Consider the following 55,060-nt stretch of genomic DNA (forward strand, 5'->3'; position numbering starts at 1 on the left):
TGAATTCATCGTGCATCTCCGATGCGATGGAATAAGCACGCAGATTAGGAATCCGGCGCCGCTCGGTCTTGAACGAAATTGCAGCACGCTTGCGCGGTGGCCTGCACTCGCGAACCATCGAGTATCCTGATTGAAGGCAAAAGGTCTAACTGGGACAGGAACGGGCTTTGCGCACGCGGATACGCCGGGGCAACAACGCCGGGTAGCACTATTCGCGCCGCCAACTTCCCACCAGGAAACAGGAGCCGCTCAATTGGTAGAGTTTCCGTCGTCGGCGATATCGACCTGGGGCGGCGCGGTCGTCTTCGTCAACGTGCTGTTGACGCGCCTGGGCATGCCGATTCCGGCAGTTCCGGTGCTGTTGTTCGCGGGCTCTGCAATCGCGGCGGGCACCTTGTCGTTCTGGCCAGTGCTATGCGCCGCAGTGCTTGCCGCGCTGATCGGCGACGGCGTCTGGTTCACAGCCGGCCGCCTCTACGGCCGCAAGCTGATCGGCGTACTGGGCCAGTTCTTGCCTGCCATCGACGCCAGGGTCGAGCAGGCGCGTTTGCTGTTCGAACGCTTCGGCGTGCCCCTCGTATCGATTTCGAAGTTCGTGCCCGGCCTTGCTCTGATCACGCCGCCGCTAATGGGCACCACCGCCGTCGATGCCCGCATCTACGCAATCTGGGACCTCACGGGCGCGATGGCCTGGGCGACCTTCTGGCTGCTCGGCGGCGCCGCCGCGGAACGGCAATTGCATATGCTGTTCGAGTTCGTCAGAGCGCGCGGCGGCACAGTGATCGATCTCCTGATTGGCGCCGCGCTGCTGTACCTCGCGTATCGTCTGATGCAGCAGCGGCGGGCGCGCCGGCAACAGGCGCTCGCGGAATCGGCTGACGCGACGCAAGCGTCGAGCCGCGCAACGCGCCGCAAGGCGCCGCCCAAGGTCCTCGACGCCCGCCCGCAAGGCGCGGCGCTCGACTCGGCCCCGCTCATTCCCGGCGCGCTCGCACTCGATCCGCACTCGCCGGAACAGATCGACTTCGCGCTGAGGGCCTACGACATGGTGATCTACTGCGTTTGTCCGGACAGCGCGACGGCTGCCGAGATCAGCGTGCGGATGCGCAATTATGGCTATACGCGGATTCGCTCACTACGCGGAGGTCTGGAGGCGTGGCAGCGGCGCGGCTTTCCGGTGGGCTTGCTGCTTGCCGACGAGCCGGGCTCCGGCAGACTCGCGCCGTCACATAGCGGCTCAGGCAGCGGCTCACGCGGCGACGCAAGCAACGCGGTCACACTGCGCGGCTTCGCGCCGCGGCGCAGGGCAAGCGCGTGAACGTCGGCGGCGCTTGTGCCTGCCTAAGCTCACGTTGCGTAGCGTTGCCTTGCCTTGCGTTGGGTTCCCTGTGAACGCCCTTACGACGGCGAGCCCTGAGTCACCGAACGCGCGACCGGCTGCGCAGAAGCGACTCGGTTGCGGCCCGCCGCCTTCGCGACATAAAGCTGCCGATCGGCCGCGGCCAGCAGATCCAACGCGTTCGCCCCTTGCGCGGGCACGCAGGTCGCGCAACCGACGCTCACCGTAACCGTCACCCTATCGCCGCCGCCATGCAGAATGTCTTGCGCCTGCACGCGCCGGCGAATCTTCTCGGCCACGGCAAGCGCGCCATCGGCGGTCGCGTCCGGCAGGATCACGGCGAACTCTTCGCCACCATAGCGCGCGACCACGTCGACTGAGCGGCGCACCGTCGTCGAAATGCATTCGGCCACCGCGCTCAACGCGTCGTCGCCGCTTGCATGGCCGTACGTGTCGTTGAAATGCTTGAAATGATCAATGTCGATGAAGAGCGCCGACAGCGGCTGACCCGAGCGCCGCGCGCGCCGCCATTCCTCGTCCAGCCGGTCGTCGAGCACGCGGCGATTGCTGAGGCCGGTCAGCGGGTCAGTGGCGGCCAGACGCATCAGCGCGGCCTGCGCGCGCAGTTTGCCGCGCAATGCGAACGCGAGCAGCCAGGACACCACAACGAACACCGCGCCGAACGTGAGCGTCAACACGCCGTTGATGATCGCGCGGTGCCGCCAGGGCGCCAGCACATCGTCGACGGCGGGCGCGACGACCGCAATCAGCGGCGTGCCCGGCACGTGCGCGTAGGTGTACATGCGCTGCACACCGTCGACCGCGGAAGACGCCACATACGAACCGGCGCCATGCGCGGCCATCGTCACGAAGGTCGGGGACTTTGCGATGCTCGCGCCGATATCGCGCGGAGCATACGGCTTGCGCGCGATCAGCGTGCCGTCGTCCATCGCGATGAACACCGAGCCCAGTTTGCCGATGGTGATCCGGTCGAGCAGATGCTGGAAATACTCAATGCGAATTGCGAGCAACGCAACGCCGGCAAACCGGCCGTCCGCTTCATTGATGCGCCGCGTGAGGCCGATCGACAACTTCCCGTCGCGCACGCGCGAGCGGAACGGGTGTGACAGATAGAGGCCCACTGCCGGGTTGCGCTGATGCGCGACGAAATAGTCGCGATCGGCAAAGCGAATGCTCGGGCTCATCTCGCCGCTTTGCGAAGCGATCACTCCGCCATCCGCACCGACGATATACGCGCCGCCGAGATAAGCCGCCGTCGTCGCGCGATCAAACAGCACCGCTCGCTGCTCATCTGCGGGCAGGCCCGCGCCGAAGTGGTGTTCAGTGCCATCCACCATGGCTTGCAACGAGAGGTTATAGATCTCGACGTGCCTCTCGAGATCGCTCGAAATGATCGACACCAGATTTTGCGACGTCTCGCGCGCATGATCCAGCGCGTCGGTGCGGCCGCTGAGAAGCGTGAGCAGTGTGAGACCCGCCATCGCGACGGCGACCAGGGTGCCGGCCACGCCGGCCAGCACCGGATGATTGCCGATGTAACGTGCGACGCCGGCTACTCCCTGTCGCAAGAGCCCGCGCCAGCGCCGGCCCTGCGAATGCGCTCGATATTCCACCTGCGCGTTGCCTCCGTTGAAAGCGGGCCGCACGAACCGCATGCGGTCGCCATCAGATGTTGTTGTTCAGCGCTTGGCCTTTAGCGCGCCGCGCCGTTTTCGTGCGTCACAGTTTGCGCAGCAATCCGGCCGCCGAGCGCATCCGGCGCTTGCGTTCCTTGTGAAGCCAATGCAGCACGGCCTCGCTGTCGCCCGATCCGGCAAGCAAGGCGGCATTGTCATGCAGCAACATTTCGCTCGCGACAATATCGTTTAGCGTACCGAAACGTTTTTGCACCTGTTTGAGGCGCTTGAGCGTGCGCTTGTGGCTGCCGCTCAAAACCGGCTGAAAGAATTCGAGCAGATAGCGCAGCTTTTTGCCGGCTTTCCTGACGTCGTGAAAGGCGGCGTAATTCGAACGCCTCGCGTGGCGCGCGCGTTTGGCGCGCTTCATCAACGAACGCTCCGAGGCCGCCACGCGTTTGCTCGCGAACTTACGCAGCGGCACACGTTCGTGGGTCGTGTTGATGTCTTTCGATGCGCTCGTCAACGCTTCGCGCAACAGATGCTTGACGTCGGCGTTCGACAGCGTTTCGCGGCTCGTTGCCAACGCATTGCCGCGGGCTTCCTCGAGTTTCGGCGCAAGATCGCGCATGCCGCTGCGCACGCCGCTGTCGTCCTGCGTGAGCAGCTGGATCACGATGTCCCAGTCGCGCGTCTTGCCTGCCGCCGTGGCCAGATATTTGTAAAGCGCGCGTTGTCGCGTGTTTTCGCCCTTCTCCAGCAGCGGCGCGAATGCCCACCACAACGAACGCAAACGGCGCAGCGAAACGCGCAGTTTGTGCAAGGCCTCGGGTGACGGATCTTCGCGCACCGCATTGGCGTGCGCGATCGCTTCATTCACGAGCGGCGCCGCATATGAGGCAAACGCCGTTTGCGCCGTCGGCTCTTGCGCGGTCGAATCGACTGCCGACGAACTTCCGTCCACTTTACGGTTTTCTTTCCGACTGTCGCGCTTCATCGAATCTCCCTCGAAAGGCTGCTGCGCCTCTGCCAGCGTAGCAAAAAAGATTCCCGGATGGGGCAAGCTGCCTGCTTTCAGCGGCAAACCAAGGCGATGTCCGCCAGCCCAAGGCCACGCAATCCGTTAGGCATCGCCGGCACGCGGCTGTCATGCTGACGACACATACGCCACGCAGGATCGGAAGTTCCGCGACATTTATCCAGGGGCCCCGTCATGCCGGAACTTTCGTACCCGCAACCCAATGCCGCAGGTGGCAAGGGGCGCAATCCAGGTCTGCTTGTTTTTCTCGCCGTCATCATAGTCGGCATCGGCTATTGCGGCATGCAGCTGGTGGGCGATCTGCAACCCGTGCGCGAGGGTTCGATTCTGCCGTATCTGCTGCTCGGCGTCGCACTGCTGATCGCATTGGGATTCGAATTCGTCAATGGCTTTCACGACACTGCCAACGCGGTGGCTACCGTCATCTACACGCACTCGCTCACGCCGAATCTCGCGGTGGTGTGGTCCGGTGCATGGAATTTCCTTGGCGTGCTGCTGTCGAGCGGCGCGGTCGCGTTCGGGATCCTGCAACTGCTGCCGGTCGAACTGATTCTGCAAGTGGGAACCAGCGCCGGCTTTGCGATGGTTTTCGCGCTGCTGATCGCGGCGATCATCTGGAACCTCGGCACCTGGTATTTCGGCTTGCCGTCGTCGAGCTCGCATACGCTGATCGGCTCGATCATCGGCGTCGGCCTGATGAATCAGTTGATGCATGGCGTGAACGGTACGAGCGGCGTGGACTGGAACCAGGCGCTCGGCGTCGGCAAGTCGTTGCTGCTTTCGCCGCTGGTGGGCTTTCTCGCCGCCGGCCTGCTGCTGATGATTCTCAAGGCCGTTGTACGCATTCCCGCGCTGTATGCGGAGCCGAAGGGCAAGGAGCCGCCGCCGTTCTGGATTCGCAGCCTGCTGATCCTGACGTGCACGGGCGTGTCGTTCGCGCACGGTTCGAACGACGGCCAGAAAGGCATGGGCCTCATCATGCTCATTCTGATCGGCACGGTACCGACGGCGTATGCGTTGAACAAGGCGGTGACGCCGGCTGAAACGCAGACGTTCCTCGCGGTCGCGGAGCAAGCTTCGACGACGCTTGCCAAATACACCAACGGCGTCGCGCCGTCCGCCGATCCGCGTGCCGATGTCGAAGCGTATGTGCGCACGCGTCAGTTGACGCCCGCGACGGTGCCCGCGCTGCAAGAACTGACAAAGGTGATCGCGCGCCAGGTCGGCGCATCGGGCTCGATGGCCGCAGTGCCGCAGGGTCTCGTCGACAACGTGCGCAACAACATGTACGTCGCGTCCGAAGCGATCCGTCTGATGGACAAGGCCAAACAACCAGCCTTCGCGCCGGCAGACGCCAAGGCCATCGACAACTTCAAGGCGCAAACCGATCACGCGACCAAGTTCATTCCGACGTGGGTGAAAGTCGCGGTGGCTATTGCGCTGGGCATGGGCACGATGGTGGGGTGGAAGCGGATTGTCGTGACCGTCGGCGAGAAAATCGGCAAGCAGCATCTGACCTACGGACAGGGCGCGTCGGCTGAACTGGTGGCCATGCTGACCATCGGCGCGGCCGACGTGTACGGCTTGCCGGTCTCGACTACACACGTTCTATCGTCCGGCGTGGCGGGCACGATGGCGGCCAACGGCTCGGGCCTTCAATGGGCGACCGTGCGCAGCCTGGTGCTCGCGTGGGTGCTGACGCTGCCCGCATCTATCGCGCTCGCGGCAGGCTTGTACTGGGTGTTCCGGGCGGTGTTTTAAAGCGCTTTCCTGGAAGCCGCTCGCGGATCAAACTGCATGACGAAAAAAGCGCGGCACACGCCGCGCTTTTTTTTCTTCGACTCGAACTTCGGAGCCGCCCGAACCGCTCAAACCGCTCAATACACCTCGGGCACGATCATCGAAGCCGGCACCGGCTGACGGCTGTATTCATCGTGATACACGCGCGCGGGCAATTCGACACGCGGATGTTCGATCTCGTGATACGGCACCTGGCTCAGTAGATGATGAATGCAGTTCAGGCGCGCGCGCTTCTTGTCGACGGCCTGCACGACCCACCACGGCGCCTCGGGAATATGCGAGCGTTGCAGCATCACTTCCTTCGCCAACGTATAAGCCTCCCAGCGACGCCGGCTTTCCAGATCCATCGGGCTCAGCTTCCACTGCTTCAGCGGATCGTGAATGCGGTTCTGGAAGCGGATCTCCTGCTCTTCGTCGGTGATCGAAAACCAGTACTTCAGAATCTGCACGCCGCTGCGCGCGAGCATCTTTTCGAACTCCGGCACTGAGCGGAAAAACTCTTCGTATTCGTCGTCGGTGCAAAAATTCATCACGCGTTCGACGCCCGCACGGTTGTACCAGCTACGATCGAACAGCACCATTTCGCCGCCGGCCGGAAGATGCGAGACATAGCGCTGGAAATACCATTGCGTGCGTTCGCGGTTGTTCGGCGCGGGCAGCGCTGCAACGCGGCACACGCGCGGATTGAGCCGCTGTGTGATGCGCTTGATCGCGCCGCCCTTGCCCGCGGCGTCGCGTCCCTCGAATATCACCACGAGACGATGCCCCGTCTGCACGATCCAGTCTTGCAGCTTGACGAGTTCGCCCTGCAAGCGGAATAGCTCGCGAAAATACATCTTGCGTGCTTCGCGGTTCTCGGCTGTAAAACCCTCGGCACCGTCGAGAATGCGGTCGTCGACCTCCATTTCGAGTTCCTCGTCGTACGCGTCGATGAGGTCTTCCTCGAAACGGCGTTGCCGCTCCATCAACAACTCGGCTTCGGGTCTCGGATCCTGCTCTTTCATTGCGGCTCTCCTGGCGACGAAAATGGTGACGCGCGGCGGGAAGCGCGACGCGAACGCGCCCGATTATCGGCGTGCCGGGTGTCAGGCGTATTACCGCGCAGCCAGTTCATGATAGCGAGTTTTCCGCCGGCGCCCTGCGTTAGCGCAACGGTTTTGCGAAGCTGAGTTCATGGCCGTCCGGGTCGCTAATGTGAAAATAGCGCTCGCCCCACGGTGCATCGGATGGCTCCAGCGACGGCTTGAATCCGGCCGCCAGCGCCTTGCGATAAATCGCGTCGACGTCCGACACGTAGACGATCACACGGCCCCACCAACTGACAGGCGCGCGCGGATCGGCAATCAGGTTCAGATACGTGCCGCCGAACGCAAACGACGTAAACGCGGCCTGCGGGCCGCCGAACTGCAGCGGGAATCCGAGCGCTTCGTAGAACCGCACCGCTTGCGACATATCGGCGGTGGCAAGCGTGATCGCGCTGAGCGACTCGATCCGCGGTTCAGCGGGCGCGGACTGAGAGGACGAAGACGGCGAAGCAGATGCATCGGACGAAGCGGCGGACGAGTTCATGACGGCTGTCTCCCTGGCATGGCGGCCTCGGTCGGCTCGCTGTTAGCGGAAAGTGTCTCACACGCTGAGGTCTCGCATTACGTCCGCTCTGCGGCCCGCTGTTGTCCGCGCCGGCCCGCACCTGAAAACACTGCGCAAAAAAAGACCCCGGGCTCTGTCGAGCGCGAGGTCTTTTAGTCACGCACGGCGCATCATGACCGATGCGCCTTCCAAACCGTTCGAACCCTTACTGAATGATCCGCGTCACGCCACGGCCACGCGGATCGGCTGCGGCCTCGGGCGTATTGCCATTGATCTTGATCGCCTGAATGTCGCCATTGAAATTTTGCGCTTTCAGCGTATAGCCCTTCGCTTCGACCTGCTTGGCGAGTTCGCCGTCGATCGGCTGGTACGGCTCCCAGAAAATCGTGTTCGGCGGCAGCAACTGATGATGGAAACGCATCGCGCCGACCGCTTGCGGCAACGGCATGTCGAAATCGTAGATGTTGTTGATCACCTGGAAGATCGACGTGAAAATGCGCGAGCCACCCGGCGTGCCGATCACAAGCGACACCTTGCCGTCTTTCGTGAGAATCGTCGGGCTCATGGAAGACAGCGGGCGCTTCTTCGGCTCGATCGAGTTCGCGTCGCTGCCCACCACGCCGAACATGTTGGCCACGCCCGGCTTCGCGGAGAAGTCGTCCATTTCGTCGTTCAGCACAATGCCGGTGCGATCCGCGACCACGCCCGAACCGAAGTAGCCGTTCACCGTGTACGTGTTCGAGACCGCGTTACCCCACTTGTCGACCACCGAGAAGTGCGTGGTTTCCGCTTTCTCCGGCATCGACGTGCCGAGTCCCGGCTGCACGCTCTTCGTATCCGACGGCGTTTCCGGATTGACTTCAGAAGCGCGTTTCGCGATGTACGCGTCGTCGGTCAATTGCGCGACCGGCACCTTGTAGAAGTCGGGATCGCCGAGGTATTGCGCGCGGTCGGCGAACACGCGCTTTTCGATTTCCGCAATCAGGTGGATGTATTGCGGCGAATTGAGCGGGACGTCCTTGAAGTCGGCGGCACGGTCAGCTTTCATCTTCAGCAACTGCACGAGGCCGATGCCGCCCGAACTCGGAGGCGGCGCCGTGTACACACGGTAGCCTTTCCAGTCCGCCTGAATCGGCTGACGCCATACGGCTTTGTACTGCTGCAGATCAGCCCTCGTAATGAGGCCATGGCCGCGCATGGATTCCGCGATCAGACCGGCTGTCTTGCCCGAGTAAAAGTCTTTCGCGCCCTGATCCGAAATGCGCTGCAACACAGCGGCCAGATCGGGTTGCTTGAAGTTGACGCCCTGTTTCAGGTTGCCGAAGTAGGTGTCGAAGTTCGTCTTGCCCGCGAACTCTTTCGCCGCATCGTCGCGACGTTGCTGCAATTGCTCGCTGACCTGGAAGCCGTCGCGCGCATAGTGGATGGCCGGTGCGAGCACCTGCTTCCAATTGAGCTTGCCGAAGCGGCGCTGCGCCTGCCACATGCCGTCGACGGTGCCGGGCACGCCCACCGCGCGGTAGCCGTACAGGCTCATGCCCTTGATGACCTCGCCCTTGTCGTCGAGATACATGTTCTTCGTGGCCGCCAGCGGCGCGCGCTCGCGGTAGTCGAGAAAGTACGGCTTGCCGTCCACATACAGCGTCATGAAACCGCCGCCGCCGATGTTGCCCGCTTCCGGATAAGTCACGGCAAGCGTGAAGGCGATGGCCACCGCGGCATCGACGGCATTGCCGCCTTCCTTGAAGATTTGCTCGGCGGCGTCGGCACTGTACTCGTCGGCGACCGCAATCGCGGACGCGGTGAGTACAGCCGGCTGCGCTTTCGCGGGCGGCTTCGCGACTGCCGGCGTGGCCTCGAGAAAACCGACGGAGACAGACAACAGTGCAGCCAGCGCAAATCCGCTGGCGGACGATTTGGCGTTGCGGAACAACTTCATTGATATCCCCCAAGTTGACTGTTTCACCTGACGATAAGGACAGTTCCTTGGGCTTATAACATGTGAACCGCTCTTTGCGAAGCCGCAGCATTACGTAGGGACATCTGCTGCGGCACACAAAGAGGCACGCCCCGCTTCAGGCGGAAGCCGCCGGAGTGAGGACCTGCGAGGCGACATCATCCACGGCCGCGCGCGCGAGCTTTACGATTTCGTCGACGTCGCTGCGCGTAGTCACGAGCGGCGGCGCGAAGCCGAGAATGTCGCCATGCGGCATTGCACGTGCGATCAAGCCGCGTTGTAAAGCAGCAGCCGACACTCGCGGACCGACTTTCAGCGCCGGATCGAACGGACGGCGGCCGTCCTTGTCGGCCATGAATTCGAGCGCGGCCAGCATGCCCACGCCGCGCACTTCGCCCACCAGCGGATGTGAATCGAATGCGGCATGCAGTTGTTCGAGCAGATAGGCGCCGGTCTGCGCCGCGTTCTGCGTGAGATTCTCGCGCTCAAGGATATCGAGGTTCGCGAGCGCCGCAGCCGCGCAGACCGGATGCCCCGAGTAGGTCCAACCGTGTCCCATTGCGCCCGTTTCCTGCGAAGCCTTGTCGATCACGTCCCACACACCCTCGCTCACAATCACGCCGGACAACGGCGCATAGGCGCTCGTCAGCCCCTTGGCCACGGTGATGAGGTCCGGCGTGATGCCGTAGTGCTGCGCGCCCATCTTCGAACCGATCCGGCCGAAACCGCACACCACTTCATCGCAGATCAACAGGATGTCGTGCTTCTTCAGAACCTGCTGGATCGCAGCCCAATAACCGGCCGGCGGCGGCAGGATGCCGCCCGTGCCCATCACCGGTTCGGCGATGAACGCGGCGACCGTGTCGGCGCCTTCGCGCGCGATCGTCTGTTCGAGTTCTTCGACGCAGTACGCGACGAACTGCGTTTCGTTCATGCCGGCTGGCGCATGCCTGTACCAGTGCGGGCACACGGTGTGTTTGACGCGCTCGATCGGCAAGTCGAAGAATTGATGAAAGCTCGGCAGGCCGGTCAGGCTGCCCGTGACGATGCCCGAGCCGTGATAGCCGCGCTGGCGCGAGATGATCTTCTTCTTGTTCGGCCGGCCCTTCACGTTGTTGTAGTACCAGACGAGCTTGATCTGCGTTTCGTTCGCGTCCGAGCCCGACATGCCGTAATACACTTTCTTCATGCCGTGCGGCGCCCAGTCGATGATTCGCGACGACAGTTCGATGATCGTGTCCGTCGAGTGGCCGACATACGTGTGGTAATACGCGAGTTTCTTCGCCTGCTCGTAGATCGCCTCGGCAACTTCCGTGCGGCCGTAGCCGATGTTCACGCAATAGAGGCCCGCGAACGCGTCGATAAACGACTTGCCCTCATGATCCTCGATGCGGATGCCCTTCGCGCCCGTCACGATACGGCCGGGCAGGGTGCCGCTCGCGTGATCATGAGCGTGCGTCGAAGGATGCATGAAATGCGCGCGGTCGGCGCTCAATAGTTGATCGAATGGTTCGAGTTGAGTCATGAAAAGCTCCTTCGTTGAATCGATGAATTGGGGTTATGCGGCGGCCGCAATGTTTCTAGCGGGACTGCTGCTCGTCACCGGCAAGCCGAGTTGGCCGAGGCAGAAATAGCGCGTCTCGACAAAAGGTTCGAAGCCTTCTGCGCCGCCTTCGCGGCCGAGGCCCGATGACTTGATGCCGCCAAACGGAACCGGCGCACCGGTGAACTTCGCGCCGTTCACGGAAACCATCGCGAACTCGAGACGGCGGATCAGTTGGAACACCGTATTAAGGTCACGCGCGCAGACATACGCAGCGAGACCGTACTCGGTGTCGTTCGCGCGCTCGATCGCTTCGTCGAGCGAATCAAATGGCGTGACGGCCGAAATCGGCGCGAAGTTTTCTTCGTCGTAAATGCGCATGCCGGGCGCGGCGTCGGCAACCACGGTCGGTTCGAAGAACCAGCCGCCGCGTTCATGCGCCGATCCGCCGACGGTGATGCGGGCACCCTTGGCTTGTGCATCCGCGACACGCTGCACGGTCGTGTCGAATGCGGCCTGATGCATCAACGGGCCGACGTCGACGTTTGCCTCAAACGCGGAGCCCACCTTCAACCCACGGACCGCATCGCTGTATTGCGCGACGAACGCCTCATAAACCGGACGCGCGACGAAAATGCGATTCGCCGCGCAGCAGTCCTGCCCCGAAGTCTGGAACTTCGCGGCGACTGCAACACGCACGGCCTGATCGAGGTCGGCGTCTTCGGTCACGATGAACGGCGCATTGCCGCCCAGTTCCAGCGCCGTTTTCTTGATGCCGGCTTTGGCCACGGCCTGCATGACGAGCGCGCCGACACGAGTCGAACCCGTAAAGCTCACCGAGCGCACGCGTGCATCGCCCACCAGCGTTTGCATCGCCATTTGCGGCTCGCCGAGCACGACGTTGACCACGCCTGCGGGAAAGCCAGCTTCTTCCGCGAGTTGGGCGAGCGCGAGTGCCGAAAACGGCGTCTCGTGCGCGGGCTTCACCACGACCGTGCAACCGGCGGCGAGCGCAGCGGCCGCCTTGCGCGTGATCATCGCGCACGGGAAATTCCACGGCGTGATCAACGCAGCCACGCCGACCGGTTCGATCACCGTACCCAGTTGCGCACCGTCGATGTGCGTGGGAATCGTGCGGCCATTCAAGCGCCGCACTTCATGCGCGAACCATTCGACAAAGCTCGCGCCATACGCAATCTCACCGCGCGCTTCTGCAAGCGGCTTGCCCTGTTCGAGCGACAGGATCGCGGCCAGATCATGCTGATGACGCAGGATCAGCTCGTGCCAACGCAGCAGCAACGCGGAGCGTTTCGCGACCGGCAACCAGCGCCATGCGGAAAACGCGCGCTGCGCGGCATCGACCGCTTCGGTGATCTGCGCGGCGTCGAGCATCGGCACATGTCCGAGCACCTGCTGATCTGCGGGATTGCGCACGGCGACACTTGCCGCACTCGCGCTGTGCACCCAGCGTCCGTCGACGTAGCACAGCGATTTGAACAGAACCGGATGACCCAGCAACATGACGACCTCCTGTGTGCGATGTATGTCTGTCACTGTACGTTCAGCGGGCTTGCGGTTTTTTCGGTTCGGATGCGCCGAAGCCGATGTTCTTTCCGTAATTTTCAGCGGTGCGTGGCGTTTTTTCGGCAGCGTCGACGCGTGCTTCAAGCGTCGTCGCCGAGGGCTTCGTCAGTCCAGTCCGGCACACCTTCCGGCATGCTCTTCACGACCTTTGTGACGATGTACGTGAAGTACTTTTCGATGCCCAGTTCGTCAGTGAGCAGTGAATCGATAAAGCGCTGATAGTGGTCGATGTCGCGCGACATCACGTGCATTACGTAGTCGACGCCGCCGCCCGTTGCATGGCACTGCACGACCTCGGGCGAAGCGGCAATGCGTTCCTCGAAGCGCCGCATGTCTTGCGCGGTGTGCCGCGCAAGCGTCACCTCCACCACCACGCGCGCGCCCTTGAACGCGCGCAGCCAGTCGATGTCGGCGCGATAACCGCGAATCACGCCGCTTTCTTCGAGGCGCTTGACCCGCTCCCACGCCGGCGAGATCGACAGGTTGATTTCTTCCGCGAGACGCGACTTCGTGATGCGTCCGTCGCGCGCGAGAATGCGCAGAATCGCCAGATCGTAGCGGTCGAGCTTCATCGCGCTCAGACGTTCACCGGTATGCCGCGTTCGACGACATGGGCCACCACGGCCACCGTATCGCCGATTCGCACGAGCCCCGGAAAATGCCGTGCCGCGAGCAGGCCGCCGCGGCGCGCGCGATATTCGACCGGCGTAACGCCAGTACGCGACGCGTCGTAGACCCGCGCGATCACCTCGCCGCTTTCGACCATCTCGCCGAGGTCCTTGCACAACTCCAGCAGTCCATCGTGTTCGCTGGTCGTGAAGCAGGTGCCGTCAGGCATGTCGAGAAGTGTTGTGGTGCGCGTGGCTTCGTTGCCCGGCTCATGGCTTACGTCATGGCTTGCCTCCCGCGTGAGAATGCCCGCGTGCTGCAAGAAGCCGCGCACGCCGCGGGAGGCCACTGCCACGCTTTGCGCCGTCGCCGAGCCACCGCCACCGAGTTCCGTCGACACGAACACTTTGCCCGCTTCCTCGGCCGCGCTATCGAACAGGCCGACGCTATCGAGTTCCAACATCCGCATCGAATAAGGCGCGCCGAACGCTCGCATCGCCACTTCGCAGCGCGCCTGCTGACGCTCGTCCGGCAGCAGATGAATCGCGGCGAACGGAGCGAAGTTGAGCGTACGTCCGCCGGCATGCAGATCGAGCACATAATCGGCAAGCGGTAGCAGATAGCGCTGAAAATAATCGGCGATCTTCTCGGTTATCGTGCCGTCGGGCTTGCCGGGAAAACTGCGGTTCAGATTGCCGCGATCGATCGGCGACGTGCGGGTTCCCGCGCGAAACGCCGGAAAATTCATGAACGGTACGATGATGACGCGGCCCTTCACGTCCGCGGCTTTCAGCGTTGCTGCGAGCTTCGACAGCGCGATCGGCCCTTCATATTCGTCGCCATGGTTGCCGCCGGTGAGCAGCGCGGTCGGCCCGTCGCCGTTGCGGATCACCGTGATCGGAATCATCTCGGCGCCCCATGCGGAGGCGTCGTGCGAATGCGGCAGTTTCAGAAAACCGTGTTGTTCGCCGTGGGCATCGAAATCCACGGTCGGCTGAATGGGTGATGCGCGCATATGCACTACTCCTTCACGAACAGCTTGCGCGGTGTATTGCAGAACGTCTCCACACCGTTCTCCGTAATCAGGATGCTTTCGGTAATTTCGAGTCCCCAATCGTCGAGCCAGAGTCCCGGCATGAAGTGAAAAGTCATGCCGGGTTCGAGGACCGTCTTGTCCCCAGGGCGCAGGCTCATCGTGCGCTCGCCCCAATCCGGCGGATAGCTCGCGCCGATCGGATAGCCGCAACGGCTGTTCTTTTCAATGCCGTATTTATGCAGCATCGCGAAGAATGCGTTGGCAATGTCCTCGCACGTGTTGCCCGGTTGGGCCGCCGCAAGACCCGCTTCGATGCCTTCGACCACCGCGCGCTCGCCGTCGATGAAATGCTTCGGCGGCTTGCCGAGATACACGGTGCGCGACTGCGGACAGTGATAGCGCTTGAAGCAACCTGCGATTTCGAAGAACGTACCCGCCCCTTCGACAAACGGCGTGTCGTCCCAGGTGAGATGCGGCGCGGCGGCATCGGCGCCGGTCGGCAACAACGGCACGATAGCCGGATAGTCGCCGCCGTGGCCTTCCACGCCGCGAATGCCTGTCGAGTAGATCTCGGCTACGAGATCGTTCTTGCGCATGCCAGGTTCGATGCGCTCGACGATGTGCGCATGCATCGCTTCGACAATGCGTGCCGCCACACGCATGTATTCGATCTCGCGCGGCGACTTCACCGCGCGTTGCCAGTTCACGAGGCTCGTCGCATCCTGCCATTTCGCTTTCGGCAGATGCTTGACAAGCGAACGATAAGCCGCCGCGCTGAAATAGTAGTTATCCATTTCCACGCCGATCTTCAACGCGCCCCAGCCGCGCGCCTCGATCACTTCACGCGCAAGATAGTCCATCGGATGATGCACGGCGGACTGCACGTAGTAATCTGGATAACCAACTATCTGATCGTGTTGCATGAATACCGTGCGTTTCGCGCCATTCGCATCCTGGCCGCGGCCGAACCATACCGGCTCGCCGTCGAGCGCAAGCAGCACGCATTGATGTACATAGAATGACCAGCCGTCGTAGCCGGTCAGCCATGCCATGTTCGTTGGGTCGGACACGATCAGCAGTTCGATCCCGGCGGCCTGCATCGCCTTGCGCGTTTTGGCAATACGTGTGTCGTATTCCGCGCGTTCGAACGGCAATCGCACGGCCGGTGCCTGATCGTTCAGGTTGCGTTCCAGTTGTGTTGTCTCTGACATCGTCCCCTCTCAGCGCTTCACATCGTTACGAAAAATCATTCCTGCGTTTGCGGCACGCGCCCGCTGCAATGCAAGCGCGGCGATCGCCGTGTCCTGAGCGCCCGTGCCGGTGAGATCGCAGATCGTGACGTCGCTATCGGTCGAGCGGCCCACGGCCTTGCCCGCGATCACCTCGCCCAATTCGGCAATCGCGGCGTCGGCTTGTATCGCGCGAGCATTCAGCGCGTGATGCAGTTCGCCGAGCACGCGCGTCTGTTGCACGCGGTCGCAGATGTAGCGCGCGCCGGCCAGTGCGGCCGGCGCGATTTCGTTTTTGTGTTCGGCGTCCGAGCCCATTGCGGTGATATGCAAACCGGCGTGCAGATGTGCGGCTCCGACCAATGGCGTGCGGCTCGGCGTCGTGGTAATGGCCACGTCCGCTTCGGCGAGCGCGTGCCCGACATCGCGCGCGGCTTCGCAGCGCACGCCGAGTGTGGCGGTCGCTTCTTCGGCAAAGCGCTGCGCGTTGGCCGGGCTGCGGGCCCACACGCGAACATGTTCGACTCGGCGCACCAGCATCAACGCTTGCAGTTGCAGACGCGCCTGTTCGCCGGCGCCGAGCACCGCGACTTGCGGCGTATGCTGCCTGGCGAGCCAGCGCGCCGCGACCGCGCCGGCGGCTGCCGTGCGTACCGCTGTCAGATAGCCGTTATCGAGCAGTACCGCTTCGGTCAAACCGGTCTTTGCCGACAGCACCAGCATCAAACCGTTCAGGCTCGGCAAACCGAGCGCGGGATTGTTGAAGAAGCCGGGACTGACCTTGATCGCAAAGCTGTCAAAGCGCGGCAGATACGCAGTCTTTACGTCGACCTCGCCGTTCTGCGCGGGCAAATCGAGGCGCAGGATCGGCGGCATCGCGACATCTTCGGTTGCCAGCGCGAGGAAAGCCGCTTCGACCTGATCGATTACCGCGAGGTCGAGCGGCACGAGTTCGCGAAGCTGCGCTTCGCCGAGCAATGTGATGGACGTCATGGCGTTTGATAGGAATGGGATTGCGCGGGCATCGCACTAACGATGCGCCGATGCAGATTGATGTCGATGTTCGAGCCCGTCACGATGAGCACCAGCGGGCCGCGTTGGACACGCGAGTCGCGCAGCCTGCCGTCCAGCAGCGCCGCGATGCCGACTGCCGCCGCGCCCTCCACGACGAGCCGCTCCTGCTCGTAGGCATGCACGATGCCGCGTGCAATCGAGGCCTCGTCGAGCAGCACGGTGTGGTCGATAAAATCGCGTGTGAGCTGATACGTGTAGCGGTTTTCGAGTCCAATGCCGCCGCCGAGCGAATCGGCCAGCGTTTCGACTTCATCGACAAGCACAGGCCGCCCAGCCGCGAGGCTCGCATGCATCGCGGCGCCGCGCGCCATCGTCACGCCGCTCATGCGGATCGCGCTATCCGTGCTTTTGGCGGCGAATGCAACGCCGGCGAACAGACCGCCACCGGATAACGGCACGACAATATGCGCGACGTCCGGCAACGCTTCGACGATTTCAAGTCCGATGGTCGCCTGGCCCGCGATCACGTTGAGATCGTCAAAGGGCGGCACATAAGCAAAGCTCTCTTCGCGCACGAGCCGCAACGCTTCGTGCTCGGCGTCGTCCTGACTCTTACCGGCAATGCGCACGTGGGCGCCAAGCGCGCGCACCGCCTCGACCTTGTTCTCCGGTACGAGCGCCGACATGCAGACCGTCGCTTCGATACCGAGCGCGCGCGCCGCGTGCGCCACCGCACGGCCATGATTTCCCGTGGATGCGGTCACGACCTTGCGACAGCCCTGCTCGGCAAGTTGAGCGAGTGCGTTGGACGCGCCGCGCAGCTTGAAGCTGCCTGTCGGCTGCACGGTTTCGAGCTTGAGAAAGACCGGCATACCGGCGATTGCCGACAGGCTCGGCGATTCGATGAGCGGCGTACGGTACACGCGCCCCTCGATACGACGACGCGCGCGGTAGACATCGGCCAGCGACAGAACGGACATGAACGGCCCTGCACGAAAGGGTTCAATTCGATGCCGTCACTGCTGCGCGATGACTGAAGCGTCATGCCGGCTGTGGCCGCATCGTTTTCAATGCAGCCCAGTCTAATGTTCTAAAAAACGATTTCTATTGTCCTAGTTCATTTCGGGCGACGTTCTTGAAGACGCTGACGCAAGTCACGTGAAATCGTGCACCTGCGGATATTGTTCGAACACTTCGCGCATCGTCTCCAACGCGGCCTTATACGTTTCGTCGCTCACTTCAGCACCTACGCAGACACGCACTGCGTTTGGCCGATCCGCGCCGCGCACCAGAAACGGATCGGCGGAAGTCACGGCGATGTCGCGATTGCGCAGTTCCCTGACTAGCCGTTCCGCCTGCCAGTGCTCGGGCACGCGCAACCACGCGGACAAGGCTTGCGGATGGGCGCCGAGCACATAGCCGCCGAGCGTTTGCTGCAATAGCGCCTGGCGCCGCCCCAAACGTTCGCGCTGTATCTGCACCAGTCGCTCCGCGGTGCCGTCGACGATCCAGCGTGTCGCCACTTCCGCCATCGGCGACGTGGCCATCCAGCTACTCACGCGCAGCACGCTTTCGGCGCGCAGCGCGAGCCGCCGCGGCGTGGTCAGATAGCCGATGCGCAAGCCGGTCAGCACCGACTTCGTCATGCTCGTGCAGTAGAACGACAACTCGGGAATCAGGCTCGCAATCGGGGTCGCGGCCTTGGCGGGCAACGGGCCGTACACGTCGTCCTCGATGATGTACACGCCGTAGCGCTCCGCGATTCGCGCAATCGCGCGGCGCCGTGAATCGGGCATCATCGCGACAGTGGGGTTGTTCAGCGTGGGCGTGCAGACGAGCGCGCTGATCCGCTCGCTGTCGCACATCTCCTCGAAGTGTTCGGGGTGAATACCGTATTCGTCGATCTCCAGGCCCTTCAGCGTAAAGCCGAGCACATTGGCCGAGCCGATCACGCCGTGATCGGTCAGGCTTTCGCACAGCACGGTGTCGCCAGGACCCACGAGCGAGGCCAGCGCGAGGAAGATGCCGTGCGCGGCGCCATTGGTCACCAGCAGCGTATCCGCGGAAGCCGGCATGCCCAACGAAGCAAGCCACGCGACGCCCGCCTGCCGATGATGCTCGAAGCCCGCAATCGGACGGAACGCGCGAATCCACGGCTGATCGTCGAGTGTGGAAAGCGTCGCGCACACCTTGCGCCACATCGCGTCGTGCTCCGCCGTGTGGATGATCCGCGCAATCGAAAAGTCGACCACCGAGCGCTCGGCCGTGTCGAGCATATAGTTGGACATGGTCTCCGTGACGCGCGCCGCCACGAAGCTGCCGCGTCCCACCTCGCAGCGAATCAGCCCTTGCCGCTCCAGCTCCTTGTAAGCATTGGTCACGGTCTGCACGCTGATCGCCAGTTCGGCGGCGACATCGCGTTGCGGCGGCAGCCGCGCGCCCGCGGGCAGCGAGGCGCTCTCGATATCGCCCGCAATGGCCTTCACCAGCCGTTTGTATTTCGACTCCACGCCATGCACCGCGCGCACTGCATCACGCCACTGCTCAATCACCGCCGCCCTCCACCGTTCCACTGTTGCGAGCCCGTGTCACGAGCGCCTGTCCTGTCGTCGTATACCCTTGCTGCGAGCTGTGCCTACAAGCCCGCAATGCGACGTGCCAACGCCTCCCATACTGCCGCCAAACAGGCTGGGAAAATTATTGTCCTAGAGCAATCGCAATAAAAAATTGGCTTTGTATGCTGCATTCAGGGTTACGGCGCGAGGCCAATGAAGCGCGGGTATCGCCGGCCCTTCGCCTTGCCGCGCGCAGGATGCGCCGCGGCATTCACACGCCATTCATCACGCCACACAACGGAATCGATATGAAAGCGAAGCGCACTTCAGGATTGCTGGGAGCCCTCTGCGTCGCCGCGGCGACTCTGGCCATGCCGACGCAACATGCGTCGGCGGAAACGACGTTGCAGCGCATCCAGCGCACTGGCGAAGTGCGTATCGGCTATGCGAATGAAGCGCCGTTCGCATACACCACGCCGGACGGCAAAGTGACCGGCGAATCGCCGGAAATCGCCCGAAAAATTTTCGCGAAGATGGGCGTGAAGAAAGTGGACGGCGTGCTGACGGAATGGGGCTCGCTGATTCCCGGTCTGCGCGCGGGGCGTTTCGACGTGATCGCGGCGGGCATGTACATCACGCCGGAGCGCTGCAAGCAGGTCGCCTTCGCCGATCCGCAGTATCAGATTCAGGACACGCTGCTGGTGCTCAAAGGCAATCCGAAGAATCTTCACAGCTATGGCGATGTCGGCAAGCAGCCCGACGTCAAACTCGCAGTGATGGCCGGCGCGGTGGAACTCGCCAATTCGCGCGATGCCGGCGTGAAAGACGCGCAGCTCATGCAGGTGCCCGACACGACCGCGCAATTGCAAGCCGTGCGCGCCCGCCGCGCCGACGCCGCGGCCGGCACCGCGCTGACCATGAAGGGCCTGGCCGCCAAAGCCGCCGACCAGGTCGAGGCCGTCGTGAAGTTCACCGACGATCCGAAGCACACCGGCTATGGCGCGCTCGCGTTCCGTCCGGAAGACGCGGATCTGCGCGATGCGGTCAACAAGCAATTGCACGAGTGGCTCGGCACGGCAGATCATCTGCAAACCGTGGCACCGTTCGGCTTCGACAAAACGAATGTGACAACGCGCACCGCCGCCGAGATTTGCGGCAAGTAAGCGAATCAAGCGAGTCGCACATCGCACATTGCGCATGCCGGCAAACGCCGGCCCTGAAGTTAAAGGCGCGTGTCATGCACGCGCCGTCATGCAAGCGAGGAACCGCCATGCGTGAACTGTATCCCCTGCTGCTCCAAGGCACGCTTGTGACGATCGAGATCGCCGCGTGTGCCACCGTGCTCGCGATCGTGATGGCGTTCGTCGGCACTGCCGCCAAACTCGCGCCGTGGACGCCGCTGCGCTGGCTCGGCAATGCCTACGTCGAAATCTTTCGCGGCACCTCGTTGCTGGTGCAACTGTTCTGGTTTTTCTTCGTGCTGCCTCTGCCGCCGTTTCGCATCGAGATGACGCCGTTCACCGTTGCGATCGTCGGACTCGGTTTGCACTATGGCGCGTACGGCTCAGAGATTCTGCGCGGCGCGTTGCGTTCGGTGCCCGGCGGTCAGTTCGAGGCCGCGCTCGCGCTCAACATGTCGCCGCTCGCCAGAATGCGCCGTATCGTTCTGCCGCAAGCGATGATCAACGCGCTGCCGCCCGCCACCAATCTGATGATCGAACTGCTCAAGGGTACGTCGCTCGTATCGCTGATCACGCTGTCGGACCTGACGTTCCGCGCGCGTCAACTTGACGAGGCGACCTTCAAGACCGCCGAGATTTTCATGCTCACGCTGGTCATCTACTTCGTGCTCGCGCAGATTCTCGTCGCGCTGATGCGGCATTTCGAACGCCGGGTGAGCCACGGCATCATCCAGAGGGCCGTCCGATGAACAGCTTCTTCGATTTGCATTACGCCGCGCAGATTCTGCCTGCGCTGTTGCGCGCGTCGATGTACACCATCCTCATCACGTTGATTGGTTTTGCAATTGCGCTGGTGCTCGGGCTCGTGCTGGCCGTGCTGCGGCGCAGCCCGGTCAAGGCGGTATCGCGGACGGTTGGGTTTATCGTCGAATTCATTCGCAGTACGCCGTTGCTGATTCAGGTGTACGTGCTGTTCTATGTGCTGCCGGTGTACGGCATCACCATGTCCGCGTTGACGGCGGGCACCGTGGGCATCGCGCTGCATTACGCGTGCTACACGTCGGAGGTGTATCGCGCGGGCTTGAACGGCGTTGCGCGCGGCCAGTGGGAGGCGGCCTGCGCGCTGTCGCTGTCGCCGTGGCGCACGTATAGCGGCGTGATTCTGCCGCAGGCCATTCGCCCGGTGATTCCCGCGCTCGGCAATTATCTGGTGGCGATGTTCAAGGACACGCCCGTACTCTCGGCGATCACCGTGGTCGAACTGATGCAGCAGGCGAAGAACATCGGCTCGGAGACCTTTCGCTATCTGGAGCCGATCACGCTCGCGGGCATCTTCTTCCTGCTGATCAGCGTGACGTTCGCGCACCTCGTGCGGCGGCTCGAATACGGCCTGAGGTTGCCATGACCGTGAAGACCGACCTCGATGCCCTCACCCCGCCCCATTCGGCCTTATCCGTGGAGAACCCGATGAAACGAGACGATCCCGCTTCCGTACGCGACCCGCAGGCCGGCGCGCCGGGCGAGGCGCCGATGGTGCGCTTCGCCGGCGTGACGAAGCGCTATGGCGCGCTCACCGTGCTTGACGAACTCAATCTGGAAATTGCCCGCAACGAGAAAGTCGCGATCATCGGCCCGAGCGGTTCGGGCAAATCGACGCTGTTGCGCGTGCTGATGACGCTCGATCCGCTGACCGGAGGCATGATCGAAGTGGATGGTGAACCACTCACGCATATGCACAGGAATGGCGTGCTGGTGCCGGCGTCGCTCAAACACCTGCGGCGTGTGCGCAGCAAGATCGGCATGGTGTTTCAGAGCTTCAATCTGTTTCCGCACATGACGGCGCTCGCCAATACCATCGAAGCGCCAATGCAGGTGCTGGGCCTGTCGCGCAAGGAAGCCACCGAACGCGCTCGCGATCTGCTGTCGCTCGTCGGGCTCGAGGATAAGTGCAACCACTATCCGTCGCAGCTATCGGGCGGACAGCAACAGCGTGTGGCCATTGCACGGGCGCTCGCGATGCGGCCGAAGGTCATGCTGTTCGACGAAGTGACTTCCGCGCTCGACCCCGAGCTGTGCGGCGAAGTGCTGAACGTGATCCGGCGCCTCGGCAGCGAACACAATCTGACGATGCTGATGGTCACGCATCAAATGGGCTTTGCTCGCGAATTCGCGGACCGTGTGTGCTTTTTCTCGCAAGGCAAGATCATCGAGCAAGGGCCGCCGCAGCAGTTTTTCAGCGCGCCTCAGCATGAGCGCACGCAGCAGTTCCTGCGGGCGGTGAAGGAAGCGGTGTGATGCCGTCAAGCTTCGCTCTTGCTGCGGTCATGCAGTGCCGCGACGGCCGCGGGCGATTTCCTCGCCCGCGTCGTGCGGCAGACGTGCTGTAACCGGAATGGACATGAACGAGAACAGGCCGACCACCACAAACGCCGGCCAGAAGTCCGAGAACACGATGCTCGAATGACCCTGCACGTTGTGCGAAATTTCCAGCACGATTCCCGCGATGGTCACGCCGAGCCCCAGCGAAAGCTGCTGGATCACGCTTGCGACGCTCGTCGCGCGGCCCACGTCGCGGCTCGGAATGTCGGCATACGCCAACGTGTTCAACGACGTGAACTGAAGCGACGGAAAAAAGCCGCCGAATAGCACTACACACCAGATCAACCAGTGCGGCGTGCCGGGAAAGAACAGGCCGTAGATCGCGATAGCCACGCCCGCGCAGCCCGCGTTGAACATCAACACAGTGCGAAAGCCGAAGCGCCGAAGTATGCGCGCGGTCGCCGCCTTCATGAAGATCGAGCCGAATGCCGACGCGCACGTGATCGATCCCGCCACGAACGCGGTCATGCCAAGGCCTTCCTGCAACGCGAGCGGCAACAGAAACGGCACGGCGCCGAGACCGATGCGAAAGAGCGACCCGCCCGCCACGCTCGCGTGAAAACTCGGAATACGCAGAAGGCGCAGATCGAGCACCGGCAACTCCACACGATTCGCGTAGACCACGTAACCCACCAGCAGTACGACACCCACAGCACACATGCTGAACGACACAATGTTTGGCACGAGTTCGCCGCCCACCAGCGAGAGCCCGAGCATGAACAGCGACGCGCCGCTCGCGGACAACAGAAAGCCGGTCCAGTCGAGCCGGCCAGGATGCGCTTCGCGCACGTTGGCGATGTGTTTATTGGCGAGCCAGATACCGAGCAAACCGATCGGAATATTGACGAAGAAGATCAGGCGCCAATGCAGATAGGTCGTGATAAAGCCGCCGAGCGGCGGGCCGACTACGGGGCCGAGCAGGGCGGGCACCGTCAGATAATTGACCGCGCGTATGAACTCCGATTTCGGCACCGAACGGAAAATGATGATGCGCCCCACCGGCACCATCATCGCGCCGCCAATGCCTTGCACGAAACGCGCAACCACGAACATGCCGAGCGAAGTCGACGCCGCGCACATCAGCGAGCCGGCCATGAAGATGCCGATGGCCGTGCGAAACACCGTGCGCGAACCGAAGCGGTCCGCGACCCAGCCGCAGACCGGAATGAATACACCGAGGCCGATCACATACGCGGTGACGGCCAGCTTCAGCGTGATGGGATCCTGACCGAGATCGCGCGCCAGGACGGGCAGCGACGTCACGATGACCATGCCGTCCACGTTTTCCATGAACATCGCACACGCGACGATCAGCGGAACAATGAAAGCGCCTAAAGCGAAAGGCATTAGCAGAGCGACGTTTTGCAAGGCCGTCGAGATAAAGCGTCGATTATGGCATTGCAGCGGCAACGAATGTTATCGCGCGAAGCCTTCTTGGATAACCCTCGAATGACGAAGAGCCGGCATCGAGCCGGCTCTTCGCGGCACGTCGTGCGCGACCTGCATGACGTGTAACGTGTGACGCGTAGTGAAACTCAGCGCGACGCGCTGACGAGCGGCTGCAACTGCGGCAGGATCTCGGTGGTCGCGCGGGCGACGTCGTTCGGGAAGTCGATTTCGATCCACGGCGCGCCGGTCACGTCGGCGGTATCGAACACCTGGCTGCGCTCCAGCAGCAGATCGCGCACGGCTTCTTCGTGCGGCATGTTGGCCCGGCCGCTGTCGATATAGCCCGCCACGATTTCCGTAAAGCGCTGCGCGGTTTCCTGGCGGAAGCGGAAGAAACCCACCGACTCGCCGATGGTGTCGTACTCGAGATTGACCGCGAGCTGCTTGCGCAACTCGACGGGCACGCCGTCTTTCAGGCACAGCTTCACGGGCTCGTCGCCGGCTTCGAACTCGCGGTCGATCAACAGACGGTTGACTGTGTCGCCCGCAACCAGCGCGGCCAGAATGCGCTCGTCGTAGAGCACGTCGGCGTCCATCAGCAGCACGTCGCCGCCGCGCGTCAGCGCCTCGGCCACCGTGTGCACCGTCAGCACGCTGCCCAGGCCGTAACGCGTGTTCAGCACCGTTTCAACCTTGTGCGGCCAGTTGATGCGCGCCAGTTCCGCCTGCACCGACTCGGGCTGAAAACCGAGCGCCAGCACGACGTCCGTCACGCCGGCGGTTTCGAGCATTTGCAGATGCCGCTCGAGCAGGCTCATGCCGTCGAACTGCAACAGGCACTTCGGGAACTGGGCTTCCGGCGGTTGCTGGAGACGCAGGCCGAGGCCCGCAGCGAGGATGATGGCACGCATGCGCGGTCCTTTGAAAAGATACGGAGTTTAATCGACAGCGGGAACGCGCCCGAGAGCACGCCGCCTTTGCCAGCTTCGTTCGCTGAAGTGCAAGACCAGCAGACCCGGCAAGCCTAGCAGGATTTCGCGTGCGCGCTTGGTGAGCGACAACGCGAGCGCCGCGTCGGGCGGCAGGCCCACCAGCGGCGCCAGCAGCAGATAGCCGCCCTCCTGCACGCCGAGCGAGCCGGGAATCATGAAGGCAGCGCCACGAATGGCCTGACCGACGCTTTCGAGCAGCAGCGCGTCGACCCAGTCGAGGGGATGACCCAGAAAGCGCAGCGCGAGCCACACTTCCACCGTGCCGACGATCCAGCCCGCGAGGCTCAGCGCGAAGCTCGCCGCCACGCGGGCGCGCTCGCGATACATGGCCTGCACGGCGGCGTCGACGGCTTCGGCGCGCGTCATCAGGCCGGACCAGTCGCGCTTGCCGAATACCCTCGACAGCATGCCGAGCAGCCGGCCGAACAGTCCGCGCCGTTGCGCAAAATAAAAGCCGACGATCATCCCGCCGAGCACGGCGGTCGCAATCAGGGTCGCGGTTCGCAGGTCATGCAGCGCGCCGTGCGCGGCGTACGCGCCGAACATCAACAGCCCGAGCAGCGCGAAAACAATCTGCGCGAGCGCCTGCGCGGTCGTGCTCACCGTGATGGCGGCCGCCGCGTCGCGCATGCGCATGCCGCGCTGCGAGAGCTGCCGTACCATCACCACCGGCCCGCCGATCTGGCCGGCCGGCAGCAGACTATTCACCGATTCGCCGATCCAGCGCGCGAACAGCCCGTCGCGCAGCGGCAGATCGTGATGCACGCCGTCGCGGCGCCGCCGCAACAGCACGGAAATCGCGCCGGCGTCGAGCGCGAGCGGCACGACGTGGAACGCGGCGACGAGCGCAAGCCCCCAACCGGCCGCGAGCAGCGTCGACGCAACCGAACCGAAACCCTGCCACGCGAGCAGGCCGACAAACAGCGCCGTCCCGATCGACAGCAGAATCAAGGCCGCGCGAGTCATGCGCGGTCCTTGCCGCGGGTTTTCGCCTGAGTCATCTGGCGAAACACCTGGCGGAAGCCGAAATACGCGATTGCATCTTTCATGTTGGAAATCAGACGGCGCCACGGACGCATGTTCGGGTCCGTGACGTATTCAAAGGTGAGCGACACGCGCATTTCGTTCGGGCCGGCGGGCGTGATGCGATGGCGCAGCTTGTCGCCGTCGAAAAACACCAGCCCGCCGGGCGGAATCTGCACCGAGCCCGGCTCATCCGGCACATCGGGATTGCGCGTGTGCAGTTCGTAGTCGAGCCGGCACGACGATTCGTCGATCACGCCGAGCAACAGCGTGTAGCGACGGCCGTCGTAGTACGAAGTATCGTAGTGCCAGCCGATGTGATCGCCTGGCCGCGTGTAGTAGTACAGCGCGTACGCGTGCGGATCGTCCGCCGGCGACACTTGCAGCTTGTCGCCGCTCAGTTGCTCCAGCCAGCCGATCAGTTCCTGCGAACGGTACAGTTCTGCGATGAACGGCGCAAGGCGGTCGATCGTATGGCGGCTTACGCTGCCACCCTGCTTGTGGCCCGGCAGATAGTTGCGGTTGACTTCGTCGAGCAGCGCCCGCGCGCTATGCACGAGTTGCGCGGTCACTTCCGGTGCCAGAAAATCTTCCAGATAGAGGAAGGCGCCCTGATCGGCAAAGGCCTTGCGCAGACGCGGATTGTCGAATGTGCGGGTGCGGCTCGCGACCGCACGGTCAGCATCCGGCGCCGCCGGTGCGGTCCGCAAGTCGGCCACTGCAGGTTCAGCGGAAATCGATGCGGCCACGTCCTCTTCGGCGTGTGTACTCGCATGTGTACTCATTTGCCGGCCCACACTTGATGCGTTTCCGCAGTTCCGGCGACGGGCTTCGCCGTACGGCGCACCACGCGCCAATAGTCGATCATGACCCACACCGCAAAAAGCGGCGCACCGATCGAGGCGACTACGACGAACGGCATCACGACGCTCGTCAGCGTGACGATGGGCAGCAGATACAACACGTCTTCCGTTTCGAAGCCGCCGACCGCGGCCTGCTTCGTACCCGCCTTGCCCGCCATTTCCTCGATGCGCATGCGCAGGAAGAAAATCAGTGCGACGGCGATGCCGGCGAGAGCGCCGAGCCAACCCGGCGCGACCGCGAGTCCGCCGATATTCGAAGCACCCGCGCCGATGCCCATGCCGATGAACAACATGACGGTGACGAGCGCATCGCAAGCGAGGTCGTAAAAATGACCGATGCGGCTCGACTTTCCGCCGATGCGCGCCAGTTCGCCGTCGGTGTGATCGACGAAGTTCGACAGCACGATAAGAACCGCACCCGCATTGGTCCACGCGAACCCGCCGCGAGCGAGGCACAGCGCGCCTGCCACTCCGATCAGGAGACGCAGCGTAGTCAGATGATTGGGGGTGACTCGCGTGTTCACGAGCGGCGTCACGAGTCGGCGGGCTAGCCGCGCGTCCCAGGTTCTGGGCGGCGGAACATTAATTGGAGTTTGGGGTCTCGAATTCATAACCCGGAAATATATACGGGATCGCGAAAGATTGCTTTCTTCCCGTTAGTTTCTTTGCGGTTCGTCGGGCTTGGGAACGCATTGCCGACTAGCCATCCGTGAAGCAGGATTTGCCGAATCGCGATAAAGTGCGAATCCTGTTGCGCCTGTCCCGCCGGATCACTTCGATGCGCAACGTCTTCGCGGGTTGCCTGGCTTCTGCCTCTTGCCGCGCCGCCCGTTGCGAACACACTACATCGCGCTACATCGAATATGCCGTCGTCCAAGCTATGAAACGCATTTTTCCGTCTGCCGCATGGCGTGCTTTTCTCTTCGCCGTACTCGCTCTCGCGACCGGCGCGCTGCCGCTCGCGAGTCACGCGGCCGCTCTCGATACGCCGCTCGCCTGCAATCAAAGCGGTCATCAGTTCATTGCCGATCTCGCCGCGCAACAACTGATCGATCCAAAGCCGACGCGCGTCGAAAGCAATTCGATCAACGCATTTTCTCCTGCGCAAGGCGCGGACCTGACCGCGTTCGGGTTCCATATATTCGCGGTGGTCGGTTACGAGAAGGACGATCCCATGTTCCGCGTGGGAGAAGGCGAGCCGGTCGCGAGTTCGGCCTATGGTGTCGTGGTATTCGGGAGCGAATCAAAGGTCCGGAACGCGGTGACGGCAGCCGGTGGCACGGCGATCGTGCACCGCGTCGCGCCGCTCATCACGGCGATTTTCTGCAAGCGGAGCTGAGGCGGCGCTTCGCGTACGCGTGCCGCCTCGCCTGATGGCTACAGCTTGACCGACGTCGGATCGGCCGTCAGATAACCGACCGTCGCGCCGAACCGGTCTTTATAGTTGGCGCGCACGAGCGGATCGAGTGTGGATTTGACCTTGTCGTGCAACGGACTTTCCCAATCGCCGACGTGCTGGAAGTTGCTCATCACGTAGGTCCAGCCGTTGATTTCGTCGACGGCGTGCAGGCCCGTCGATTCCGCGCCCGACGGACACGACAGCACGCGCGAAAGCGTCTTCGTATCGACGTTGTACGCCCACAGGAAATTGTTCACGTGCATGCCGCTGTCCTCGCCGATGAACAGCGTGCGCAGCTTCTCCGAGAACTTGAGGTTGTCCGGGTTGGCGATACGGTCCGGGTTTGCCGTGTTGCCGAGCGCGTCGGCGGTTGACAGATCCTCGCCCACCAGCGCCGCGGGCGCCGCCATATCGACCGGCACCCAGTCGCTATTGATCGCGCCGCCGCTGCGGTCGAGCTGGCCGCCCTTCATGTTGAGCGCGTAGACCGCGCCGGCGCTGATGGCCTTGTCGACCGCCACGTCCGTCGACGCAGCGTTGCCCCGCACCATCGACTTCTCGACCCGCGACATGGCCGAATACAGCACCTTGTCCTTGATATTGACGGTCGTGCCTTCGAGCTTCGTGAAGCCCACGCTGCCCGCCGGCCAGCGCGGCGTAGCGGTGCGTCTCGAGGAAAGTCGCTGCCTTCGTCATGCCCGGCTTCACGCGAATCCAGTTGAATGTGCCGTTGAAGTTGATCTTCGTGTACGACGTGTCGGCCGGATTCGTGGTCGCGACGTCCATGATGTCGCTTGCGGTCAGCGTGTTCGCAAGCGACTCGATTTCCGCGCTGGTCGCATGACCCAGGTTGATCCACGAAAGTGTCGCCGCGCCCGCGCCGCTCGACGACACCTGCGTCCACTTCGCGACGTACAACGTGCCAGCCGACAGATCGGCCTCGCGGTCAGCAACGAACATGAAGAGGCCGCCGTTGGTGGCGTCATCGCCCATCAGCACGGTGCGCCTATCAGGCATCACCTGAACCAGTTCGTGCGAGATGCGGCCGAGGCAGTAGTGCTTCTTGATCGAGCCGGTGCCGTCAGGGTTGACGGTGACTTCGGGCAGATGACCGTAGTGATATGGATTCGCCGTCGTTTCGCTGCCGAACAGGTTGCGGCTGAAGCCTTTGAACTGGCTGTTGGTGGCGATCGTCGTCGCGTCGGGCTCGTACTCTTCGCTCGACAGATGGGTGTTCCACGGCGACAGGCTCGCGCCGCAAGTGATCCACAAACCGTGCACCTTCGATGTATCGACGTTGTGATAGCCAACTAGCGTGAGCTTGCCGGTGGCCGGGTCCTGATCGAGCGTGAGGACGGCGATCGGCGACGGCAATTGACCGTACATCGACACCAGGCTCTGATCGCGCGTCGCGTATTCGAACTGCACGACCGCGAACACGGCGTTGCCCTTGATGCCCTTCACGGTGGGATTGTCGAGGCGGATCAGCGAACTGCCATCCGGACAATCGGAGTAGAACTGGCGCTCCTTGCCCGCAACCGATTTGTCGATGATCGGCTGATTGTTGATGTCAAAGTAACCGCCCGCGAGAATCGTCCCGCCCTGGATGTTCGCCACGCTGTCGCCGGTGATGAAGAACGGCTGATACGAAAGCTTGAACGTGCGGCTGCTGCCGTCGCTCAATTGCACGGTCAGTGTTGAGCCCACAGTCGTTTTCGCCATCGCGGCGGGGTCGGTCAGCGTCGGCGCGGTCATCGCGCTAAAAGCCGCGGACATGAAGTTGGCGGCCGGCTTGACCGTGCTCGCCACATCGTTGCTGCCGCCGCCGCAGGCGCTCAACATGGAAGCCGTGGCGAACCCGCCTAACGGCAGCATCGGTACGCCGGCGAACAGTTTCAGGGCCTTGCGGCGGGAAGGGTCGAACGGCTCTGCCATGTTGTCGTAATCCTGGTTGTGGGTGACGTGGGTGACTCACAGCCGGCACGACTCGGATTAAAACCGCATGGTTCGCACTCGCGCCGCTATGACGCGAGGATTCTATGAAGTGAATGTGAAAGTATATTGACAGGAATTGGTAATACTTCGACTCAGGCCCGCGCGGTTCAGACGTGGACTTCAGCCCGGACGCCGGAATTCATTCTCGACCCACGCGGAAGCGCTGGCCTTGCTCAACTTGAAACTGGGCGCCACTTGCACTTGCGCGAGCGGTTCGCCGAATGTGTCGAGCGCGGTCAGCAGCGCGTACGGCTCGTCTTCATCCGGCACGATGTCGAGCGTGATGTCGAGTTCGCCGTTGCCATCCGCACTCGACACGCGCACCTCCTTGTGAAGCTGCGCGCGTAATTGCTGCTCGTGACGGCGCAACACTTCAGACGCGGTTTTCACGAGCGTGTTGAACGCGCCCGTGTCGAGCGGCTTGGGATCTTTCTTGTTGCGGCCCATGGTCCATGGACCGACCAGCGCGGGTTCCGCTTCGCCGTCCTTGATCATTTCGACGGCCCAGCCTTCGTCGTCTTCGTTCTTGATGACGCGCGCGGTCCAGCCGTCGTCGCGCCAAAGACGCGCTTCGTGCAGCGTTTCGGGCTCGGCGTCGACCTGCACGGTGTCCATTGCGGACGAGCCTTCCGTCGCGGGATCAGCAGCGTTGTCGGACGATGGAAGGGTTGGATCGGTCATTACAGGTTCACTCACTTTCGCTGGACGGAAAACATATATCGAGCATGCGATTCTACCTGCCCCGTCTGTACAGGATGCGTCCCTCTGACGAACGGACAAGTCGCCGCGGGTATTTCGCGCGTGTATTCGAACAACCAGGGCGGCCATAGCAACTGACAGCAAGGCAGCGGTTCGGTGTCGACCACGTACTCGGCTTGCGCGGCAGCGAAGAGCTGGGCGGCGATCAGCACGCTGGCGCCGCCGTCGACCGGCAATCAGGCTGCCGCGGCTGTCGGCTTGCGTCACCGCTTCCAGGCTTCCACGCAGTGTTTGCAGCGCGGACGCACCGATTCGCGCTCTCGGTGAACTCGCGCGTGACAAGATCGCGCTGCGCGTTTTCCATGAGCGAGAGGTTTCAGCGTGTAACGAAGGTCACCGCTCAAGCGTGTGCTGGGTATACTCGGGCGGTCCGCTTTCTTCATCACGATTGCAACGTGCTTGCAACGCGGCGGGATGGCGGCTTCGTCGCGAAGCAAGCTTTTGCGTTGATTGCTGGATTGATCGCGTTGTGCTTCGCCCGCGCCCCAAGTTCCCGCACATGACCGGGGACGCCGACGACCTCACCATGAAACGAACCTTCCTGCTTGCTCCCGCTGTTGTTGCCATTGCCATTGCCACGCTCGCGGCTTGCGGTTCCTCCAGCGGGCCTGCCGCTCGCGACGCGTCGCAGCCCATGATCTACGTGTCCTCGCAGCGCGCGCCCGCCTATATCGCCCATTGCCTCGAAAGCCGCTTGTCACGCGCACACGTGTCGCGCGTGGGCAGTGCGACCGAGATCGCGGTCGGCTCCAGTTCGAACAACTCGTACTTCGTCACGCTGACGCCCTCGAACGCCGGTTCCGTTATCAAGGTGGTGCGCCCGGTCGATGCGCCAGACGATCCACCTGAAGAGGAAATGCGCTTCGATATTGCGCGCTGCGTGACCTGATGCCCTTCGTTCATGCACGCTTCGCTCGTGCTTGACGTGCCACGCCGGCACGCGATTTTTTAATCGACGTCCCGGCTATTTTTTTGTCCGCTCATCTGCGAACATAGGCGCCCTTTGTTCTTCATGCGGCGCGCTGCGCCGTGAGCTTTAATGGCATCCAGCAAAGCACATCATGCAACCGGTTTTGCGGCCGGCGTCATCGCGGCGGCCCTCGTCGCGCGCAGCGGCGGCGGCCCCGGTGGCGCACCTTATATCGGCATGCTAATGAGTTTTATCGCCGGGGTTGCGGGCAGTACGGCGCCGGACTGGCTCGAAGTCGCGTGGTGGTCGCGCGCGCGACGCCTGTGGATCACACATCGCACGTTGACGCATTGGGGCATCGGCTGGATCGCGTTGCTCGCGGTGTCATATCGCGAGCTTGGGCATTCGATCTATGCAGCGCCCGCGTTCGGCTTCGCGTGCGGCGGCCTGATGCATCTGCTTGCCGACTGGCCAAACCCGCTCGGTGTGCCGTGGATCGCCGGACGGCATTCGTTGAACCTCTGGAATAGCGGACACTGCGATCTAATTGTGGTCGCCGCCTCGTGGGTCGCGGCGTGGTGGGTCGGTCAGCATGTGGGGCTGCCTGGCGTGCATGGGCTTGAGCTGTTGCAGCACTTGCGCTTGTGAGCCACGGATTGAAACACGACGGTTGAAACACGCCGATTGAAACGCGCGAAGCATGCCGCCTATCAACGCATCGCAGCAGCGTAGTTCGCGGGCGTGACGCCGAGCAGGCGCACGAAAGCCCTCGTCATGTGGCTCTGATCGGCAAAGCCAGCGGCGAGCGCGGCGTCAGCGAGTGATGCACCTCGTGCGATCAACTGCCTCGCCGACACAACGCGCCGCTGCATCCGGTATGCGTGCGGCGGCAAACCTACTTGATGTGCGAAACCTCGCAGCAACTGAAAGCGGCTCATGCCGGCTTCATCGGCGAGATCGGCAAGTGTGAGCGGCGCGGCGGGATCGTCGTCGATGCGCGCCTTCGCTCGCGCAATTGGCCCGACGGAATGCGACGGCAAAGCCTGCGCATGACGGGTCGCATGAGCGGAAAGCAGATGCGCGAGCAGTTCGAGCAAAACATGTTCGCGCGCCAGGTCATCAGGCACGGAAGGCGCCAGCACGGCCACGGCAAATAATCGTTCGAAGAGACGCTTGAGCAACGGATCATGCACCACCGGCTGCGTGAGCTCGATTTCGCGCGCTGCCGCGCCGCTCAATTCGGTTGCCGCGCCGGCAAGCATCGGCGGCTCGAAATACAGCATGCGCCACACGCGGCCACGCTCGTCGAGCGGACTGCCATCGTGCACTTCACCGGGATTGACCATGATCGCGTCGTTCGCACGCGCTTCGACAGGGCCACGGCCACTCGCCGATTTATGCCCGCCGCTGACAATCACGCCAACGCCAAAACGGTCGTGGGAGTGACGCGGAAACGCATGGGCGGTTTCGGCCATGGTTGCTTCGATGCCGGCAATCGCGCAACGCGGCATGTGGACGCGCCCGCGCATTTCAGCGCCGCCCCTCTTCGCCGCGCTCGCCTTCGCGGACCTTGCCTTGCGACACGCTGCTGCCCGGCGGCACGCTATGCGTGAGCCACACATTGCCCCCAATCACCGAGCCTCGCCCGATGGTCACTCGTCCGAGGATCGTCGCGCCGGCGTAGATCACGACATCGTCCTCGACGATCGGATGCCGCGCATTGCCCTTGATGAGCGCGCCGTCGATATCCGCGGCGAAGCTCTTCGCACCGAGCGTCACCGCCTGATACACGCGCACGCGCTCGCCGATGATCGCGGTCTCGCCGATCACTACGCCCGTGCCGTGGTCGATGAAAAAACTCGGCCCAATAGTCGCGCCGGGGTGAATGTCGATGCCGGTTGCCGAGTGCGCAATCTCGTTGATGAAACGCGCGAGCAGCGGCACGCCGAGACGATGCAACGCATGCGCGAGACGGTGATGCGTCATCGCCCATACACCCGGATAGCAGAGCAGAATTTCGGTGATGTGCTGCGCGGCCGGGTCGCCGGTAAAAGCCGCCTGTATGTCGCTCACCAGCAGCGCGCGAATGCCGGGCAACTGCGTGCCGAATTCGCGCGCGACGTCGAACGCACGCTCGCCCAACTCCGCCTCGGGCGTTTGCGCGTGTTCGGGCAGAAACCGCAGCGCACGGCGGATCTGTTCCGCGAGCAGACGCAACGTGCTTTCGAGCGTGTGGCCGACGTAGTAGTCGACGGTTTCGTCAGTCAGATCGGGCGCGCCGTAATGCGTGGGGAAGAGCGCCGCACGCAGGCCGGCGACGATGTCGACCACCGCGTGGCGCGACGGCAATTCGCGAATGCCGAGCGGATGCCGGGTGCGATGCAGTTCCTCACGCGACGCACGCAGGTCGGCGACGATCTGTTCAAGGCCCCAGTTATGGGAAGGCACGTTAGGCATAAGAGGACAGCGCCGCGCGATGAGCACGGTATGGAGTGATTGTCCCGAGAGATTACCGCGTTTTGCCGCGGCTCGCGCAGCCTCGCGCGAAGGCGCGGCGTGCGCTCAGATGGTCAGACTGCTCGCGTCGATCCAGCGCATTGCCCAGTCGCGCGCATGCGCGATGGCGGCGGCCTCGTCGTGAAAGCGCAGATCGGTAGGGAAAAAACGGTTGGCGACCAGTTCGCCGTCGCTCGACCGCGAAATGACCACGTAAGGTTGCCAACTGCCGTCGCCGACACGCGCCGGTGCGCAATTTAACAAATAGCCGCGATGTGTGAATGCAGCATCGAAGTGCATGTGTCACCCGCCCTGACGGCCCCGTAGAATGTTTTGAGTAAGCGCGCGTTCGTCGCGCCGGTCCTGAACAAACAGCAGTAAGAATCGCGATTACAGCGTCCCGATTACAGCGCTTGAATCACAGCGCTTCGCTCGCCGGAGTATGATCATACTCTGTAGAAAATGCGCGTTCATTAAAAAAAACGAAAGGCGCGCGCACGCAATCGCCTTGGGAAAGGAACGGACTTTGCTGTCTCTCACCTGACCTCTTGAAAGGAGAATGCATATGAACAGCGATATCAGCAAGCCAGCAGATGCGATCAAGCAGGCGGGCACGCGCGGTCCGCGCACCGCTGAACTGCACAACGACCGCACGCACGACAGCACGGTCGACACCGACGGCAAGAATCACGAGGCCGCTCGCATCGCTGGCCAGAGCCCGATCGCGCCCGACGAGATCACCACCAGCAACGCAACGCTCAGCAACAGCGTGCCCGAAGCGCTCGACGGCATGGCCGGATTCGACAGTCGGCCTGGCGGGAATCATCTGCTGCTGGCGCTTGAACCGGGCTATACGGTAATCGATAAAGGCATGATCGAGCCGCAGGGTGCCTATTCGGCGGATCATCAGTTCGACGATCCCCGGGCGATCGGCAGCCGCAATGAACGTGGCCGCATTCATTACGCCCTTAATCATTTGCGGCCCACGCGCGTGATCGAAATACATCGGGTGAAATAATCACTCGCTGCGCTGCGTTTGAATGATCGCGACAGGGCGTATTTGTAAGCAGATTTGAAAGCGCGCACCGTTTAAATCGCGGTGCTCTTTTTATCGCTTGTCGCCGATTAGAAACTTGGGGTTGCAAGACCTGCTCGCCACCGAGGCTTTTTCCGCTGCCGAGCGCAGCGCACAATTGGCTGCACGTCAACTCACGGAGCAGCAGATGAAAAAGATCGTCGTGATCGGCGCCACGGGCACGCTGGGCCAGGCAGTGAGCGCGGAGCTGAAGGCTCGCCATGAAGTCATCGAAGTCGGCGCGACGCGCGGCCAGTATCAGGTGGACAGCACAGATCCGGCGAGCGTCGAGCGTCTCTTTCGCGACATCGGCAAAGTGGATGGCATCGTCACTACGACCGGCAAGCTGCACTTTGGCCCGCTGCCGCAGATGAGCATCGAACAGTTCTGGGTCGGGCTGCGCGATAAGCTGATGGGGCAGATCAACGTGGTGCTCGCCGCGCAGAACTATGTGAACGACGGCGGCTCATTTACGCTGACGAGCGGCATTGTCGGCGACGAACCGATTCGCGAAGGCGCAAATGCGACGACCGTCAATCTCGCGCTGGAAGGATTCGTGCGCGGCGCGGCGATCGAGTTGCCACGCGGCATCCGCATTAACGTCGTGAGTCCGACCGTGCTCACGGAATCGATGGACGCTTATGCGCCCTACTTTCGCGGCTTCGAACCTGTCACCGCACAACGCGCGGCACAGGCCTATTTGCGCAGCGTCGAAGGCGCGCAAACGGGCCGCGTCTATCGCGTGGGATATTGATTGCTCGGCTTTGCCCGATGCGTTGCGCCGCTCACTGCTTCTGTTCCTTCACGCGCGAGACGATCTGCGTCGGGCTCACGAACTGGAGAGCGATCAACACCCAGATCAGCGTGATCGCCATGTAGATCATCGCCATCGCGTCGATGGATTGCGGCGCGCGCACGCCAGTTGAAAACACCGCGTAGTACAACGCGACCACAAGCGTTTGCGTCGCGGGCCCGGCCGTGAAAAACGTCAGCTCAAACATGCCGATGGTGCGCACGAGCACGAGAAGCGCGGCGGCCAGCATGCCGGGCACGAGCAACGGCAGCAGCACGTAACGGAAATAGCGGAACGTGTTGGCGCCGAAAATGCGCGCCGCGGCTTCGAGATTCGGATCGATCTGTTCGATGAACGGCGTCATCACGAGGATCACGAACGGCAGCGCGGGCACGAGATTCGCGAGTATCACGCCGCTCAACGTGCCGGCGAGACCGATCTTGTACATGACGGTCGCCATCGGAATGCCGTAGGTGACGGGCGGCACCATCAGCGGCAACAGGAAGATCAGCATCGCGATGCGCTTGCCGCGAAATTGCACGCGCGCGAGCGCATAGGCGGCGGGCACGCCGAGCAACACCGACAGCAATACGACCGCGCCGACCACTTCGACCGTCACCCATAGCACGCTCGCCAACTGAAAGTCGCTCCACGCCTGCGCATACCAATGCAGCGTGAAGCCTTGCGGCAGCAACGTGCCGAACCAGCGCGTCGCAACTGAATTCACCGCCACGGTCGCGATCAGCAATACGACGTTGACGAGGAAGAACACCATCGCGCCCCATACGATCACGCGCCACACGCGGCCCGATACGCTCGCGTGCGGCTTCACACGCTTGCCCGGCTGGCGGGCATCGTCGCCATTCTGTTTCGATGCTGACGCGGACCACGAAGGTGACGTGCCGCGATGTTCGGTCGTCATCAGCCTTTGCCTCCCGTAGCAGGACCGCTATAGAAGAAGCGGCGCGCGCCGAGCATCGCGGCCACCACCAGCAGTTGCACGAAGCCCATCACCATCGCAATCGCGGACGCGAGCGAATAGTCATAACTTTCGAACGCGGCTTCGGCGGCCGCGATCGACATCACGCGCGTCGGTCCGGCGGGCGCACCGAGCAGCACCGCCGACGGAAACACCGAGAACGCCTGCACGAAAGATAGACACGCGGCCATCGTCAAACCCGGCACGAGCAGCGGCAAATAGATGCGGCGAAACTGCTCCCACGGACTCGCGCCGAGCGTCGCGGCGGCGCTCGCGAGCGTCGGATCAATGCCGGTCACATACGACAGCGTCAACAGAAAGGCGAACGGAAAGCCGGACACGATCAGCGAGATCAGCACGCCCCAGAAGTTATGCGTGAGCCGCACTTCGCGTGTGTAGAGGTGCAAGCCTTGCAGCGCTTGCGGAAACCAGCCGTTGGGGCCGAAGTAAGTGAGCATGCCGTCGGCGATCAACACCGTGCCGAGCGTGACCGGAATCACGAGCAGCGTGGTCACGATCTTCTGATACGGCGAATGGCGGCGCAGCGCGAACGCGACCGGTACCGACACGCCCACGTTGATGAGCGTGGCGGGTACCGCGAGCTTCAGCGTGACGAGAATCGTGGGCCACATCGACGTGTCGGTGAAGAACGTCAGATAGTTGGTCCACAGGCTGCCGCCGTTCATCGGCCGGAATGACAAGGCGAGACCGTACGCGAACGGATAGATGAACAACGCGACGATGAAAATCAGCGCTGGCGTAACCAGCCACGCCTTGCCGTCGCGCGGCGCGACCGGCGCTGATGGCATGGGCGTGTTCATGCCGCCTCTCCGTCATAGACGAGCGTGCGTGACGGCGGCACACGCAAGCTGATAGGTTGACCCTCTTCGAATTCGCCGGCGACGCGCGCCCATAACTCGCCGAACGCCGTCTTCACACGCAGCAGCGAACTGTTGCCACCGTATTCGACGACCGTCACCAACGCGTCGAACGCGTTCTCCGCACCGGGCGCGGCCGGTTCCATGTCTTCCGGACGCAGCGCCACGCTCACGCGTTTGCCGTTGAAGCCGGCCATCGGCGTGCCGATCAGGCGCACACCGTTGGCGCTCACAAGAACGCCTTCACCTTGCATGCCTTCGAGCGTGAATTCGGCGACGTTGCGATAACCCATGAAACGTGCGACATGCAGATTCTGCGGCCGCGTGTAGACCTCTTTCGGCGTGGCGACCTGCTGCACCAGGCCCTCTCGCATCACGACGATGCGATCGGCCATCGACAGCGCTTCGTCCTGATCGTGCGTGACGTACAGCGTCGCGCGTTCGAGCTGACTGTGAATGCGGCGGATTTCAGCGCGCATCTCAATGCGCAGCTTGGTATCGAGGTTCGACAGCGGCTCGTCCATCAGAATCAGCGGCGGCTCGATCACAATGGCGCGCGCAATCGCCACGCGCTGCTGCTGACCGCCCGACAGTTGCCCAGGCAGCTTGCGCTCATGGCCGACAAGTTGCACGAGTTGCAGCGCCTCTCGCGCGCGTCGCATGATTTCGCTTTTGCCGACGCCGCGCATCTTCAGGCCGAAACCCACGTTGTCGAGCACGCTCATGTGCGGAAATAGCGCGTAGTTCTGAAACACCATGCCGAAGCCGCGCTTTTCCGGCGGCAATACGTCGATGCGCTTATCGTCGAGCCAGATGCGGCCGCCGCTCAACGGTTGCAATCCGGCGATGCAGTTCAGCGCCGTCGACTTGCCGCAACCCGAAGGTCCAAGCAACGCGATGAATTCGCCGCGCCGGATGTTCAGATCGAGCCCTTGCAGCGCCGCGATCGACTGGCCTTCCGCATTCGTAAAACTGCGGCTCACCGAATCGAGCCGCAACTGTTCAAAGTGATGCTTCATGGCGGTTCCCTGATGCGCGTGACGCGTCACGCGCGAATCGCGCTGGCATGAATGGAAACGCGGGCTATCTGGTCTGCGCTATTTCGTCTTTTGAGCGCCTACTTCGGTGTCCCATTTCCTGAAGGCGGCGACCATCGCGGCTGCATTCAGCGGCAACACGTGCGGGCGATCCGCCAGCAGCTTCGCGTACTCAGGCCGCCCGTACTTCTTCAGGACTTCCTGGCTATGCGCGGGCGCCTGCGCTTCCGTCACGCCCTTGATGGCCGGCCCCGGATAGAAGTAACCGTCGTCGTAAGTCATGGCCTGCTGCACGGGCTCGAGCATGAAGTTCATCAGCTTGTAGATCACGTCGAGCTTTTCCTTCGGCACGCCCTTGGGAATCACCATGTAGTGCGCGTCGTTCACCCACGTCATGTTGTCGAACGCCTGAACGCGAAAATCGGCCGGCACGATACCGAGTGCGCGCGGATTGATGTCCCAGCCCGTCACCGTCACGGTCATGTCGCGCGTGCCTTCGCCGAGCTCCTTCATGACCGCCGACGTGCCGCCCGGATAGTAGGGAATGCATTCGTTCAACTGCTTGAGGAAGGCCCACGTTTTGTCCCAGCCGTTGATCGGATCTTGCGGATTCTTGTCGCCGAGCACATAGGGCAAGCCCATCAGGAACGTGCGGCCCGGTCCCGAGTTTGCGGGCCGCGCGTAGATCAGCTTGTCCGGATGCGCTTTGCACCATTGCAGCAGTTGCTCGGGCGTCTTCGGCGGGTCGCTGACCTTTGCGGGGTTGAATTCAAGCAGCGGTCCAGCCGGCATATACGCGACCTCGAGACCGTAGCCCTGCGCGAGATCCTGCATCTTGCGCGGACCCGGCGCGTATTTGTCGAGCACGCCGGGGAACTGTGCTGCGTTGTCGGGCAGCAGCTTCGTCCACAGGTTCTGTTCGATGCCGGCCGCGAGCGCGTCGGTGCCGGTCAGCACGAGGTCGATGTCCGAGCGGCCCGCCGCCTGCATCGCCTTGATCTTGCCCGGCAATTGCGGCGCGGGCGCGTTCGTGTAGGTGATATTCGCGACGAGGTTCGGGTACTTCGCTTTGAAGGCCTCGAAGCCGTTGCGCGTGAGTTGAAGATCGCCGGCGACGTCGACGATATTGAGTGTGACCGCATCAGCCGCGTGCGCGGCGGATGCGAATGCGGCGCTCGCCGCGAGACATATCGACACCAGCCTGAGCGCCAACCTGTGCGAAACAGTCATTGCGTCTCCTCGCTTCTTGGTATGAGGTCGGCCGGTCGAATGCCCCGGGCGTCTCTTTCAACCACTGCAACATAGCGAAGCCGAACAGCCGATGTCAAGCAAATACTCTTAACCTGGTTTTGCCGGTGAAACAGGCGGTTTTTCCCTTCAGGCCTTTGCGTTCAATGGTTTGACTCGCTGTATACGAGGGCAAACCCCGAGCCGCTAGCTTGCGCCACGGCTATTTGTCAGGCAACTGCCAGCAAAGGCGCTCTGATGAAGCTCCCGATCAGCCGCCGCGCACGCCCTGGGTATTCACATACAGCGAATACAGCCCGTGGCTCGCGGCCATGAACAGGCGATTGCGATGACGTCCGCCGAAGCACACGTTCGCGCAGCGCTCCGGCAATGCGATGTGGCCGATCGGCTCGCCTTGCGACGTGAAGACGCGCACGCCGTCCAGCTCGTCGGTGCCCATGCCCCAACCGCACCACAGATTCCCGTGGATGTCGACGCGAAAGCCGTCCGGCGTGCCTGGGCCCGCGTCGATCACCACGCGGTTGTCTGTGAGCGCGGCGCCATTGCCGCCGACGTCGAAAGCGCGAATCTTGCGCGGCTCGCCGCGCGATTCGACGATATACAGCACCGACTCATCCGGCGAGAAGGCGAGGCCGTTCGGTCCCAGTATGTTGTCGGCAACCACGTTCACTTCGCCCGATTGGCCGTCGATCCGGTACACGCACGCGGGCAGTTCCGACTCCTGCCGCTCGCCTTCGTAGAAGCTGTCGATGCCAAAAGTCGGATCGCTGAACCAGATCGAGCCGTCCGATTTCACAACCACGTCATTCGGCGAATTGAAACGCTTGCCGCGGTAACGATCGGCAAGCACGGTGATCGAGCCGTCGTATTCGGTGCGCGTGACGCGCCGCGTCAGATGTTCGCAACTGACGAGCCGACCTTGCCGGTCGCGAGTATGTCCGTTCGCATTGTTCGACGACTGTCGGAACGTGCTGACCGCGCCGCTTGCTTCGTCCCAGCGGAGGATGCGGTCGTTCGGGATGTCGCTCCACAGCAGATAGCGGCCGTCGCCGAACCAGACCGGCCCCTCGGACCAGCGCGCGCCTTGATACAGACACTCGACGGACGCCGACGCAAGAGTCAGCGACTTGAAGCGCGGATCGAACACGCGCACGGAAGGATCGGGATAGCGTCGGCTGTTATCGGTCATCTGTCTCTATGTGGATGGGTTGGCTTTGTCCAATGCGCGCTAGAAAGCACACTCATACGTGCTTTCTAGCGCTAGCAGCGTGCGCGCCGCGTCAGCGATCTTCGCATGATGTTCCGGCGGCGTCGAACCGAGCAGCGGTTGTCCTACAACCTGGAGCACCAAGAGTCGACGCGAAGCCGTTGCGCGGACCCGTCAAACCTCGAAGCGCCGCGCTTCGCTCTCGTATGACAATAGAGGGCCGCCTGGCGAAAACCTGTGCGGGCCGGTAATTTTGGGTCAGCAGAATCGCTACGCCAAGTAAATATCGCCCATATGGCGATTAAAGTCGTTTTGCCCATTTATTTGGCAGCTCGACCGGCGAAACGGATTGAAAATTATTTGGCGCGCCAGCTGAAAGCGTTGCTGCATGTCGGTTACAGCGTTATCTGCGTAAAAATTAATCGCACTGGGTATCTGATCCGGCCGCCGCTTTATTCACGCCGATTGCCAGCGCGGTTAATAATCCTGTATAAGTCCGTCGCCCGGCTTTGCAGAATAATTTTTAGTGATAGATTATGTGGATAAATGCAGTCGCAGATAAAACCCTACGCAAATATCCGCACTGGAATATTTGCGAGTCTGAGAGAGTCGAAATTGTCGCTACATTTTATCGAGCAGATGGCGCCGCTGCTGGACGCCGCCAGCGAAGCGGAATGGTTCAGTGCGGTCGCACGTCTCGCCGAGACATGGGGTTTCGACCGGCTTCTGGTCGCGATGCTTCCGCGCCCGACCATTCGCCTCGAAGACGCCTACGTGCGCAGCACCTACGCGCCCGAGTGGCGCCGCACCTACGACGAACAGGGCCTCGTGCACATCGATCCGACGGTCGCGCATTGCGCGACGCGCTCCACGCCGCTCGTGTGGTCGCCGGAAATCTTCACCACCGCCCCGCAGCAATCCATGTACGAGGAAGCACGCGGTCACGGTTTGCGCGCCGGCGTGACGCTGCCAATCCACGGACCGAATCAGGAATCAGGCATGATGTGCTTCGTGAACGACGCCAATCCAACCGACACCTTCTGGCGTCATATCGACCTCGTGTTGCCGAATCTCGTGTTATTGCGCGACCTGGTGATCGACACGAGTCAGCGCCATTTGAGTACGCACGCCCAGACCTTATTGCCCAAGCTGACGCCGCGCGAGCGCGAATGCCTTCAATGGACCGCGCGCGGCAAATCCACGTGGGAAATCTCCCATATCCTGAGTTGTTCGGAAGCCGTGGTGAACTTCCACATGAAGAACATCAGGACGAAACTCGGCGTGAATTCGCGGCGCGCGGCAGCCGTGATCGCAACCCAGCTCGGGCTTATTGACCCGGGTTGAACAACGCGGCGGCGTCACGGCTGTGCAACACCCGTTCGGCGCGGCCCAAGTCAGCATCGGAAACAGTTTTGGTGAAGTACAGACCCAGCAGGATGGAGACCGGCGCCGGGATTTCCGCACCGGATTCGAAGCGGCTGCCGCGCGACTGCGTGACGCCGAAGCGAGCCCAGAAACGGCGCTGGCTCTCTTTTTTCTTTTTGCGGTAAGCAATGATCAGAACCCGGTCCACGGCCGTGGAGGGCTCCGTCGGACGCGTTTGAAGACCGGTTTGCGATTGCCAGTGATTGTCGAGAAGTTCCATTTTTGTATCCCGTCGGTTGAGTGCTGTTCCTGTCTCAAATTTTGCGATATCCGATAAGCATGCACACCTATCCAGGTAGATAGGTGGCGGAACGATTCAAAATGCATAAGTTTTCCTGCGTATTGGTTTCCCCAACACGTTCAGGAGAACGTCATGCAAACAGCAATCCGGATTGGAACGCGTCAAGAGTTCGACAACGAGGACATCAACGAGATGTACCGCCTGCGGGCGCGGGTGTTTCACGGCCGCCTGGGGTGGGATATCCCGACCATAGCGGGCATGGAGATCGACGGCTACGATGCGCTGGGACCGCATTACATGCTGATCCAGGGCGACGACCGGCACGTGCGCGGCTGTTGGCGCCTGATGCCGACCGAGGGGCCGAACATGCTAAAGGACACCTTCCCGCAACTGCTCCATGGCGCTGAGGCGCCGGTCGGGCGGCATATCTGGGAGCTGAGCCGTTTCGCCATCGATACGAGCGGCGAAGAGACGTCGTTCGGCTTTGCCGATGTGACGATGCAGGCGATCCATGAACTCGTGACATTCGCGGACCGCATGGGCATCACGCGCTACGTGACCGTGACCACGACGCCGATTGAACGGCTGCTGCGCAAGACCGGCATCGAGATCAGCCGGCTCGGCGCACCGCTGCAAATTGGTGTGGAACGCGCGGTGGCGCTGGATATCGCAGTGAGTCCCAGGACCCGCACGGCCCTGTTCGGGCCGATTGCCGCAGCCGCTTAGCTGCTCCGCTGCTTGCTGCCCGCCGTAGGGCGGTACGTCGGTAACGGCCGCCAAACCGCCCGCGGCGGGTCCTGCGAAGGTCATGCAAGCATCAGGAACCAAACATCCGTTCGAGCGCATTTTCGAGATGCGCTCGCATGGCCTGCCCCGCCGCCTGTGGGTCCTTGCGGCGGATCGCGTCGAGCACCGCTTTATGTTCGGCCTGCACGAGCCGCTGTCGCTCCACCGTTTTCACGAGCGAGAGGTTGCGCGACAGATTCATGCTGAACACTATCTGTTCCTCGATGAACGACATGACCGTGATAAAAAACGGGTTCTTCGACGCGCGCGCCACCGCCAGATGGAACATGAAGTCGTCTTGCGCGCCGATGCCGCGCGTTTCAACGATGCGTTCCAGTTGATCCCACGCGTGTTGGATTGCGGCGATGTCGTCGGCGTCGGCTTTGAGCGCCGCATGCTCGGCCGCGCCCGTCTCCGTGACGATGCGAAATTCATAGCAGCGGCGAATGTCCGACAGCGTCTCGAGCGGCGCAAAACGCCGCACATCCGGGTCGGGCCGCCGCGCGACCGTCGTGCCCGAGCCATGACGCGTCGTGATAATGCCGTCGGCACGCAGCCGCGCCAATGCCTCGCGCACCGTCGGACGGGAAGTCGAGAAACGGTCGGCAAGCGCGTGTTCAGTGGGCAGCCGCTGGCCTTCCTTGTACTCGCCTTCGAGAATGCGATTCAGGATGTCGCCGTAAATCTTGTCGGGCAAGCCCGTCGTTTTGCGCTCGTTCATCGGCCAGGCGGATGCAGCTTGTCAGAGTAGATTCCGATTGTAAGGCAAACCCGGGCGACATTTTCTCCGCTCGATGCTTCGCGCATCGAAGGACAAACAGCCGGCGCTTGGCCCGCAACGCTGTGCCGACATCGGTGAGCCGGTGTCAAAATTTGTGAACCCGTTGATTTACATCCTGTCTGACCGCGAGTTTTTGCAGGATCATTGAAGCTCGCAACCTGACGTGGAGTCGATATGTACACACGCATTCTCGTAGCGGTCGACGGCAGCCAGACTTCCCGCCGTGCCTTCGACGCGGCACTCGCGCTCGCCCGATCCACCGGCGCCGTTTTGCAGCCGTTCTATGTCGTCGAAACCACGCCGATGTATTTCGAAGCGCCGGGCTATGACCCTTCGGTGCTACGCAACCGCCTTATCGAAGAAGGCAAGGAACTCGGCGTGGAGTTCGCGCGCGAAATGGACGCGCAAGGAGTAAAGGGAGAGATTGTCGTCGCCGAAGCGTCGTCGCTCGATGATGTTTCAACCGCGGTGCTGAAGGCCGCCGCCGATTTCAATGCGGATTTGCTCGTCATGGGTACGCACGGCCGGCGCGGATTTCAACGCCTCATCCTCGGCAGCGTCGCCGAGCGTTGCGTGCGCCAGGCTCGCTTGCCCGTGCTGCTGATTCCGTCAGCGGCAGGCAAATCTTCCGCCGACGCGGAAACCCAGGCCGAAGCCTGAGGGGGCTGGCGAATTGTTGAAGCGGCTGGGGACGTTCAATGCGGCGATCGACGCGAGGTCGACACCAGGTCGACACCGGTCGACACCACGTCGACACCAGGCCGGCGCTAGGTCGATCCGCCGCGTTGCAATGCCCGATGCGTCACATGGTCTTCGAGCAGCCGCCGCATTGTGGCGAGCAACACGGGGCCATCCACAGGCTTGCGCAGGAACCCGTCGAAGCTGACGAAGGCGGGAGGGCTCGGCTCCCCCGAGACAAGTATGAAAGCGACGTCGGCGAGACCGGGGAGCGTGCGCAAGCGGTGACACAGCTCGCTGCCAGACATGGTGGGCATGCGCCAGTCGGCGACCACGACGTCGACCGGAGAATCGATAAACTTGTCGAGCGCCGACTGGCCGTCGAGCGCAGTCGTTACCTCGTAGCCCGCGGCGGTGCAGATTGCGCTCCACGCGTCCAACGCTTGCGCGTCGTCGTCTACAAGCAGTACGGTTGCCATGTGCAATGTCCTGTCGCTTCGACAACCTTCTCCGCAACGCGCATGCCTACGTGAGCGGTTCACATCGCCGATCGGCACAGCCGCGGCGAGCGAAAGAGCGAAGCCCGAAGCGGCGAGGCTGCCGTATTGCAGCATAGCCGTCGCCGCTTCTACGCAACCTCGCCTGCATCAGTTAACAATAGCAACTCAATGGCAACTCGCCAGCAAACGGCTTGACGCCACAACTTCAGGCGCGTGCCAGTGCCGCCATGATCAAACGCTGCTGTTCGTCGCGATGCGCCCGAATCGACGAATGCGCGCCCGACGGGCTTTCGCGCCGGCACACGTCGGAAACGCGGCAGTTCGCCGGAACCGCTTCGCGGACTTCGTCACGCACGAAATGCCACGCGCCATGTTTCTTTTCCTCTTCCTGCGCCCACACGACTTCGGCGAGATCTGGATAAGCGGCGAGCGCATCGGCAAGCTCGCTCGTTGGGAACGGGTACATCTGCTCGACGCGGACAAGCGCCGTGCGCGTGTCGCCGGAAGCGTCGCGGGCCGCCTGCAAGTCGTAGAAAAACTTGCCGCTGCACAGCACCACACGCGTGACGTCGTTGGGCGAAACCACACCGCTGTCTTGCAACACTGGAACAAACGCGCCGCCGATCAATTCGCGCAGCGCCGAATGCGAACGGGCATTGCCGTAGAGCTGCCCTTTCGGCGACATCACGACCAGCGGCTTCGGCTCCGCACTCAATGCCTGCTCGCGCAGCATATGAAACCACTGCGACGACGTCGACGGCATCACGACCTTCATGTTTCCGCTCGCGCACAGTTGCAGGAAACGGCTCAGGTACGCGCTCGAATGCTCCGGGCCGACACCTTCGTGGCCGTGCGGCAGCAGCATCGTCAAACCGGACGGATCACCCCACTTGTACTCGCCCGCCGCGATGTATTGATCGATGATGACCTGCGCGCCGTTCACGAAGTCGCCGAACTGCGCTTCCCAGATGATCAGCCGCGACGCTGACTGCACGCTGTAGCCGTATTCGAAACCCAGCACGGCCTCTTCGGTCAGCGGCGAATTGATGATGTCGAACTCGCCTTGATGCACGCCGAGGTTTTCCAGCGGCACATAAGGCTCGAGCGCGCCAGACGTCTTGCCTTGCGAATGCCAGACTGCGTGCCGGTGCATGAACGTGCCGCGGCCGACATCCATGCCGGAGATGCGCACGCCGTGCCCGTCATCGAGCAGGCTTGCATAAGCGAGGTTCTCCGCGAAGCACCAGTCAGCGGTCGCGGATTCGTCGGCAACGCTTGCCTGCCACTTCGCCGTCACATTGCGCACGAAGTCATGCAGCTTCACTTCGGGCGGGGTGCGGGTCAACGCCGCCGTCAGCGCTTGCATGCGCGCGAGCGATAGCGGCCGTGTATGCTTCGTCGCGTTTGCACGCGGGCACGACAACGTTTGCGCCGATTGCGGCTGAAGGGCTTTCAATGCGTCTGCGCGCAGTTCCTCGAGCGGCGTGTCTTCCCCGATTGCCGCGTGATACAGCTCCGTGACGCTCGGATGCCCGGCAATCGCCGCTTGCTGCGAGGGCTGGGTGAGAGCGGGAATGTCATGCTCGGAGTGACCGAGACGCCGATAGCCGACCAGATCGATCACGACATCGGCCTCATGCTCCATGCGGTATTGCAACGCGAGCTTCGCGGCGCGCACGACCTCGTCGGGACGGTCGGCGTTCACGCGAATCACTGGCGCGTCGATCATCCGTGCAATGTCGGTGCAATACGAATGCGCTTCGACATCCATCCGGTTCGGCGTTGTAAAGCCGATCTGATTGTTCACGATCACGTGAACCGTGCCGCCCAATGCGTACCCTTCCTTGCGGGTCATGTTCAGCGTTTCCATCACGATGCCCTGGCCCGCAAAGGCCGCATCGCCATGCACGACAAGCGGCAGGCATCCAAAGCTGCGATGTTCATCCTGATACGCGCGCGCCATGCCGCTCACAACCGGATAGACGCTCTGCAGATGCGACGGATTGTGCGCAAGAAAGATCGCGACGTCGCCTTCCGGTGTCTGCCTGACAGTGCTGCCGCCTAGGTGATACGGCAGATCGCGCTGCACGGCCGCAAGCTCCGAATCGGGATCGAGATAATCGACGAGCTTCGCGGGATCGAAGCCCATGACATTGACAAGCACGTTCAGGCGCCCGCGATGCGGCATGCCCGCGAACACCTGTTGAACGCCATGAGCGGCAGCATGATCGACAATTGCCTCCAGCAGCGGCACGAGGCTCTCGCAACCTTCGAGCGAAAAACGTTTCGCATGTTCGAACGCCGTCGCGACATGGCGCTCCCACATTTCGGCGGCGATCAGACGGCGCAACAGACCGCGCCGTTTATCACGGGCCGGCAACGGCGCGAGTTGTTCCGACTTCAACCATGCGGACAAACGCGCACGGCGCTGTGGATCGCGAGTGCCGGTCAGATCGAGGCCGATCGCGCCGCAATAGACGCGCCTCAGTTGCCGCTCCAGTTCATGCACGGCAGCCGACGGCGGCAGCAGCGGATTCTCGGCGCCGATCGGCTGCGCCGGTTCGAGCCCATGAAACACGGGGTCCAGCTCGGGCACCTCGGGCAAGGGCGTGAGGCGCAGCGGGTCGAGCGACGCCTGACGGTGACCATGCTGACGGAACGCGTCGATGAAGCGTCGGACTTGCAACGTCCGCGCTACCGGCGACAGGTCGCCTGCCGGTTCGATAACCGCGCTGGCCGGCGAGCGTGAAAGAACAATCGATTCGGAAGAGACTTGGGACATGTTAGATAGCGTGCGGAAGATACCGTTAATCGGATCTCGCTGTCCGCATTCGGATGCTCGGGGCGCAGCCCCTCGACGGCAACACGACGGTTGCCGCGATCTTCGGCAGATAGCGAAACGGGGGAAGGCGCGGGATGCGATACATGCTTGCTGTAACGCCCCGCCTTTTTTATCGAGCCGGTCCGAGCGACCGGTTCGTGTCTCCGTCCGTTGTCTGCCTTAGCCTCTAGTGGGGAGACATGCGCGCGTTGAGCCACGCGCCTGATGCGCCGGCTTCGTCCATGTCGTTCGTGCGATGCGCGTGCGCTTCACGCGCGGCGCTCCGTTGTTTCGACATGTCGTCGTCGAGTTTGAATGTGGTGACCGTATCGGTGAGTTGCTGCGCCTGGTCCTGCAACGCCTGCGCGGCGGCGGCGCTTTGTTCGACGAGCGCGGCGTTCTCCTGCGTCACCTTGTCCATCTGCGTGATCGCATGGTTGATCTGCTCGATGCCTTCGCTTTGTTCCTTGCTGGACGAGCTGATCTCGGCAACGATCTCCGTCACGTGGCGAATGCTTTTCACGACTTCGCCGATGATCTGCCCGGCTTCTTCCACCATCTTGCCGCCTGTGCCGACCTGATTCACGGAGTCCGCAATCAACTCCTTGATTTCCTTTGCCGCGACGGCACTGCGTTGCGCGAGCCCGCGCACTTCGCTCGCCACCACCGCAAAGCCGCGGCCGTGCTCGCCGGCGCGCGCGGCTTCCACCGCGGCGTTGAGCGCGAGAATGTTGGTCTGGAAAGCGATGCCGTCAATTACGCCGATGATCTCGACGATCCTGCGCGACGAGTCGTTGATCGCGCTCATCGTGCTGACGACCTGGGTCACCGCATTACCGCCCTTCACCGCCACGTCCGAAGCATTCGACGCCAGCTGATTGGCTTCACGCGCGTTGTCGGCGTTCTGCTTGACCGTCGACGTGAGCTGCTCCATCGCAGCCGCCGTTTCTTCGAGCGAACTCGCCTGGTGCTCGGTGCGGCTCGACAGGTCCATATTGCCGCTCGCCACTTCGCGCGTCGCCTGGCTGATGGTGTCCGTGCCTTGACGCACTTGCGCGACGATGCCATGCAGATTGCCGGTCATGCGTTCGAGCGCGGTCAACAAACGGCCCACTTCGTCGGTCGTTTCCACTTGCAGATGATGCGTGAGGTCGCCGGCCGCGACCGCTTCTGCGAGATTCACCGCGCGGTTGATCGGCCGCGTGATGGTGCGCGTGACGAAGATGCCCGTGGCGATCGCGATCAGCGTGGCGATCAGCGCGAGAAGAATCATCTGGAATTTCGCCCTGTGCGCTTCGGCGATGGCATCGGCGACATCGTGCGCCATCCGCTCAGCCTGCACGTCCACCATCTTGTCGACGAGAACGTAGTAGGCCTCCTGAAGCCTGGCCATATCGCCCTGATAGACATCGCGTGCGTCCTGCTGCTGATTCTTGCTGACCAGATCGAAGAATGTTTTCACGCTCGCGCCGTAGGCCGAACGTGCATCGAACTGTTGCTTGAACAGCGCTTTCGTGTCTTCGCTTGTCAGGTGCTTTTCGAGTTCCGCGTAGGCTTGCGCGTTCGCTTTACGGATGGCCGCGTAGTCATCCATATACTGCTTCGCCTTGTCCGGCGAAGTGCTCAGCAGGAGATTGCTGAGAATGCCGTTCGCCTTGTAGCCGTTGCTCTTGATCTGATTGCTAAGCGCAATCAGCGTGTACCGATTACTCACGATCTCGTCCATCTTGGTGTTGGTGGACTCAAGGTGCCCGATACCCACGATGGCCGTGCCGACTAGCAGCGCCACCATCAGAGCGAAGGCGGAGCCGAGACGAACCCCGATTCTCAAATTGGAAATCTTCATGTCTAATTCCTTACCCAACCGCACGATAAAAGTTGTCGCGAAGCAGCGAGAGCGGTTGCGGCGCCGCCGGATCCCCCAACAGAGCTTCGGCGTAAAAAGAGCCCCGCGTTCCCTCAGATACGGTTCACTTCGATGACGCCGGCCGTGCGGGCGTGCCCCGACGCGGGCGCGTGATACTCCACCCCTCTCTCGTTGCCGTCGCATTCCTCAGAAGATATGACGACACAAATCTCTAAATCTTGAGATCTGGGGCGCGAGGAAAGTGAAAAATTCGCCAAACGTTTGCGGGCGCGTGGGAAAGCGCACTTCGGGCGCGAAGGATGAGTAAGGTGTTTGCCGTTCGGAGGTAGGGAATAGGACGATTCAGAACGGCCAAACAGACTCTGACATCGCTCAAGGTGCCTCGCCGCCAAAGCGCGTCATTTTGCCGCTAAACCGGGGACAGAGCCGGTGGGACAATCGAGCATTACCCCTGACATTGGCTCAGACATGTTGACTTCTACCGTTGTTGCCCGCGCCGCCGATTCCACTGTTTCGACAGGTACCGCCGTCAGCTCCCCGCCCTCGCGAGGCAGCCGCCGAGCGACGCCACGCGCCGCCGCGCGCACCAACGGCCGCAGTGCCGCGCGTTGCTCGAGTTGTTCGATGCGGCAGCTCTGCATGCCGCAAGGCTTGTCGCCCGACGAGCTTTCGAAACTCGAAACGCTGATCTGCTCGGCTCGCTCGGTGCATCGCGGGGATACGCTGTACCGCAGCGGCGACCGTTTCGACAATATTTATGCGGTGCGCTCGGGTTCCATGAAAACCGTCATGGCGCATCGCGACGGGCGCGAACAGGTCATGGGCCTTCGGCTCGCGGGCGAAGCGCTCGGCCTCGACGGCATCAGCGACGACCGGCATGCATGTAGCGCTCTTGCGCTCGAGGACAGCACCGTGTGCATCGTTCCGTACACCGCGCTCAAGTCGCTGTGCCGCGAAATCGGCTCGATGCAGGAACGCCTGCACAAACTGCTGGGCGAACAGATCGTGCGCGAAGCAGCGCAGATGATGGTGCTCGGCTCTCTGTCGGCGGACGAGCGGGTCGCAGCATTCCTGCTCGACGTGTCGGAGCGCAACGCGCAGCGCGGTTATTCGTGGGCGGAATTCAACCTTCGAATGACGCGCGAAGACATGGGCAGCTATCTTGGCATGACGCTCGAAACGGTGAGCCGTACCCTGTCAAGATTTCAAAAACGCGGCCTGATCGACACGCAAGGCAAGCACATTCGCATCGTCGATCTCGACGGTTTGCGGCAGGTTTAAGGTCGGAGGCGCGGGCGCGGAGCGCACGACCGCGTCCCTTCCTACGTTTTTCCAGTGGGCCGTTTGCCTTGGCATGGCTCCTGCGACCGGGTACAGTCTTTGTTTAGTCCGTCCCCGCAAGCGCAAGGAGACCCGGCGAAAATGAACCGCGATCCCGGTCCGCATCATCCGCTCGTCCAGCGTCTGATCGACGCGCGTCAAGTCACCGACGCCCTCTTTTCCATCGTCAAGCCCGAGTTCCTGTACGAAAGACCGATCCGCGAACGCCACCGGATTGTGTTTTATATCGGCCACCTCGAAGCTTTCGACCGCAATCTGTTCGATCAGCGCCTGTTCAATCTGCCCGCGTTCGACCCGCCGCTCGATCAACTCTTCGCGTTCGGCATCGATCCCGTCGACGGCGGTTTTCCGACCGATCAACCAGGCGACTGGCCTTCGCTCAATACGGTGCGTCAGTACGGCTTGCAGGCCCGCGAGCAGATCGACCGGGAACTGCGGGCGCTCACCGATTCGGCGCGAGTCGATGCGTCAGGGCAATTGCTGAACGTCGCGATCGAGCATCGATTGATGCACGCCGAGACGCTGGCCTACATGCTTCATCAGTTGCCGCTCGAGCAGAAAGTGACCGATCTGCGCGAGCCTGTGGTGACGGGTTCTGGACGCGCCAACGGCTTGTCGTCGATGGTTAGTGTGCCCGCGGGTTCCACCGCCCTCGGCATGCCGCGCGAGCTTGGCCGCTTTGGCTGGGACAACGAGTTCGGTGAATTGCACGTCGACGTGCCGGCCTTCGAGATCGACCGCTATATGGTCACCAACGGCGCGTTTCGCGACTTCATCGAAGCAGGCGGCTATCGCGAGCCGAAGTGGTGGTCGGAGAACGATTGGGCGTGGAAGGAAGCCGAGCGCATCGAACATCCCGCGTGCTGGTCACGGCGCGATGCAGACGGCCAACGCAACCCCTGGACGCTGCGCACGATGTTCGACGAAGTCCCTCTGCCGCTCGACTGGCCCGCGTACGTCAGTCATGCCGAGGCCAGCGCCTATGCGCGCTGGGCCGGCAAAGCGCTGCCCACGGAAGCACAATGGCAACGCGCCGCGCAAGGTGCGCCGCACGCCGGGGCGGGCAACTTCGATTTCCGCAGTTGGGACCCGCGCCCCGTCGACGCTCACCCCGACAACGTCAGCGCATTCGGCGTGGAAGGCCAGTTCGGCAATGGTTGGGAGTGGACCTCGAGTTTGTTCGACGCGCTACCGGGCTTCGAACCGTTTCCGTTTTATCTCGGCTACTCCGCCAACTTCTTCGACGGAAAGCATTACGTGCTCAAAGGCGGCTCCGCGCGCACCGCGCAGTGCATGTTGCGGCCGACGTTTCGAAACTGGTTTCAGCCGCATTATCAGTATGTTTACGCGGGGTTTCGGTGCGTGAGCGGTTGTGACAAGTTAAGCAAAAAATGACTCGAAACGGCAGCTTTCGCTTTAGAGAAAAGAATGACCAACTATTGCTTTAACGGCTGGTGGTGCCAAGATGTTTTGCCCTCGCCTTGGCGCGGATCCTCTCATAAAGTTCCTCGTCTTTGTGCCACCATATGGACAATCCGAAGTATTTTTCAATATTGTCCTTGTTGAAAGAGTTAACGGTTAAATGTTCGCGCTCGCCAGTTTCCTGTAAGCGGATTCTTTCGTATTCGAGAGGGGTAATGCCCAGCTGTGCATGCACAACAGTCGGACGGTTTTCGAACAGATAGCATTCGAACGCCAGGTAGAGGCTGTCGAACTTCCACCTCCGGCGCTCATTGGGAAGCTCTGTCGGAGAAATCAGTCGAGCCTGCTTGAGCTGTATCGAATTTCCCTCGAGACCATTGATAAGTTCGTCCTCGGTGACGCCAAACAGGCTCTCAATCGGTGCACCGCCCCTTGGCTTTTGAGTAGTCCGATAGCGGACGTCAATTCCGAACGTATCGCAAAAATGTCCGAATGCACCCTTTCCAAACTCCGCACCGCCATCCACGACCGCCGGAATCGCCCACATTTCCTTCAACGCCCCGACATCAGCCGAAGCATTCCACTTCGCCAGTCTTCAGGTCGTACATCGCGCCGGCAATCTTGATCGCACCGCTGGTCTCGAGCTCCGCCAGCACGGGACTGCTTTTACGAATGTTCGCAAGCGTCAACGCGACGTTCTTCCGCGCCACCGCGTCCACGAACGTGTAGTTCGATTCCGAACGATCGCCGTTGTAGGCTGTCGCCTGCACGGCCGGCTTGATCTTGTCCAGTAATCCGGTGAGATTGCCCAGATCGACGTTGGCAATGGCTCCCTTGATCGCGCCACAGCTGGTATGACTCACGTCGAACATCAAACTCCGAATGAATGAGCGTTCGGCGCCCATCACGGGCGTCACGCGGTGTCAGTCTCCGATTCAGACGCACGCAGCTGCTCTTTCGGATGTAACGGCGGGCCGCACGTCGATGTCTTCTAGCTCGAAATCTACCATGAGTTGAGAGCAATTTGTCGTGCTGTGTCGTTCGGTAGCTATACTAAACATTTTCGGTGATCCAACGTTCTTCACAAATTGGCGACGCAGCGTTGCCCGTCTACTGCCACGGAGGAACGCGGTTCACAGAACGTCTTTGTAGCAGGATCCGCTTAGAGCATCAGCCGTGCTCGGAGGCGCAGCGTCGGTAAAGCGTTACCCATCGCCCAAATTTTGGACTGAAGACTCGCAACGACGCACGCCACCAGAACGCGGCATTTTAAACCCCTCGAAGCTTCGCAAACCGTCGATAGTTCGGCCTCACCTGCCCGAAGAATTCATGGCCGAGGCCGAACGCGAATTGACAAGTTTACTTGGCACTAGCGCGAGTTGACGACATTACTTCGCCGCCGAACGAAGTAATTCTATGGTCCGCCCCAGATTTGCAACCCCTTGTGCGTGAGGTCAGGTTGGCTTGCTCAAATCTATCCGGCGTCGTTGGTTAGGGCCGAGCCCCGCGCCATGATGAAGTGCGCGCCTGCAGCCTCCATAAAGTCGTGCGGCTTCCTAAGCCTCATTACTTCCCGGGGTTTTCCGCAGGCCATGTGCCGTTCCTGTCATCAGTGTCAGGCGTCGCAAAAGCCGAGATGGTTGATGGGTCTCTTTGAAACGTT

Annotated in this window: 50 protein-coding genes and 2 pseudogenes (1 of these 52 only partly in view); 16 read left to right on the plus strand and 36 right to left on the minus strand. The window is 62.3% G+C overall.

Annotated features, from left to right (window positions below; all coding sequences use genetic code 11):
* A protein-coding gene (locus C0Z16_RS27450; RefSeq protein ID WP_102635205.1) for a DMT family transporter crosses the window boundary here: on the minus strand, positions 1-9 show its 5' portion. 897 nt of this gene lie to the left of the window's left edge; 9 of the gene's 906 nt are visible here — the first part of the coding sequence; the start codon lies at positions 7-9; the stop codon falls past the left edge of the window.
* Positions 10-253: 244 nt separating this feature from the next.
* Between C0Z16_RS27450 and C0Z16_RS27455 the strand changes: the two genes are divergently transcribed.
* Positions 254-1,318 carry a VTT domain-containing protein gene (locus C0Z16_RS27455; protein WP_102635206.1) on the plus strand — a complete coding sequence of 355 codons (1,065 nt, stop codon included), beginning with the start codon at positions 254-256 and terminating at the stop codon, positions 1,316-1,318.
* Positions 1,319-1,398: 80 nt separating this feature from the next.
* Here C0Z16_RS27455 and C0Z16_RS27460 read toward each other — a convergent pair whose 3' ends face one another.
* Entirely contained in the window at positions 1,399-2,973 is a 1,575-nt protein-coding gene (locus C0Z16_RS27460; protein WP_407070702.1) for a GGDEF domain-containing protein, read from the minus strand.
* 106 nt (positions 2,974-3,079) lie between these two features.
* Positions 3,080-3,973 (minus strand): CHAD domain-containing protein, encoded by an 894-nt coding sequence (locus C0Z16_RS27465; protein WP_102635208.1) that lies wholly within the window; start codon positions 3,971-3,973, stop codon positions 3,080-3,082.
* Positions 3,974-4,189: 216 nt separating this feature from the next.
* Between C0Z16_RS27465 and C0Z16_RS27470 the strand changes: the two genes are divergently transcribed.
* Positions 4,190-5,776, plus strand: coding sequence for an inorganic phosphate transporter (locus C0Z16_RS27470; RefSeq protein ID WP_102635209.1), 1,587 nt, complete (start codon positions 4,190-4,192; stop codon positions 5,774-5,776).
* Between the two features lie 116 nt (positions 5,777-5,892).
* On the opposite strand, the gene ppk2 is transcribed toward C0Z16_RS27470, so the two are convergent.
* The 11 genes from ppk2 to ehuR all read right to left on the minus strand — a co-directional run bounded on the left by ppk2 (position 5,893) and on the right by ehuR (position 18,929).
* Positions 5,893-6,819 (minus strand): polyphosphate kinase 2, encoded by a 927-nt coding sequence (gene ppk2 / locus C0Z16_RS27475; RefSeq protein WP_102635210.1) that lies wholly within the window; start codon positions 6,817-6,819, stop codon positions 5,893-5,895.
* Positions 6,820-6,958: 139 nt separating this feature from the next.
* A complete protein-coding gene (locus tag C0Z16_RS27480) occupies positions 6,959-7,384 on the minus strand; it encodes a VOC family protein (RefSeq protein ID WP_102635211.1) in 426 nt (141 codons plus the stop codon).
* Positions 7,385-7,610: 226 nt separating this feature from the next.
* Entirely contained in the window at positions 7,611-9,344 is a 1,734-nt protein-coding gene (ggt, locus tag C0Z16_RS27485) for a gamma-glutamyltransferase (RefSeq protein ID WP_102635212.1), read from the minus strand.
* 136 nt (positions 9,345-9,480) lie between these two features.
* A complete protein-coding gene (locus C0Z16_RS27490) occupies positions 9,481-10,887 on the minus strand; it encodes an aspartate aminotransferase family protein (protein ID WP_102635213.1) in 1,407 nt (468 codons plus the stop codon).
* A gap of 33 nt (positions 10,888-10,920) precedes the next feature.
* Positions 10,921-12,426: an NAD-dependent succinate-semialdehyde dehydrogenase gene (locus tag C0Z16_RS27495; protein WP_102635214.1), complete on the minus strand. Its 1,506-nt coding sequence runs from the start codon at positions 12,424-12,426 to the stop codon at positions 10,921-10,923.
* 143 nt (positions 12,427-12,569) lie between these two features.
* Positions 12,570-13,061, minus strand: coding sequence for an Lrp/AsnC family transcriptional regulator (locus C0Z16_RS27500; protein WP_102635215.1), 492 nt, complete (start codon positions 13,059-13,061; stop codon positions 12,570-12,572).
* Between the two features lie 5 nt (positions 13,062-13,066).
* Positions 13,067-14,113, minus strand: a complete 1,047-nt coding sequence (gene doeB, locus C0Z16_RS27505; protein WP_102635216.1) for a N(2)-acetyl-L-2,4-diaminobutanoate deacetylase DoeB — start codon at positions 14,111-14,113, stop codon at positions 13,067-13,069.
* Between the two features lie 5 nt (positions 14,114-14,118).
* Positions 14,119-15,345: an ectoine hydrolase DoeA gene (gene doeA / locus C0Z16_RS27510; protein ID WP_102635217.1), complete on the minus strand. Its 1,227-nt coding sequence runs from the start codon at positions 15,343-15,345 to the stop codon at positions 14,119-14,121.
* A gap of 9 nt (positions 15,346-15,354) precedes the next feature.
* Positions 15,355-16,356, minus strand: a complete 1,002-nt coding sequence (locus C0Z16_RS27515) for a cyclodeaminase (RefSeq protein WP_102635218.1) — start codon at positions 16,354-16,356, stop codon at positions 15,355-15,357.
* Entirely contained in the window at positions 16,353-17,357 is a 1,005-nt protein-coding gene (gene eutB, locus C0Z16_RS27520; protein WP_102635219.1) for a hydroxyectoine utilization dehydratase EutB, read from the minus strand. The genes C0Z16_RS27515 and eutB overlap by 4 nt, the downstream gene beginning before the upstream one ends.
* A 174-nt stretch (positions 17,358-17,531) precedes the next feature.
* The gene (ehuR, locus tag C0Z16_RS27525; protein WP_102635220.1) at positions 17,532-18,929 is read right to left on the minus strand and encodes a MocR-like ectoine utilization transcription factor EhuR; all 1,398 of its coding nucleotides are present in this window, start codon (positions 18,927-18,929) and stop codon (positions 17,532-17,534) included.
* Positions 18,930-19,240: 311 nt separating this feature from the next.
* Between ehuR and ehuB the strand changes: the two genes are divergently transcribed.
* The 4 genes from ehuB (at position 19,241) to ehuA (ending at position 22,408) form a co-directional block, all read left to right on the plus strand.
* Positions 19,241-20,095, plus strand: a complete 855-nt coding sequence (ehuB, locus tag C0Z16_RS27530; RefSeq protein WP_102635221.1) for an ectoine/hydroxyectoine ABC transporter substrate-binding protein EhuB — start codon at positions 19,241-19,243, stop codon at positions 20,093-20,095.
* 107 nt (positions 20,096-20,202) lie between these two features.
* The gene (ehuC, locus tag C0Z16_RS27535; RefSeq protein ID WP_102635255.1) at positions 20,203-20,862 is read left to right on the plus strand and encodes an ectoine/hydroxyectoine ABC transporter permease subunit EhuC; all 660 of its coding nucleotides are present in this window, start codon (positions 20,203-20,205) and stop codon (positions 20,860-20,862) included.
* Positions 20,859-21,518, plus strand: coding sequence for an ectoine/hydroxyectoine ABC transporter permease subunit EhuD (ehuD, locus tag C0Z16_RS27540; RefSeq protein WP_102635222.1), 660 nt, complete (start codon positions 20,859-20,861; stop codon positions 21,516-21,518). Before ehuC ends, ehuD begins: the two co-directional genes overlap by 4 nt.
* A gap of 62 nt (positions 21,519-21,580) precedes the next feature.
* Positions 21,581-22,408 (plus strand): ectoine/hydroxyectoine ABC transporter ATP-binding protein EhuA, encoded by an 828-nt coding sequence (gene ehuA / locus C0Z16_RS27545; RefSeq protein WP_279635083.1) that lies wholly within the window; start codon positions 21,581-21,583, stop codon positions 22,406-22,408.
* A 27-nt stretch (positions 22,409-22,435) separates the two neighbouring features.
* On the opposite strand, the gene C0Z16_RS27550 is transcribed toward ehuA, so the two are convergent.
* The 5 genes from C0Z16_RS27550 to C0Z16_RS27570 all read right to left on the minus strand — a co-directional run bounded on the left by C0Z16_RS27550 (position 22,436) and on the right by C0Z16_RS27570 (position 27,370).
* Complete coding sequence (locus C0Z16_RS27550) at positions 22,436-23,839, minus strand: MFS transporter (protein WP_102635224.1); 1,404 nt, start codon at positions 23,837-23,839, stop codon at positions 22,436-22,438.
* 188 nt (positions 23,840-24,027) lie between these two features.
* Positions 24,028-24,792 (minus strand): phosphocholine cytidylyltransferase family protein, encoded by a 765-nt coding sequence (locus tag C0Z16_RS27555; RefSeq protein ID WP_102635225.1) that lies wholly within the window; start codon positions 24,790-24,792, stop codon positions 24,028-24,030.
* Between the two features lie 27 nt (positions 24,793-24,819).
* Entirely contained in the window at positions 24,820-25,839 is a 1,020-nt protein-coding gene (locus tag C0Z16_RS27560) for a lysylphosphatidylglycerol synthase domain-containing protein (RefSeq protein WP_102635226.1), read from the minus strand.
* Positions 25,836-26,681, minus strand: coding sequence for a HalD/BesD family halogenase (locus C0Z16_RS27565; RefSeq protein ID WP_102635227.1), 846 nt, complete (start codon positions 26,679-26,681; stop codon positions 25,836-25,838). The genes C0Z16_RS27560 and C0Z16_RS27565 overlap by 4 nt, the downstream gene beginning before the upstream one ends.
* Positions 26,678-27,370: a CDP-alcohol phosphatidyltransferase family protein gene (locus C0Z16_RS27570; protein WP_102635228.1), complete on the minus strand. Its 693-nt coding sequence runs from the start codon at positions 27,368-27,370 to the stop codon at positions 26,678-26,680. Before C0Z16_RS27570 ends, C0Z16_RS27565 begins: the two co-directional genes overlap by 4 nt.
* A 269-nt stretch (positions 27,371-27,639) precedes the next feature.
* Here C0Z16_RS27570 and C0Z16_RS27575 point away from each other — a divergent pair, with 269 nt between their 5' ends.
* Complete coding sequence (locus C0Z16_RS27575; RefSeq protein ID WP_102635256.1) at positions 27,640-28,098, plus strand: hypothetical protein; 459 nt, start codon at positions 27,640-27,642, stop codon at positions 28,096-28,098.
* Between the two features lie 38 nt (positions 28,099-28,136).
* Here the strand turns inward: C0Z16_RS27575 and C0Z16_RS27580 are convergent.
* Positions 28,137-30,093, minus strand: a pseudogene (locus C0Z16_RS27580) (PhoX family protein).
* A 180-nt stretch (positions 30,094-30,273) separates the two neighbouring features.
* Positions 30,274-30,834: a hypothetical protein gene (locus C0Z16_RS27585; protein WP_102635229.1), complete on the minus strand. Its 561-nt coding sequence runs from the start codon at positions 30,832-30,834 to the stop codon at positions 30,274-30,276.
* Between the two features lie 604 nt (positions 30,835-31,438).
* Between C0Z16_RS27585 and C0Z16_RS27595 the strand changes: the two genes are divergently transcribed.
* Together C0Z16_RS27595 and C0Z16_RS27600 are read left to right on the plus strand one after the other, a co-directional pair.
* Positions 31,439-31,801: a sugar ABC transporter ATPase gene (locus C0Z16_RS27595; RefSeq protein WP_102635257.1), complete on the plus strand. Its 363-nt coding sequence runs from the start codon at positions 31,439-31,441 to the stop codon at positions 31,799-31,801.
* A 150-nt stretch (positions 31,802-31,951) separates the two neighbouring features.
* A complete protein-coding gene (locus tag C0Z16_RS27600; RefSeq protein WP_102635230.1) occupies positions 31,952-32,470 on the plus strand; it encodes a metal-dependent hydrolase in 519 nt (172 codons plus the stop codon).
* A gap of 62 nt (positions 32,471-32,532) precedes the next feature.
* Here the strand turns inward: C0Z16_RS27600 and C0Z16_RS27605 are convergent, their stop codons facing one another.
* From C0Z16_RS27605 to C0Z16_RS27615, 3 genes are all read right to left on the minus strand, one after another.
* A complete protein-coding gene (locus tag C0Z16_RS27605) occupies positions 32,533-33,297 on the minus strand; it encodes an AraC family transcriptional regulator (protein WP_244201377.1) in 765 nt (254 codons plus the stop codon).
* A 55-nt stretch (positions 33,298-33,352) separates the two neighbouring features.
* The gene (gene epsC, locus C0Z16_RS27610) at positions 33,353-34,279 is read right to left on the minus strand and encodes a serine O-acetyltransferase EpsC (RefSeq protein WP_102635231.1); all 927 of its coding nucleotides are present in this window, start codon (positions 34,277-34,279) and stop codon (positions 33,353-33,355) included.
* A gap of 105 nt (positions 34,280-34,384) precedes the next feature.
* A complete protein-coding gene (locus tag C0Z16_RS27615; RefSeq protein ID WP_102635232.1) occupies positions 34,385-34,618 on the minus strand; it encodes a hypothetical protein in 234 nt (77 codons plus the stop codon).
* 265 nt (positions 34,619-34,883) lie between these two features.
* Between C0Z16_RS27615 and C0Z16_RS27620 the strand changes: the two genes are divergently transcribed.
* A complete protein-coding gene (locus C0Z16_RS27620) occupies positions 34,884-35,336 on the plus strand; it encodes a DUF3005 domain-containing protein (protein WP_102635233.1) in 453 nt (150 codons plus the stop codon).
* 175 nt (positions 35,337-35,511) lie between these two features.
* Positions 35,512-36,147, plus strand: a complete 636-nt coding sequence (locus C0Z16_RS27625; protein ID WP_279635084.1) for a short chain dehydrogenase — start codon at positions 35,512-35,514, stop codon at positions 36,145-36,147.
* Between the two features lie 31 nt (positions 36,148-36,178).
* Here the strand turns inward: C0Z16_RS27625 and C0Z16_RS27630 are convergent, their stop codons facing one another.
* From C0Z16_RS27630 to C0Z16_RS27650, 5 genes are all read right to left on the minus strand, one after another.
* Complete coding sequence (locus C0Z16_RS27630) at positions 36,179-37,108, minus strand: ABC transporter permease (protein WP_102635235.1); 930 nt, start codon at positions 37,106-37,108, stop codon at positions 36,179-36,181.
* A complete protein-coding gene (locus C0Z16_RS27635) occupies positions 37,108-37,986 on the minus strand; it encodes an ABC transporter permease (RefSeq protein WP_102635236.1) in 879 nt (292 codons plus the stop codon). Before C0Z16_RS27635 ends, C0Z16_RS27630 begins: the two co-directional genes overlap by 1 nt.
* A complete protein-coding gene (locus C0Z16_RS27640; protein WP_102635237.1) occupies positions 37,983-39,062 on the minus strand; it encodes an ABC transporter ATP-binding protein in 1,080 nt (359 codons plus the stop codon). The genes C0Z16_RS27635 and C0Z16_RS27640 overlap by 4 nt, the downstream gene beginning before the upstream one ends.
* 78 nt (positions 39,063-39,140) lie before the next feature.
* A complete protein-coding gene (locus C0Z16_RS27645; protein ID WP_102635238.1) occupies positions 39,141-40,310 on the minus strand; it encodes an extracellular solute-binding protein in 1,170 nt (389 codons plus the stop codon).
* A 268-nt stretch (positions 40,311-40,578) separates the two neighbouring features.
* Positions 40,579-41,517 (minus strand): SMP-30/gluconolactonase/LRE family protein, encoded by a 939-nt coding sequence (locus tag C0Z16_RS27650; RefSeq protein WP_102635239.1) that lies wholly within the window; start codon positions 41,515-41,517, stop codon positions 40,579-40,581.
* Positions 41,518-42,174: 657 nt separating this feature from the next.
* Here C0Z16_RS27650 and C0Z16_RS27660 point away from each other — a divergent pair.
* On the plus strand, positions 42,175-42,879 hold the full coding sequence (locus tag C0Z16_RS27660) for a helix-turn-helix transcriptional regulator (protein WP_102635240.1): 705 nt from the start codon (positions 42,175-42,177) through the stop codon (positions 42,877-42,879).
* Here the strand turns inward: C0Z16_RS27660 and C0Z16_RS27665 are convergent.
* Positions 42,863-43,180, minus strand: coding sequence for a helix-turn-helix domain-containing protein (locus tag C0Z16_RS27665; RefSeq protein ID WP_102635241.1), 318 nt, complete (start codon positions 43,178-43,180; stop codon positions 42,863-42,865). The two genes, C0Z16_RS27660 and C0Z16_RS27665, sit on opposite strands and share 17 nt — an antisense overlap.
* A 153-nt stretch (positions 43,181-43,333) precedes the next feature.
* On the opposite strand from C0Z16_RS27665, the gene C0Z16_RS27670 reads away from it, so the two are divergent.
* On the plus strand, positions 43,334-43,927 hold the full coding sequence (locus C0Z16_RS27670; protein WP_102635242.1) for an acyl-homoserine-lactone synthase: 594 nt from the start codon (positions 43,334-43,336) through the stop codon (positions 43,925-43,927).
* A 91-nt stretch (positions 43,928-44,018) separates the two neighbouring features.
* Here the strand turns inward: C0Z16_RS27670 and C0Z16_RS27675 are convergent, their stop codons facing one another.
* Positions 44,019-44,708: a FadR/GntR family transcriptional regulator gene (locus C0Z16_RS27675; RefSeq protein ID WP_102635243.1), complete on the minus strand. Its 690-nt coding sequence runs from the start codon at positions 44,706-44,708 to the stop codon at positions 44,019-44,021.
* A 234-nt stretch (positions 44,709-44,942) separates the two neighbouring features.
* Here C0Z16_RS27675 and C0Z16_RS27680 point away from each other — a divergent pair, with 234 nt between their 5' ends.
* A complete protein-coding gene (locus tag C0Z16_RS27680) occupies positions 44,943-45,428 on the plus strand; it encodes a universal stress protein (RefSeq protein WP_102635244.1) in 486 nt (161 codons plus the stop codon).
* 107 nt (positions 45,429-45,535) lie between these two features.
* Here the strand turns inward: C0Z16_RS27680 and C0Z16_RS27685 are convergent, their stop codons facing one another.
* The 3 genes from C0Z16_RS27685 to C0Z16_RS27695 form a co-directional block, all read right to left on the minus strand.
* On the minus strand, positions 45,536-45,925 hold the full coding sequence (locus tag C0Z16_RS27685; RefSeq protein ID WP_102635259.1) for a response regulator: 390 nt from the start codon (positions 45,923-45,925) through the stop codon (positions 45,536-45,538).
* A gap of 226 nt (positions 45,926-46,151) precedes the next feature.
* On the minus strand, positions 46,152-48,728 hold the full coding sequence (locus tag C0Z16_RS27690) for a 2-oxoglutarate dehydrogenase E1 component (RefSeq protein ID WP_102635245.1): 2,577 nt from the start codon (positions 48,726-48,728) through the stop codon (positions 46,152-46,154).
* A 226-nt stretch (positions 48,729-48,954) separates the two neighbouring features.
* On the minus strand, positions 48,955-50,613 hold the full coding sequence (locus tag C0Z16_RS27695) for a methyl-accepting chemotaxis protein (protein WP_102635246.1): 1,659 nt from the start codon (positions 50,611-50,613) through the stop codon (positions 48,955-48,957).
* Positions 50,614-51,258: 645 nt separating this feature from the next.
* On the opposite strand from C0Z16_RS27695, the gene C0Z16_RS27700 reads away from it, so the two are divergent.
* Both C0Z16_RS27700 and C0Z16_RS27705 read left to right on the plus strand, forming a co-directional pair.
* A complete protein-coding gene (locus tag C0Z16_RS27700; protein WP_102635247.1) occupies positions 51,259-51,915 on the plus strand; it encodes a helix-turn-helix domain-containing protein in 657 nt (218 codons plus the stop codon).
* 141 nt (positions 51,916-52,056) lie between these two features.
* Positions 52,057-53,370: an SUMF1/EgtB/PvdO family nonheme iron enzyme gene (locus C0Z16_RS27705; RefSeq protein WP_102635248.1), complete on the plus strand. Its 1,314-nt coding sequence runs from the start codon at positions 52,057-52,059 to the stop codon at positions 53,368-53,370.
* 49 nt (positions 53,371-53,419) lie between these two features.
* On the opposite strand, the gene C0Z16_RS27710 is transcribed toward C0Z16_RS27705, so the two are convergent.
* The gene (locus C0Z16_RS27710; protein WP_102635249.1) at positions 53,420-53,944 is read right to left on the minus strand and encodes a hypothetical protein; all 525 of its coding nucleotides are present in this window, start codon (positions 53,942-53,944) and stop codon (positions 53,420-53,422) included.
* 19 nt (positions 53,945-53,963) lie between these two features.
* Positions 53,964-54,260 (minus strand): annotated as a pseudogene (locus tag C0Z16_RS27715) (carbonic anhydrase); the annotation flags it as partial.
* Between the last annotated feature and the right edge of the window lie 800 nt (positions 54,261-55,060).

The organism is Paraburkholderia rhynchosiae (assembly GCF_002879865.1).
Classification (GTDB): Bacteria; Pseudomonadota; Gammaproteobacteria; order Burkholderiales; family Burkholderiaceae; genus Paraburkholderia; species Paraburkholderia rhynchosiae.

What these genes read in the sequence shown, in the direction of transcription:
- ehuA (WP_279635083.1), top strand. Translation starts at nt 21,581, where the DNA reads ATGAAACGAGACGATCCCGCTTCCGTACGCGACCCGCAGGCCGGCGCG.
- C0Z16_RS27465 (WP_102635208.1), bottom strand. Translation starts at nt 3,973, where the DNA reads ATGAAGCGCGACAGTCGGAAAGAAAACCGTAAAGTGGACGGAAGTTCG.
- C0Z16_RS27490 (WP_102635213.1), bottom strand. Translation starts at nt 10,887, where the DNA reads ATGACTCAACTCGAACCATTCGATCAACTATTGAGCGCCGACCGCGCG.
- C0Z16_RS27595 (WP_102635257.1), top strand. Translation starts at nt 31,439, where the DNA reads ATGAAACGAACCTTCCTGCTTGCTCCCGCTGTTGTTGCCATTGCCATT.
- C0Z16_RS27570 (WP_102635228.1), bottom strand. Translation starts at nt 27,370, where the DNA reads ATGAATTCGAGACCCCAAACTCCAATTAATGTTCCGCCGCCCAGAACC.
- C0Z16_RS27660 (WP_102635240.1), top strand. Translation starts at nt 42,175, where the DNA reads ATGGCGCCGCTGCTGGACGCCGCCAGCGAAGCGGAATGGTTCAGTGCG.
- C0Z16_RS27630 (WP_102635235.1), bottom strand. Translation starts at nt 37,108, where the DNA reads ATGACGACCGAACATCGCGGCACGTCACCTTCGTGGTCCGCGTCAGCA.
- C0Z16_RS27695 (WP_102635246.1), bottom strand. Translation starts at nt 50,613, where the DNA reads ATGAAGATTTCCAATTTGAGAATCGGGGTTCGTCTCGGCTCCGCCTTC.
- C0Z16_RS27690 (WP_102635245.1), bottom strand. Translation starts at nt 48,728, where the DNA reads ATGTCCCAAGTCTCTTCCGAATCGATTGTTCTTTCACGCTCGCCGGCC.
- C0Z16_RS27470 (WP_102635209.1), top strand. Translation starts at nt 4,190, where the DNA reads ATGCCGGAACTTTCGTACCCGCAACCCAATGCCGCAGGTGGCAAGGGG.
- C0Z16_RS27585 (WP_102635229.1), bottom strand. Translation starts at nt 30,834, where the DNA reads ATGACCGATCCAACCCTTCCATCGTCCGACAACGCTGCTGATCCCGCG.
- C0Z16_RS27560 (WP_102635226.1), bottom strand. Translation starts at nt 25,839, where the DNA reads ATGACTCGCGCGGCCTTGATTCTGCTGTCGATCGGGACGGCGCTGTTT.
- C0Z16_RS27670 (WP_102635242.1), top strand. Translation starts at nt 43,334, where the DNA reads ATGCAAACAGCAATCCGGATTGGAACGCGTCAAGAGTTCGACAACGAG.
- C0Z16_RS27650 (WP_102635239.1), bottom strand. Translation starts at nt 41,517, where the DNA reads ATGACCGATAACAGCCGACGCTATCCCGATCCTTCCGTGCGCGTGTTC.
- C0Z16_RS27645 (WP_102635238.1), bottom strand. Translation starts at nt 40,310, where the DNA reads ATGACTGTTTCGCACAGGTTGGCGCTCAGGCTGGTGTCGATATGTCTC.
- C0Z16_RS27500 (WP_102635215.1), bottom strand. Translation starts at nt 13,061, where the DNA reads ATGAAGCTCGACCGCTACGATCTGGCGATTCTGCGCATTCTCGCGCGC.
- doeB (WP_102635216.1), bottom strand. Translation starts at nt 14,113, where the DNA reads ATGCGCGCATCACCCATTCAGCCGACCGTGGATTTCGATGCCCACGGC.
- C0Z16_RS27480 (WP_102635211.1), bottom strand. Translation starts at nt 7,384, where the DNA reads ATGAACTCGTCCGCCGCTTCGTCCGATGCATCTGCTTCGCCGTCTTCG.
- C0Z16_RS27620 (WP_102635233.1), top strand. Translation starts at nt 34,884, where the DNA reads ATGAACAGCGATATCAGCAAGCCAGCAGATGCGATCAAGCAGGCGGGC.
- ehuC (WP_102635255.1), top strand. Translation starts at nt 20,203, where the DNA reads ATGCGTGAACTGTATCCCCTGCTGCTCCAAGGCACGCTTGTGACGATC.
- C0Z16_RS27635 (WP_102635236.1), bottom strand. Translation starts at nt 37,986, where the DNA reads ATGAACACGCCCATGCCATCAGCGCCGGTCGCGCCGCGCGACGGCAAG.
- C0Z16_RS27675 (WP_102635243.1), bottom strand. Translation starts at nt 44,708, where the DNA reads ATGAACGAGCGCAAAACGACGGGCTTGCCCGACAAGATTTACGGCGAC.
- C0Z16_RS27700 (WP_102635247.1), top strand. Translation starts at nt 51,259, where the DNA reads ATGCGGCAGCTCTGCATGCCGCAAGGCTTGTCGCCCGACGAGCTTTCG.
- ehuB (WP_102635221.1), top strand. Translation starts at nt 19,241, where the DNA reads ATGAAAGCGAAGCGCACTTCAGGATTGCTGGGAGCCCTCTGCGTCGCC.
- C0Z16_RS27550 (WP_102635224.1), bottom strand. Translation starts at nt 23,839, where the DNA reads ATGCCTTTCGCTTTAGGCGCTTTCATTGTTCCGCTGATCGTCGCGTGT.
- C0Z16_RS27705 (WP_102635248.1), top strand. Translation starts at nt 52,057, where the DNA reads ATGAACCGCGATCCCGGTCCGCATCATCCGCTCGTCCAGCGTCTGATC.
- doeA (WP_102635217.1), bottom strand. Translation starts at nt 15,345, where the DNA reads ATGTCAGAGACAACACAACTGGAACGCAACCTGAACGATCAGGCACCG.
- C0Z16_RS27605 (WP_244201377.1), bottom strand. Translation starts at nt 33,297, where the DNA reads ATGGCCGAAACCGCCCATGCGTTTCCGCGTCACTCCCACGACCGTTTT.
- C0Z16_RS27495 (WP_102635214.1), bottom strand. Translation starts at nt 12,426, where the DNA reads ATGTTGCTGGGTCATCCGGTTCTGTTCAAATCGCTGTGCTACGTCGAC.
- ppk2 (WP_102635210.1), bottom strand. Translation starts at nt 6,819, where the DNA reads ATGAAAGAGCAGGATCCGAGACCCGAAGCCGAGTTGTTGATGGAGCGG.
- C0Z16_RS27555 (WP_102635225.1), bottom strand. Translation starts at nt 24,792, where the DNA reads ATGCGTGCCATCATCCTCGCTGCGGGCCTCGGCCTGCGTCTCCAGCAA.
- C0Z16_RS27710 (WP_102635249.1), bottom strand. Translation starts at nt 53,944, where the DNA reads ATGTGGGCGATTCCGGCGGTCGTGGATGGCGGTGCGGAGTTTGGAAAG.
- C0Z16_RS27565 (WP_102635227.1), bottom strand. Translation starts at nt 26,681, where the DNA reads ATGAGTACACATGCGAGTACACACGCCGAAGAGGACGTGGCCGCATCG.
- C0Z16_RS27600 (WP_102635230.1), top strand. Translation starts at nt 31,952, where the DNA reads ATGGCATCCAGCAAAGCACATCATGCAACCGGTTTTGCGGCCGGCGTC.
- C0Z16_RS27680 (WP_102635244.1), top strand. Translation starts at nt 44,943, where the DNA reads ATGTACACACGCATTCTCGTAGCGGTCGACGGCAGCCAGACTTCCCGC.
- C0Z16_RS27515 (WP_102635218.1), bottom strand. Translation starts at nt 16,356, where the DNA reads ATGACGTCCATCACATTGCTCGGCGAAGCGCAGCTTCGCGAACTCGTG.
- C0Z16_RS27640 (WP_102635237.1), bottom strand. Translation starts at nt 39,062, where the DNA reads ATGAAGCATCACTTTGAACAGTTGCGGCTCGATTCGGTGAGCCGCAGT.
- C0Z16_RS27575 (WP_102635256.1), top strand. Translation starts at nt 27,640, where the DNA reads ATGAAACGCATTTTTCCGTCTGCCGCATGGCGTGCTTTTCTCTTCGCC.
- C0Z16_RS27685 (WP_102635259.1), bottom strand. Translation starts at nt 45,925, where the DNA reads ATGGCAACCGTACTGCTTGTAGACGACGACGCGCAAGCGTTGGACGCG.
- ggt (WP_102635212.1), bottom strand. Translation starts at nt 9,344, where the DNA reads ATGAAGTTGTTCCGCAACGCCAAATCGTCCGCCAGCGGATTTGCGCTG.
- eutB (WP_102635219.1), bottom strand. Translation starts at nt 17,357, where the DNA reads ATGTCCGTTCTGTCGCTGGCCGATGTCTACCGCGCGCGTCGTCGTATC.
- C0Z16_RS27665 (WP_102635241.1), bottom strand. Translation starts at nt 43,180, where the DNA reads ATGGAACTTCTCGACAATCACTGGCAATCGCAAACCGGTCTTCAAACG.
- ehuD (WP_102635222.1), top strand. Translation starts at nt 20,859, where the DNA reads ATGAACAGCTTCTTCGATTTGCATTACGCCGCGCAGATTCTGCCTGCG.
- C0Z16_RS27615 (WP_102635232.1), bottom strand. Translation starts at nt 34,618, where the DNA reads ATGCACTTCGATGCTGCATTCACACATCGCGGCTATTTGTTAAATTGC.
- epsC (WP_102635231.1), bottom strand. Translation starts at nt 34,279, where the DNA reads ATGCCTAACGTGCCTTCCCATAACTGGGGCCTTGAACAGATCGTCGCC.